The 55,927-nt window shown below is 73.1% G+C and carries 48 protein-coding genes and 1 tRNA gene (1 of these 49 only partly in view); 18 read left to right on the top strand and 31 right to left on the bottom strand.

Annotation, left to right across the window (positions count from 1 at the left end; translation table 11 throughout):
• The 8 genes from ACFV9M_RS21360 to ACFV9M_RS21325 form a co-directional block, all read left to right on the top strand.
• Window positions 1-603 carry the 3' portion of a class F sortase gene (locus ACFV9M_RS21360; protein WP_385071572.1) on the top strand. It extends 66 nt beyond the left edge of the window, so 603 of the gene's 669 nt are visible here — the last part of the coding sequence; its start codon lies off the left edge, out of view; its stop codon occupies window positions 601-603.
• 153 nt (window positions 604-756) lie between these two features.
• The gene (locus tag ACFV9M_RS21355; RefSeq protein ID WP_385071569.1) at window positions 757-1,902 is read left to right on the top strand and encodes a SchA/CurD-like domain-containing protein; all 1,146 of its coding nucleotides are present in this window, start codon (window positions 757-759) and stop codon (window positions 1,900-1,902) included.
• 70 nt (window positions 1,903-1,972) lie between these two features.
• A complete protein-coding gene (locus ACFV9M_RS21350) occupies window positions 1,973-2,383 on the top strand; it encodes a cupin domain-containing protein (RefSeq protein ID WP_385071566.1) in 411 nt (136 codons plus the stop codon).
• Complete coding sequence (locus ACFV9M_RS21345) at window positions 2,380-3,648, top strand: beta-ketoacyl-[acyl-carrier-protein] synthase family protein (RefSeq protein WP_385071564.1); 1,269 nt, start codon at window positions 2,380-2,382, stop codon at window positions 3,646-3,648. Before ACFV9M_RS21350 ends, ACFV9M_RS21345 begins: the two co-directional genes overlap by 4 nt.
• A complete protein-coding gene (locus ACFV9M_RS21340; protein ID WP_385071561.1) occupies window positions 3,645-4,895 on the top strand; it encodes a ketosynthase chain-length factor in 1,251 nt (416 codons plus the stop codon). Before ACFV9M_RS21345 ends, ACFV9M_RS21340 begins: the two co-directional genes overlap by 4 nt.
• A gap of 30 nt (window positions 4,896-4,925) precedes the next feature.
• Window positions 4,926-5,183 (top strand): acyl carrier protein, encoded by a 258-nt coding sequence (locus ACFV9M_RS21335; protein ID WP_385071558.1) that lies wholly within the window; start codon window positions 4,926-4,928, stop codon window positions 5,181-5,183.
• 1 nt (window position 5,184) lies between these two features.
• A complete protein-coding gene (locus tag ACFV9M_RS21330; protein WP_385071556.1) occupies window positions 5,185-5,664 on the top strand; it encodes an SRPBCC family protein in 480 nt (159 codons plus the stop codon).
• A 27-nt stretch (window positions 5,665-5,691) separates the two neighbouring features.
• Window positions 5,692-6,024 (top strand): TcmI family type II polyketide cyclase, encoded by a 333-nt coding sequence (locus ACFV9M_RS21325; protein WP_385071554.1) that lies wholly within the window; start codon window positions 5,692-5,694, stop codon window positions 6,022-6,024.
• A 46-nt stretch (window positions 6,025-6,070) separates the two neighbouring features.
• Here ACFV9M_RS21325 and ACFV9M_RS21320 read toward each other — a convergent pair whose 3' ends face one another.
• The 3 genes from ACFV9M_RS21320 to ACFV9M_RS21310 all read right to left on the bottom strand — a co-directional run bounded on the left by ACFV9M_RS21320 (window position 6,071) and on the right by ACFV9M_RS21310 (window position 10,617).
• Window positions 6,071-7,099, bottom strand: a complete 1,029-nt coding sequence (locus tag ACFV9M_RS21320; protein ID WP_385071551.1) for a methyltransferase — start codon at window positions 7,097-7,099, stop codon at window positions 6,071-6,073.
• A 63-nt stretch (window positions 7,100-7,162) separates the two neighbouring features.
• Window positions 7,163-8,551, bottom strand: a complete 1,389-nt coding sequence (locus ACFV9M_RS21315; RefSeq protein WP_385071548.1) for a nitrous oxide reductase family maturation protein NosD — start codon at window positions 8,549-8,551, stop codon at window positions 7,163-7,165.
• A gap of 98 nt (window positions 8,552-8,649) precedes the next feature.
• Window positions 8,650-10,617, bottom strand: a complete 1,968-nt coding sequence (locus tag ACFV9M_RS21310; RefSeq protein ID WP_385071626.1) for an ABC transporter ATP-binding protein — start codon at window positions 10,615-10,617, stop codon at window positions 8,650-8,652.
• A 213-nt stretch (window positions 10,618-10,830) separates the two neighbouring features.
• Between ACFV9M_RS21310 and ACFV9M_RS21305 the strand changes: the two genes are divergently transcribed.
• From ACFV9M_RS21305 to ACFV9M_RS21290, 4 genes are all read left to right on the top strand, one after another.
• Window positions 10,831-11,730: a YbhN family protein gene (locus ACFV9M_RS21305; protein ID WP_385071625.1), complete on the top strand. Its 900-nt coding sequence runs from the start codon at window positions 10,831-10,833 to the stop codon at window positions 11,728-11,730.
• A gap of 296 nt (window positions 11,731-12,026) precedes the next feature.
• On the top strand, window positions 12,027-13,031 hold the full coding sequence (locus tag ACFV9M_RS21300; protein ID WP_385071545.1) for a hypothetical protein: 1,005 nt from the start codon (window positions 12,027-12,029) through the stop codon (window positions 13,029-13,031).
• A 58-nt stretch (window positions 13,032-13,089) separates the two neighbouring features.
• The gene (locus tag ACFV9M_RS21295) at window positions 13,090-14,622 is read left to right on the top strand and encodes an amino acid permease (protein ID WP_385071542.1); all 1,533 of its coding nucleotides are present in this window, start codon (window positions 13,090-13,092) and stop codon (window positions 14,620-14,622) included.
• A gap of 210 nt (window positions 14,623-14,832) precedes the next feature.
• On the top strand, window positions 14,833-15,942 hold the full coding sequence (locus ACFV9M_RS21290) for a mechanosensitive ion channel family protein (RefSeq protein WP_385071539.1): 1,110 nt from the start codon (window positions 14,833-14,835) through the stop codon (window positions 15,940-15,942).
• Window positions 15,943-16,167: 225 nt separating this feature from the next.
• On the opposite strand, the gene ACFV9M_RS21285 is transcribed toward ACFV9M_RS21290, so the two are convergent.
• Entirely contained in the window at window positions 16,168-17,730 is a 1,563-nt protein-coding gene (locus ACFV9M_RS21285; protein ID WP_385071536.1) for a M1 family metallopeptidase, read from the bottom strand.
• Window positions 17,731-17,940: 210 nt separating this feature from the next.
• On the opposite strand from ACFV9M_RS21285, the gene ACFV9M_RS21280 reads away from it, so the two are divergent.
• The gene (locus ACFV9M_RS21280; protein WP_385071533.1) at window positions 17,941-20,160 is read left to right on the top strand and encodes an NADP-dependent isocitrate dehydrogenase; all 2,220 of its coding nucleotides are present in this window, start codon (window positions 17,941-17,943) and stop codon (window positions 20,158-20,160) included.
• Window positions 20,161-20,286: 126 nt separating this feature from the next.
• Here the strand turns inward: ACFV9M_RS21280 and ACFV9M_RS21275 are convergent, their stop codons facing one another.
• Complete coding sequence (locus ACFV9M_RS21275) at window positions 20,287-21,690, bottom strand: hypothetical protein (RefSeq protein ID WP_385071530.1); 1,404 nt, start codon at window positions 21,688-21,690, stop codon at window positions 20,287-20,289.
• Window positions 21,691-22,199: 509 nt separating this feature from the next.
• Between ACFV9M_RS21275 and ACFV9M_RS21270 the strand changes: the two genes are divergently transcribed.
• Window positions 22,200-23,003 carry an N-formylglutamate amidohydrolase gene (locus tag ACFV9M_RS21270; protein WP_385071527.1) on the top strand — a complete coding sequence of 268 codons (804 nt, stop codon included), beginning with the start codon at window positions 22,200-22,202 and terminating at the stop codon, window positions 23,001-23,003.
• 24 nt (window positions 23,004-23,027) lie between these two features.
• On the opposite strand, the gene ACFV9M_RS21265 is transcribed toward ACFV9M_RS21270, so the two are convergent.
• The 3 genes from ACFV9M_RS21265 to ACFV9M_RS21255 are packed head-to-tail and all read right to left on the bottom strand — an operon-like array spanning window position 23,028 to window position 25,667.
• The gene (locus ACFV9M_RS21265) at window positions 23,028-23,585 is read right to left on the bottom strand and encodes a hypothetical protein (protein WP_385071524.1); all 558 of its coding nucleotides are present in this window, start codon (window positions 23,583-23,585) and stop codon (window positions 23,028-23,030) included.
• A 5-nt stretch (window positions 23,586-23,590) separates the two neighbouring features.
• Complete coding sequence (locus ACFV9M_RS21260) at window positions 23,591-24,229, bottom strand: RNA polymerase sigma factor (protein WP_385071521.1); 639 nt, start codon at window positions 24,227-24,229, stop codon at window positions 23,591-23,593.
• Window positions 24,230-24,236: 7 nt separating this feature from the next.
• A complete protein-coding gene (locus tag ACFV9M_RS21255; protein WP_385071518.1) occupies window positions 24,237-25,667 on the bottom strand; it encodes a S8/S53 family peptidase in 1,431 nt (476 codons plus the stop codon).
• Window positions 25,668-25,926: 259 nt separating this feature from the next.
• Between ACFV9M_RS21255 and ACFV9M_RS21250 the strand changes: the two genes are divergently transcribed.
• Complete coding sequence (locus ACFV9M_RS21250) at window positions 25,927-28,491, top strand: CHAT domain-containing protein (protein ID WP_385071622.1); 2,565 nt, start codon at window positions 25,927-25,929, stop codon at window positions 28,489-28,491.
• Window positions 28,492-28,519: 28 nt separating this feature from the next.
• Here ACFV9M_RS21250 and ACFV9M_RS21245 read toward each other — a convergent pair whose 3' ends face one another.
• Window positions 28,520-30,463: a LuxR C-terminal-related transcriptional regulator gene (locus ACFV9M_RS21245; protein WP_385071620.1), complete on the bottom strand. Its 1,944-nt coding sequence runs from the start codon at window positions 30,461-30,463 to the stop codon at window positions 28,520-28,522.
• 233 nt (window positions 30,464-30,696) lie between these two features.
• Between ACFV9M_RS21245 and ACFV9M_RS21240 the strand changes: the two genes are divergently transcribed.
• Window positions 30,697-31,782 carry a M12 family metallopeptidase gene (locus ACFV9M_RS21240; protein ID WP_385071517.1) on the top strand — a complete coding sequence of 362 codons (1,086 nt, stop codon included), beginning with the start codon at window positions 30,697-30,699 and terminating at the stop codon, window positions 31,780-31,782.
• Window positions 31,783-32,351: 569 nt separating this feature from the next.
• On the opposite strand, the gene ACFV9M_RS21235 is transcribed toward ACFV9M_RS21240, so the two are convergent.
• The 10 genes from ACFV9M_RS21235 to ACFV9M_RS21190 all read right to left on the bottom strand — a co-directional run bounded on the left by ACFV9M_RS21235 (window position 32,352) and on the right by ACFV9M_RS21190 (window position 42,756).
• Complete coding sequence (locus tag ACFV9M_RS21235; RefSeq protein ID WP_385071515.1) at window positions 32,352-33,356, bottom strand: glutathione S-transferase C-terminal domain-containing protein; 1,005 nt, start codon at window positions 33,354-33,356, stop codon at window positions 32,352-32,354.
• Window positions 33,357-33,494: 138 nt separating this feature from the next.
• Window positions 33,495-33,617, bottom strand: a complete 123-nt coding sequence (locus ACFV9M_RS21230) for a putative leader peptide (RefSeq protein WP_385071512.1) — start codon at window positions 33,615-33,617, stop codon at window positions 33,495-33,497.
• Window positions 33,618-33,780: 163 nt separating this feature from the next.
• Entirely contained in the window at window positions 33,781-34,284 is a 504-nt protein-coding gene (locus ACFV9M_RS21225; RefSeq protein WP_385071618.1) for an ATP-binding protein, read from the bottom strand.
• Window positions 34,285-34,409: 125 nt separating this feature from the next.
• Window positions 34,410-35,624, bottom strand: coding sequence for a helix-turn-helix domain-containing protein (locus ACFV9M_RS21220; protein ID WP_385071510.1), 1,215 nt, complete (start codon window positions 35,622-35,624; stop codon window positions 34,410-34,412).
• A 160-nt stretch (window positions 35,625-35,784) separates the two neighbouring features.
• Window positions 35,785-35,861, bottom strand: a tRNA-Pro gene (locus ACFV9M_RS21215).
• Between the two features lie 309 nt (window positions 35,862-36,170).
• Entirely contained in the window at window positions 36,171-37,232 is a 1,062-nt protein-coding gene (locus tag ACFV9M_RS21210; protein ID WP_385071507.1) for an Ldh family oxidoreductase, read from the bottom strand.
• 20 nt (window positions 37,233-37,252) lie between these two features.
• The gene (locus tag ACFV9M_RS21205; RefSeq protein ID WP_385071505.1) at window positions 37,253-38,983 is read right to left on the bottom strand and encodes a thiamine pyrophosphate-dependent enzyme; all 1,731 of its coding nucleotides are present in this window, start codon (window positions 38,981-38,983) and stop codon (window positions 37,253-37,255) included.
• 13 nt (window positions 38,984-38,996) lie between these two features.
• Complete coding sequence (locus ACFV9M_RS21200) at window positions 38,997-39,857, bottom strand: amidohydrolase family protein (RefSeq protein WP_385071502.1); 861 nt, start codon at window positions 39,855-39,857, stop codon at window positions 38,997-38,999.
• A 205-nt stretch (window positions 39,858-40,062) separates the two neighbouring features.
• Window positions 40,063-41,271, bottom strand: coding sequence for an L-2-hydroxyglutarate oxidase (gene lhgO / locus ACFV9M_RS21195; RefSeq protein ID WP_385071499.1), 1,209 nt, complete (start codon window positions 41,269-41,271; stop codon window positions 40,063-40,065).
• A 36-nt stretch (window positions 41,272-41,307) separates the two neighbouring features.
• Entirely contained in the window at window positions 41,308-42,756 is a 1,449-nt protein-coding gene (locus ACFV9M_RS21190) for an aldehyde dehydrogenase family protein (protein WP_385071496.1), read from the bottom strand.
• Between the two features lie 218 nt (window positions 42,757-42,974).
• On the opposite strand from ACFV9M_RS21190, the gene ACFV9M_RS21185 reads away from it, so the two are divergent.
• Window positions 42,975-43,262 carry a putative quinol monooxygenase gene (locus tag ACFV9M_RS21185; RefSeq protein ID WP_385071493.1) on the top strand — a complete coding sequence of 96 codons (288 nt, stop codon included), beginning with the start codon at window positions 42,975-42,977 and terminating at the stop codon, window positions 43,260-43,262.
• Window positions 43,263-43,405: 143 nt separating this feature from the next.
• On the opposite strand, the gene ACFV9M_RS21180 is transcribed toward ACFV9M_RS21185, so the two are convergent.
• The 12 genes from ACFV9M_RS21180 to ACFV9M_RS21125 form a co-directional block, all read right to left on the bottom strand.
• Window positions 43,406-44,434: a methionine synthase II (cobalamin-independent)-like protein gene (locus ACFV9M_RS21180; RefSeq protein WP_385075937.1), complete on the bottom strand. Its 1,029-nt coding sequence runs from the start codon at window positions 44,432-44,434 to the stop codon at window positions 43,406-43,408.
• A gap of 5 nt (window positions 44,435-44,439) precedes the next feature.
• Window positions 44,440-44,907, bottom strand: coding sequence for a heme-binding protein (locus tag ACFV9M_RS21175; protein WP_385075935.1), 468 nt, complete (start codon window positions 44,905-44,907; stop codon window positions 44,440-44,442).
• Complete coding sequence (locus tag ACFV9M_RS21170; protein ID WP_385075932.1) at window positions 44,904-45,689, bottom strand: alpha/beta fold hydrolase; 786 nt, start codon at window positions 45,687-45,689, stop codon at window positions 44,904-44,906. Before ACFV9M_RS21170 ends, ACFV9M_RS21175 begins: the two co-directional genes overlap by 4 nt.
• A gap of 24 nt (window positions 45,690-45,713) precedes the next feature.
• The gene (locus ACFV9M_RS21165; RefSeq protein ID WP_385075930.1) at window positions 45,714-46,085 is read right to left on the bottom strand and encodes a VOC family protein; all 372 of its coding nucleotides are present in this window, start codon (window positions 46,083-46,085) and stop codon (window positions 45,714-45,716) included.
• Window positions 46,082-46,879 (bottom strand): fumarylacetoacetate hydrolase family protein, encoded by a 798-nt coding sequence (locus tag ACFV9M_RS21160; protein ID WP_385075928.1) that lies wholly within the window; start codon window positions 46,877-46,879, stop codon window positions 46,082-46,084. Before ACFV9M_RS21160 ends, ACFV9M_RS21165 begins: the two co-directional genes overlap by 4 nt.
• A complete protein-coding gene (locus ACFV9M_RS21155; protein ID WP_385075926.1) occupies window positions 46,876-48,324 on the bottom strand; it encodes an NAD-dependent succinate-semialdehyde dehydrogenase in 1,449 nt (482 codons plus the stop codon). Before ACFV9M_RS21155 ends, ACFV9M_RS21160 begins: the two co-directional genes overlap by 4 nt.
• A 48-nt stretch (window positions 48,325-48,372) precedes the next feature.
• Window positions 48,373-49,293 (bottom strand): VOC family protein, encoded by a 921-nt coding sequence (locus tag ACFV9M_RS21150; RefSeq protein ID WP_385075924.1) that lies wholly within the window; start codon window positions 49,291-49,293, stop codon window positions 48,373-48,375.
• A 119-nt stretch (window positions 49,294-49,412) separates the two neighbouring features.
• Window positions 49,413-50,321 carry a LysR family transcriptional regulator gene (locus ACFV9M_RS21145; protein ID WP_385075923.1) on the bottom strand — a complete coding sequence of 303 codons (909 nt, stop codon included), beginning with the start codon at window positions 50,319-50,321 and terminating at the stop codon, window positions 49,413-49,415.
• Between the two features lie 167 nt (window positions 50,322-50,488).
• Window positions 50,489-51,454, bottom strand: coding sequence for a sugar ABC transporter substrate-binding protein (locus ACFV9M_RS21140; protein ID WP_385075945.1), 966 nt, complete (start codon window positions 51,452-51,454; stop codon window positions 50,489-50,491).
• Window positions 51,455-51,813: 359 nt separating this feature from the next.
• Window positions 51,814-52,833, bottom strand: a complete 1,020-nt coding sequence (locus tag ACFV9M_RS21135) for an ABC transporter permease (protein ID WP_385075921.1) — start codon at window positions 52,831-52,833, stop codon at window positions 51,814-51,816.
• The gene (locus ACFV9M_RS21130; protein ID WP_385075919.1) at window positions 52,830-54,374 is read right to left on the bottom strand and encodes a sugar ABC transporter ATP-binding protein; all 1,545 of its coding nucleotides are present in this window, start codon (window positions 54,372-54,374) and stop codon (window positions 52,830-52,832) included. Before ACFV9M_RS21130 ends, ACFV9M_RS21135 begins: the two co-directional genes overlap by 4 nt.
• A 38-nt stretch (window positions 54,375-54,412) precedes the next feature.
• Window positions 54,413-54,976: a carboxymuconolactone decarboxylase family protein gene (locus tag ACFV9M_RS21125; RefSeq protein ID WP_385075943.1), complete on the bottom strand. Its 564-nt coding sequence runs from the start codon at window positions 54,974-54,976 to the stop codon at window positions 54,413-54,415.
• 241 nt (window positions 54,977-55,217) lie between these two features.
• On the opposite strand from ACFV9M_RS21125, the gene ACFV9M_RS21120 reads away from it, so the two are divergent.
• Window positions 55,218-55,631: a cupin domain-containing protein gene (locus ACFV9M_RS21120; protein WP_385075916.1), complete on the top strand. Its 414-nt coding sequence runs from the start codon at window positions 55,218-55,220 to the stop codon at window positions 55,629-55,631.
• Window positions 55,632-55,927: the final 296 nt, after the last annotated feature.

The raw sequence follows: 55,927 nt of genomic DNA, 5'->3' as shown, positions 1-55,927 counted from the left end.
TCGATGACCGTGCTGTGCGCCGTGGTGCTCCTGTTCCTGGCACTCAGCTTCTTCGGCGGAAACGAACCGTCGTCCCGTTCCGCGCCCCCGCCGCACTCCCCGCAGGCCGCCTCGCCGGCCTCCCCCGCCCGGCAGCCGGCCGGCAAGCACCTGCCCCGGTCCGAGCCCGTGCGGCTGCTCATCCCGAAGATCTCGGTGGACGCTCCCTTCACCGACCTCTCCATCGCCCCCTCGGGGCAGCTCGAAGCCCCGCCGGCCCATGACACCAACCTCGTCGGCTGGCACGCCGAGGGACCCTCCCCCGGCGAGACGGGCACCGCGATCATCGCCGGGCACGTCGACACCGCCACCGCCCCCGCCGTCTTCGCCGATCTCGGCGAGCTGGAGGAGGGGGACGTCTTCAAGGTCCGGCGGGCCGACGGACGCACCGCGTCGTTCGTGGTCGACGACCTCCAGACCTTCGACAAGGACCACTTCCCCAGCCGCCGTGTCTACGCCGACACGGACAAGGCCGAGGTCCGCCTCATCACCTGTGCGGGCGACTACGACCGCACGGCCAAGGACTACACGGCCAACCTGGTGGTCTTCGCCCGTCTCCGGTGAGCCCGACGGGCCCGTCCGAGCGGCCGGTCACTCGCGTAGTCCATCCGAATCGCGCGCCGGTGGCGACCGGCTCAAGATCGAGGCACACCGCCTCGCAGCGCCAGCAGGTGAAGCCCGCCCCTCCGTCCTCCCCGCAAAGGAGATGTGCCCAGCATGACCACCACCGCACCCGCCCCCCAGCCGCTGACACGACAGGTGTCGCACCGCGTCTCCCAGTCCGTGTTCGACGGCTCCCGGCTCCGGGTCGTCCTCCTGGTGGACGTCCACGACGGCGCTCAGCAGCAGTTCCTGGAGGCGTACGAGCAGCTCTGCAGCCAGGTCGCGTCCGTCCCCGGGCACGTCAGTGACCAGTTGTGCCAGTCGATCGAGAACCCCAGCCAGTGGCTCATCACCAGCGAGTGGGAGAGCGCCCCGCCGTTCCTCACCTGGGTGAACAGCGAGGAGCACGTGCACATGGTGGAGCCGCTGCACAGCTGCGTGCGCGACACCAGGTCGCTGCGCTTCCACGTCGTCCGCGAGACCGGCGGCCCGGCCGCCGACACCGCGCCCGGCCCGCGCACCCTCCAGGCCTCGCCCCGGATCGGCGACGGCGTGACCCGCCACGCGCTCACCTTCACCGTCAAGCCGGGCAGCGAGGAGGCCGTCGCCAAGATCCTCGCCGACTACGAGGCGCCCAACCCGAAGGTCGACGAGACCACCCGGCTGTGCCGCACGTCCCTGTTCATGCACGGCAACCGCGTGGTGCGCGCCATCGAGGTGCGCGGCGACCTGCTCGCGGCGCTGCGCCATGTGGCCCGGCAGCCCGAGGTGCGGGCCGTCGAGGAGGCCATCAACCCGTATCTGGAGCAGGACCGGGACCTCGACGACCCCGAGTCCGCCCGGGTGTTCTTCACACGGGCGGCGCTGCCGGCCGTCCACCATGTGACGGCGGAGCGGGAGGACCCGACGGCGCAGCGGTACGCGCTGTACTACCCGGCCCGGCCCGACCGCGGGATGCGGCTGGCCCAGTTGCTCGCCCAGCAGGACGAGGCGGCCGCGGAGGACCCGCGCAATCCCGTCCTGTGCAGCACGATCTTCCAGCGCGACGACGTCGTCGTACGGCTGATCGACGTGCGCGGCGGTCTCGACGCGGGCGACCCCGCGCTCTCCCTCGGTCTGCTGGACCCGGCGACGGCGGCGGACCTGACGGCCTTCCCCGAGGGCGCCGGCGGTTCGGCGCCGTGGGACGGCGGCCCCACCCGCGTCCTCGACCTCACCCGCATGGAACTCATCACCGACCGCCGCTCGGCCCACGCCTGATCCGTCCGGCACACGGGTCGCGGCGGCCATCCGCACCCCCGTCGACACAGCACACGATCGGAGCAACGTCGTGATCACATCCCGTCCCAGAATCGTGGATCTCAGCGAGGTCGAGCCCAACACCCGGCGCGGCGGCGATCTGCGCGCCATGCTCACGCCCGCCACGGTCAACTCGACCAGCGGCTTCATGGGCGTGGCCATCGTGCAGCCCGGCGACCGCATCGGTGAGCACTACCACCCGTACTCCGAGGAGTTCGTGTACGTCGTCTGCGGGCAGTTGGAGGTCGACCTGGACGGCGAGCCGCACCCGCTGCGGCCCGAGCAGGGGCTGATGATCCCCATCAACATGCGGCACCGCTTCCGCAACGTCGGCAACGTCGAGGCCCGGATCGTCTTCCACCTCGGCCCGCTGGCCCCCACCCCGCCGCTCGGCCACGTCGACACCGAGCAGACCGACGCCGTCCCGGTGGTGGGAGCGTGAACCGGCGCGTGGCGGTCACCGGGATAGGCGTCGTCGCCCCGGGCGGCATCGGGGTCCCCGCGTTCTGGGACCTGCTCTCCCACGGGCGCACCGCGACCCGGGGCATCACCTTCTTCGACCCGTCCGGGCTGCGGTCGCGGATCGCCGCCGAGTGCGACTTCGACCCGGCGGCCCACGGACTGGACGCGGACCAGACCGCCCGCAACGACCGGTACATCCAGTTCGCGCTGGTCGCCGGCGAGGAGGCGGTCCGGGACTCCGGGCTCGACCTGGCCCGGGAGAACCCCTGGCGGGTCGGGGTGTCCCTGGGCACCGCGGTCGGCGGCACCACCCGGCTCGAACACGACTACGTGCTGGTCAGCCACCAGGGGCAGCGCTGGGACGTCGACCACGACCGGGCGGAGCGGCACCTGCACCGCGCGTTCGCGCCCAGCACGCTGGCCTCCACCGTCGCCGAGCGGTTCGAGGCGCGCGGCCCGGTGCAGACCGTGTCGACGGGCTGCACGTCGGGGCTCGACGCGGTCGGCTACGCCTTCCACACGATCGAGGAAGGCCGGGCCGACGTGTGCATAGCGGGCGCCTCCGACTCGCCCATATCGCCGATCACGATGGCCTGCTTCGACGCCATCAAGGCCACGTCCCCGAACAACGACGACCCCGCCCACGCGTCGCGCCCCTTCGACGCCGACCGCAACGGGTTCGTCATGGGCGAGGGCGGCGCGGTCCTGGTCCTGGAGGAGCTGGAGCACGCCCGGGCCCGCGGTGCCCACGTGTACTGCGAGCTCAGCGGCTACGCCACCTTCGGCAACGCCTACCACATGACCGGTCTGACCCGGGAGGGCCTGGAGATGGCCCGCGCCATCGGGGTCGCTCTCGACCACTCCCGGCTGGACGGCACGGCGGTGGACTACGTCAACGCCCACGGCTCGGGCACCCAGCAGAACGACCGGCACGAGACCGCGGCGGTGAAGCGGGCCCTCGGGCAGCACGCCTACGACACGCCCATGAGTTCCATCAAGTCCATGGTGGGCCACTCGCTGGGAGCGATCGGCGCCATCGAGGTCGTCGCCTGTGTGCTGGCCCTGGCCCACCAGGTGGTGCCGCCCACCGCCAACTACGAGACCCCGGACCCCGAGTGCGACCTGGACTACGTCCCGAAGGTCGCCCGCGAGCGCAAGCTGAACACCGTGCTCTCCGTGGGCAGCGGGTTCGGCGGCTTCCAGTCCGCGGTGGTCCTGACGCGGCCGAGAGGGAGGACACGATGAGCGAACCACATCCGCGGCGCGCGGCCGTCACCGGCATCGGTGTGATCGCGCCCAACGGAATCAGCACCGAGTCCTTCTGGAAGTCCACCCAGGAGGGCGTGAGCGTCCTGGACCGGGTCACCCGCGAGGGCTGCGAGCACCTGCCGCTGCGGGTGGCCGGCGAGATCCGCTCCTTCGAGGCGTCGACGGCGGTCGAGGAGCGCTACCTCGTCCAGACCGACCGGTTCACGCACTTCGCGATGGCCGCGGCCGACTTCGCGCTGGAGGACGCCCGCCTCGGCCAGGCCGACACCGCCGGCGAGCCGTTCTCCGTGGGCGTGGTCACCGCGGCCGGCTCCGGCGGCGGCGAGTTCGGCCAGCGGGAGCTGCAGCGGCTGTGGGGCAAGGGCAGCCGCTTCGTCGGGCCGTACCAGTCGATCGCCTGGTTCTACGCCGCGAGTACCGGCCAGATCTCCATCCGCCGCGGCTTCAAGGGCCCCTGCTCGGTGGTCGCGGCCGACGAGGCCGGCGGCCTGGACGGTCTCGCGCACGCGGCGCGGGCCGTGCGGCGCGGCACCGACGTGATCGTGGCCGGGGCGACGGAGGCGCCCCTCGCCCCGTACTCGGTGGTGTGCCAGCTCGGCTACCCGGAGCTGAGCACCGCCGACGACCCGGCGCGCGCCTACCGTCCGTTCACGGAGGCGGCCTGCGGGTTCGTGCCCGCGGAGGGCGGCGCCATGTTCGTCGTGGAGGAGGAGCGCTCGGCGCGGGAGCGGGGTGCGCGGGTGCGGGCCGTCCTGACCGGGCACACGGCGACGTTCACCGGTGCCTCCCGGTGGGAGGCGTCCCGGGAGGGGCTCGCCCAGGCGATCCGCGGTGCCCTGGACGAGGCCGGCTGCGCGCCCGAGGAGATCGACGTGGTCTTCGCCGACGCCCTCGGGGTGCCGGCGGCGGACCGCGCCGAGGCGCTGGCGATCGCCGACGCCCTGGGCGCGCACGGCCGGCGGGTGCCGGTCACCGCGCCGAAGACCGGCATCGGCCGCAGCTTCTGCGCGGCGCCCGTGCTGGACACCGCGGCGGCGGTGCTGGCGATGGAGCACGGCCTGATCCCGCCCACCCCCAACGTTTTCGACATCTGCCATGACCTCGACCTGGTGACCGAACGAGCCCGCGCCGCCGAGGTGCGGTGCGCGCTGGTCCTGGGGCGGGGGCTCATGGGCTCGAACTCGGCGCTGGTGCTGCGGCACGGCGTCGCCGACGCCTCGTGACGGGGCAACGGAGCAAAGGAGAGGAACCTCATGAGTGACCGCATCACCGTCGAAGAGCTGTCCGAGCTGATGAAGAAGGCCGCGGGCATCACCGTGGCGCCGGAGGAGCTGCAGCAGCGGTCCGGGACCGGGTTCGACGCGCTCGGCGTCGACTCGCTCGGGCTGCTGGGCATCGTGGGCGAGCTGGAGAACCGCTACGGCGCGCCGATGCCGCCCGACGCGGAACGCTGCAGGACACCCCGGCAGTTCCTCGACCTCGTCAACAGCGCCCTCCCGGCAGGAGCGTGACATGGCCGGACACACGCAGAACGAGATCGTCATCGCCGCGCCGCTGGACCTGGTCTGGGACATGACCAACGACGTGGCGAACTGGCCTCGGCTGTTCAGCGAGTACGCCTCCGCGGAGATCCTGTCGCAGGAGGGGAACAAGACCACCTTCCGGCTGACCATGCACCCCGACGAGAACGGCACCGTGTGGAGCTGGGTCTCGGAGCGGGAGCCGGACCGCGACGCGCTCAGTGTGAAGGCCCGCCGCGTCGAGACGGGTCCCTTCTCGTACATGAACATCCGGTGGCAGTACGAGGAGGTCCCCCAGGGCACCCGGATGGTGTGGACGCAGGACTTCGAGATGAAGCCCGACGCCCCGGTCGACGACGCCTGGATGACCGACAACATCAACCGGAACTCCAAGGTCCAGCTGGGCCTGATCCGGGACCGCATCGAGAAGGCCGCCGCGGACCGCGGGTCCGTGCCGTCCGTGGCCGACTGAGCCGGCAGCCGGAAGGAGGACAGGAACATGCATCAGGCCCTGATCGTGGCCCGGATGGCTCCCGGGTCGGCGCCGGACATCGCCCAGCTGTTCGAGGAGTCGGACCGTGGAGAGCTGCCCCACCTGGTGGGGGTGTCCCGGCGCAGCCTCTTCCAGTTCGGTGATGTGTACATGCACCTCATCGAGTCGGAGCGGGACCCCGGCCCCGCCATCGCCAAGGTGGCCGGACACCCGCGGTTCCGGGACATCAGCGAGCGGCTGTCGGCGTACGTCAGCGCGTACGACCCCGAGACCTGGCGGTCGCCGAAGGACGCCATGGCGCACTGCTTCTACCGCTGGGAGCGGGACTCCACCGGCTGAGGACGCTCCTCGACCGGTGGTTTGCCCCGAGGGTCTCCCGGGGTGCTCAGCGGGGGACGGTGCAGTCGAACGCGTGCAGGTAGGGGTTGACCGGCCGGATGTCGTCGACGACCAGCCCGGCGTCGGTCAGCCGTCCGACCATGGACTCGGTGGTGTGCTTGGCCCCGCCGACGTTGAGGAGCAGCAGCAGGTCCATGGCGGTGCTGAACCGCATCGAGGGCGTGTCGTCGACGAGGTTCTCGATGACCACGACCCGGGTGCCGGGCCCGCCCGCCCCGATGACGTTGCGCAGGGTGCGGGCCGTGCTGTCGTCGTCCCACTCCAGGATGTTCTTGATGACGTACACGTCCGCCCGGACCGGGATGGCGGCGCGGCAGTCGCCGGGCACGATGGTCATCCGGTCGGCGAGCGCGCCGCCCGGGCGCAGCCGGGGGTCGGCGTTCTCGACCACGCGCGGCAGGTCGAGCAGGGTGCCGCGCAGGGACGGGTACTTCTCCAGCAGGCTCGCCACCACGTGCCCCTGGCCGCCGCCGATGTCGGCGACCGACGCGCAGCCCGACAGGTCGAGGAAGCGCGCGACGTCCTCGGCGGACTGCCGGCTGGAGGTCGTCATGGCCCGGTTGAAGACCTCGGCCGACTCGGGAGCGTCCTCGTTGAGGTAGGTGAAGAACTCCCTGCCGTACAGGTCCTCGACGACGTTGCGGCCGGTGCGGACCGCCTCGTCGAGTCTCGGCCACGCGTCCCACGTCCACGGCTCGGTGCACCACAGGGTGATGTAGCGCAGGCTGTGCGGGTCGTCCTCGCGCAGCAGCCGGGACATCTCGGTGTGGGCGAACCGGCCGTCCGGCTGCTCGGCGAAGACGCCGTAGCAGGACAGGGCCCGCAGCAGGCGCCTGAGCGGGCGGGGTTCGGTCTTCACCGCCGCGGCGAGGTCGTCCACGGCCATGGGGCCGTCCCCGAGCGCGTCGGCGACCCCCAGCCGGGCCGCGGCGCGCAGGGCGGCGGCACACGCCGCCCCGAACACCAACTCCCTCAGGCGCATGGACGGTGGTGGAGCAGTCTCAGCGGTCGTCATGTGCCGCCTTCCTTCCTTCTCGGTTCCACCTTCTCGGTTGCGCGGCCGGCCCGGTCCGGGCGGTCAGCACAGTCCCGCGGGCCGGGAGGCCCGGCAGGAGTTGCGTTCGAAGGTGTTGTCCTTGCCGGTGTCCGTGTTGACGAGGTCCGCCGGGGAGTTGCCGCTCAGCACGTTGTCGCTGATCCGGTTGCGCTCGCTGGGGGTGCCGACGAAGCTCTTGAAGATGACGATGCCGCCGGACAGCGGGGAGGCGCCGGCGTTGTCCCTGACGGTGTTCCGCGTCACCACGGTGTCGTCGACGCCGGTCAGGACGATCCCCGAGCCCTGGAGGGCGTCCAGCCGGGCCGTCTTCGGGCACGACTTGTTGTTCCGCTCGATGCGGTTGCCGCTGACGGTCACGGCGCCGGCCTTCGGCTTGTTCTCGTCGCCGACGACGAAGACGCCCGCGCAGTTGCCGGTGATGCGGTTGTGCTCGACGGTGAGGTTGCGCAGGCGCCGGACCGTGACGCCGATCCGGTTGCCCTCCAGCCGGTTGCGGTCGACGACCGTTCCGCCGGTGTCCGCGGCGCCTTCCTCGGCCGTGACGGTGTTGGCCAGGAACAGGCCCGCGTCGCCGTTCTCCCGGGCGGTGTTGGCGCGGAAGACGCTGCGGCGGGAGTGCTCCTCGGCGATGCCCCAGACGCCGTTCCTCGCCGCGAGCACGTTCCGCACGGTCAGCCTGTCGGTCCACGCGGCCGACACGCCGGTCTTGGCGAAGCCGGTCACCGTCAGGGAGGTGATGGTGACGCCCTCCAGGCGGCGGTCCTTCGTCCCCTCCACGCAGATGCCGTTGCCGGCCTCGGCACAGCCGCCCGCGGCCTTCCCCGCGGCCTTCCCCGCGGCCTTCTTCGGGTCGGTCGGACGGGTGGCGGTCTGGCGGGTGCCGGCCGCCTGAGTGGTACCGGCCGCCTGAGTGGTACCGGCCGCCTGAGTGGTGCCGGATGTCTGGGTCTTACCGGCCGTCTGAGTGGTACCGGCCGCCTGAGTGGTGCCGGCCGGCTGGGCGGTACCAGCTGCCTGAGTGGTACCGGCCGTCTGGGTGGTACCGGATGTCTGACCGGTACCAGCTGCCTGAGTGGTACCGGCCGTCTGGGCGGTACCGGCCGGCTGGGTGGTGCCGCTGCCGCCCGCCGGCTGGGTGGTGGCCGCCGGCCGGGTGGCCGGTTCGAGCACCACGCCGCGGCCCGCGCCGCGCAGCGTCAGTCCCGGTGTGGTCACCCTGACGGACTCGCGGTAGACGCCGGGGGTCACGAGCACGGTGTCGCCCGGTGCGGCGGCGTCCACCGCCTTCTGGATCGACTGCCCCGGGTGGACCACAAGGGTCGCGTGGCCGGACACGGGCGGAGCGGCGCCGAGGCCCGCTCCGACGACCGCCGCGGTGCACGCCAGGTACGCGATATGGCATTTAGTCATATTCCGCACCATATGACCGTATGGTCTGCGGGCAGGCGGGATCGACCATCCGACGGCGTGTCACACCCGGGCGCGCCGGCCCCTCCCGGCGACCGCCCTCACACCGCCGCCCCGGCGACCGCCTCCACCCCCTCCCCGGAGACCGCCCCGGCCGCCACCCCGGCGGCCACCACCCCCGCCGCCTCCTCGGCCGTCTTCTCGGCCGTCTTCTCCGGCCGCTCGAACTGCGTCCGGTACAGCTCCGCGTACCGCCCGTCCGCCGCCAGCAGCTCCCGGTGCGTGCCGCGTTCGACGATCCGGCCGGACTCGACGACCAGGATCAGATCGGCGGACCGCACGGTCGACAGGCGGTGGGCGATGACGACGGCGGTGCGCCCGTCCAGGGCCTCGGCGAGCGCCTCCTGGACGGCCGCCTCGGAGGTGTTGTCGAGGTGGGCGGTCGCCTCGTCGAGGATGACGACGCGCTGGCGGGCCAGCAGCAGCCGGGCGATGGTCATGCGCTGGCGCTCGCCGCCGGAGAGGCGGTAGCCGCGCTCGCCGACGACCGTGTCGAGGCCGTCGGGCAGGGAGCGGACCAGGTCGTCGAGCCGGGCGCGGCGCAACGCGTCCCACAGGTCGTCCTCGCCCGCCTCGGGCCGGGCGAGCAGCAGGTTGGCGCGGACGGTGTCGTGGAAGAGGTGGCCGTCCTGGGTGACCATGCCCAGCGTCTCGCGCAGGGACCGCGCGCTCAGGTCGCGCACGTCGACCCCGCCGACGCGGACGGCACCGGCGTCGACGTCGTACAGGCGCGGCAGGAGCTGGGCGATGGTCGACTTGCCGGCGCCGGAGGAGCCGACGAGGGCGACGGTGTGGCCGGGTTCGGCGCGGAAGGACACGCCGTGCAGGACCTCGGCGCCCCCGCGGGTGTCGAGGGCGGCGACCTCCTCCAGGGAGGCCAGGGAGACCTTGTCGGCGGACGGGTAGCCGAAGCGGACGTCCTCGAAGACGACGGAGACCGGCCCCTCGGGCACCTCGCGGGCGTCCGGTTTCTCCTCGATGAGCGGCTTCAGGTCGAGCACCTCGAAGACGCGCTCGAAGCTGACCAGGGCGCTCATCACCTCCACGCGCGCCCCGGCGAGGGCGGTGAGGGGGGCGTACAGGCGGGTCAGCAGCAGGGCGAGGGCGACGACGGCGCCGGGGTCCAGGGCGCCGTCCAGGGCTAGCCGGCCGCCGAGGCCGTAGACGAGGGCGAGGGCCAGGGCGGAGACGAGGGTGAGGGAGGTGATGAACAGCGACTGGGCCGTCGCCGTGCGGACGCCGATGTCCCGGACGAGCGCGGCGCGCGCCGCGAACTGCGCCGATTCCTGCTCGGGGCGGCCGAAGAGCTTGACCAGGGTGGCGCCGGGCGCGGAGAAGCGCTCGGTCATCCGGGTGCCCATCGCCGCGTTGAGCTCGGCCGCCTCCCGCTGCATGTCCGCCATCCGCCGGCCCATCCGCCGGGCCGGGATCACGAACACCGGCAGCAGGGCCAGGGCGAGCAGGGTGACCTGCCAGGACAGGGTGAGCATGACGGCGAGGGCGAGCAGCAGGGTGACCAGGTTGCCGACCACTCCGGACAGGGTGTTGCTGAAGGCGCGCTGGGCGCCGATCACGTCGTTGTTGAGCCGGGAGACGAGCGCCCCCGTACGCGTGCGGGTGAAGAACGCCACCGGCATCCGCTGCACATGGTCGAAGACGGCCGTGCGCAGGTCGAGGATGAGCCCCTCCCCCAGCGTCGCCGAGAGCTTTCTGCCGAGGACGGCGAGCGCCGCCTCCAGGACCGCGAGGAGCGCGATGAGCAGGGCCAGCCGGACGACGGTGCCGGCGTCGCCGTGCGACACGATCGCGTCGACGACCCGCCCCGCGAGGACGGGGGTGGCGACGGCGAGCAGCGCCGTCACCGCCCCGAGCAGGACGAACAGGGCGATGCGGCGGCGGTGCGGGCGGGCGAAGGCGCCGATGCGGCGCAGCGTCGCCCGATCGAAGGGGCGGCGTTCGTGGCGGGCGTTCATGACGCTGTACAGCTGCGTCCAGGCGGTGGTCTCCATGCTCATACGGACGAACGTAGAACCTCAAGCATCGTTGAGGTCAACATGACGATGTCTCCTCCCCCGCCGCCGTCCACACCGTGGTCACCGCGCGTTGACGTGGGGCGGAGAACCTCTGCAGGTGTGACCGCGACACCGCTCTCCCCAGCGCCCCTCACCCGGGGCCGTACCCCGCGGCGGCCGTCGGCACGCGGACTGCGCCGGGCCCTGTGTCTGCTGCCCCTCGTCCTGGTCGGGGTCGTCGCGGTGCGGCACCGGTCCGTGCTCGCCGAGGGCCTCGCCCAGCTGCGCACGGCCGAGTGGCCCTGGCTGCTGGCCGCGGCCGGGGCGACCTGTCTGACCTGGGTGGCGGCGGCCGTCACCCGGCAGGGCGCGGTCGTCCAGCGGCTGCCCGCGCTGCGGCTGCTGGCCACGCAGTTCGCGGCGGGCGCCGCCAACCACCTGCTGCCGACCGGCCTGGGCGCGAGCGCGGTCAACCTGCGGTTCATGGCCGTGTGCGGGGTGCCACTGGCCCGCTCCTCGGCGGCCCTGGCGCTGTATCTGCTGGCGGAGGGCGTCGCCCGGGTGGGGCTGCTCGCCGCGCTGCTGCTCGCCTTCCCCGGCGCGCTGCGGCTCGGCCCCCTGCTGCCGGCGGGAGCGCTCGGCCCGCTCCTGGCGGTGCTCGGTGCGGCCGCGCTGGTGGCGGCGGGCACGCTCGTCCTCGTACGGCGGCTGCGGTCGGCCGTGTGCGCGTTCCTGCGCACGGCGCTGGGCGAGGCGCGTTCGGTGCACGCGCGTCCGGCGCGGGCACTGGCGCTGTGGGGCGGTTCCCTCGCGTTCCCCGCGCTCCAGGCGGCCGGGCTGGCGGCGGTGGGGCGGTCCCTGGGGCTGCCGGTGCCCGCGACGCACATGGCGGTGGCGTACCTGGCGGCCACGGTGGCGGTGGCGCTCGTCCCCACGCCCGGCGGGATCGGCTCGGTCGAGGCGGCGCTGGTCGTGGCGCTGGTGGCGGTGGGCGGCCCGGCCGCGGTCGCCACGGCCGTGGTCCTCGCCTTCCGCATCGTCACCGTCTGGCTGCCGCTGCTGCCGGGGGCGCTGACCCTCGGGGCGCTGGTGCGGCTGAAGGTGATCTGACCGGCGGACGGCCGGACGGCACCGCGTTCCGGCGGGGCGGCCCGCCCCGGTCGACGGCGGGCACCGGACCCGCCGTCGGGCCCCCTCTCCCCCCACGTGACTGATCACCCGTCAACTATTGCCAGGTAAAGCGTGGTTGGTGAGATCCCAAACGGTGTGTGAGGCGCCACGGCCGCCTCTATAGTGACCGCCGACCGACGCGATCTCCTCTTCCGCTCCGGCCTCCGCCCCGAGGAGGGCTGTTTGTTACTCCACCCTGCCGTCCTGTCCGTTCCCCGGCCCGGGACGAGCGGCTGATGGCCAGAGACGGAGCACGCCCCGCCTACGATCCGGCCGGGCACGACGACGAGCTGCGCGCCGCCCTCCAGGAGGTGCGCACCGGGCGCTGGCTGTCGATGCGCACCCTGCTGGCGCGCACCACGGCGTGGGAGCCGTGGACCCGGCGCACCCAGGTGCTGGGGGCGGCGGCGGCCGGGACCGACGTGGTCCGGGCCTGGCTCGCCGAGGAGCCGGACAGCGTGCCGGCCGCGGTCATGCGGGCCCGGGTCGCCGTCGAGCGGGCGCTGCGGGCGCACCGCGAGCGCCACCGCCGCACCCACGAGCTGTGGATCGAGGCCTGGGACGTGAGCCAGTCGGCCGCCCGGGCCGCCCCGCCGGACCCGGTGCCGTGGGTGTGCCTGCTGGCGCTGGCCCAGCTGGACCGCGAGCAGCTGTGGGAGGAGCACCGGGCGAAGCCGCCGGAGCCGACCCTGCCGGCGGGCCCGTGGGGCCTGCTGGCCGAGGCCGTCGGGCGCGACCCGCACAACCGCGAGGCCCACCACCGCATGCTGCAGTTCCTGTACGCGCAGGCGGCGTCCGCGCGGCTGGCGGAGGCGTCCGGCTTCGCGCAGCTGACCGCCGAGCAGGCCCCGCCGGGCTCCCCCCTGCACCTGTTGCCGCTGTACGTCCGAGTGGAGCGCTACCGGCGCGGCGACGGGCGGGGCGCCGCCCTCGACCTGCACTGGGTGGCCGAGGACGCCACCCGCGAGGCGCTGCGCGCGGACACGTCGTGGTTCGGGCACGCGGACGCCGCGGAGCGTTCCCCGCTCGACCTCAACCACCTGGCCCACGCCCTGTGGGGGGCGCTGCGCTTCACCGACGCCGCCCGGGTGTTCGACGCGATCGGCCCGTACTGCACCCCTGTGCCCTGGACCCACCGCGCCACGGTCCCGGGCGACCCGGGCCAGGCGGTGCAGGTGTTCCTCCAGGCCCGCGCGCGCAGCCGCACGGCGGCGCGCGGCCGGGGCCCCGCCGCCGGCTGACCCGTGGGGCTCCCCGGCCGTCCCGTTCCCCTACACATGTGACCTCGGAGGTCCCCGTATGTCCCGCACACCGGAGCCGCCGGCTCCGACCGCCGTCCCGCGCCCCGACGAGGAGCAGCGGCTGCGCGAGCTCGGCTACCGGCCGGTGCTGGCCCGCCGTATGGGCGGCTTCGGCAACTTCGCGATCAGCTTCTCCGTCATCTCCGTCCTGTCCGGCTGCATGACCCTGTACGGCTTCGGCATGGGCGCGGGCGGCCCCGCCGTGATGCTGTGGGGCTGGGCCGGGGTCGGCCTGTTCGTGCTCTGCGTGGGGCTGGCGCTGGCCGAGGTGACCAGCGCGTACCCGACGTCGGGCGCCCTGTACTACATGGCCGACCGGCTCGGCGGGCGCCGCTGGGGCTGGTACACGGGCTGGCTGAACCTGCTCGGCCTGCTCGGCGCGATCGCCGGCATCGACTACGGCGCCGCCCTGTTCGCGGGGGCCTTCGCCAACCTCCAGTGGGGCTTCGAGCCGACGCCGGGGAAGACGATGCTGATCTTCGTGGCGATCCTGCTGCTGCACGCCGTGCTGAACCTGTTCGGGGTCCGGCTGGTCAGCGTCCTGAACTCGATATCCGTGTGGTGGCACCTGGCGGGCGTGACGCTCATCGTCGGCGCGCTGGCGATCGTGCCCGACCACCACCGGTCGCCGTCCTTCGTCTTCGGGGAGTTCGTCAACGGCACCGGCTGGGACAACCCGGTGTACGTGGCGGCGATCGGCCTGCTGCTCGCCCAGTACACGTTCTCCGGCTACGACGCCTCCGCGCACCTGTCGGAGGAGACCGCCAACGCGTCGGTGTCGGCGGCGCGCGGCATCGTGCGGTCGATCTGGGTGTCCTGGATCGCGGGCTTCGTCCTCCTCGCGGGCCTCACCTTCGCCATCCAGGACTACGCCGCCACCCGGGACACCGCAACCGGCGTACCGCCCGCCCAGATCCTCCTGGACGGCCTCGGCGCCGACGGCGCGAGCGCGCTGCTGCTGGTCGTGATCGTCGCCCAGTTGTTCTGCGGCAACGCCGAGGTCGCCGCGGCCAGCCGCATGGTGTTCGCGTTCAGCCGGGACCGCGCCCTGCCGGGCTCGCACCTGTGGCGCAGGGTCAGCGCCCGCACCCAGACCCCGGTCGCCGCCGTGTGGCTGTCGGTCGCGGTCGCCTGCGTCCTCGCGCTGCCGTCGCTGTACTCGGCGACGGCGTACGGCGCGGTCACCGCCATCAACGTCATCGGCATCACACCGGCGTACGCCATCCCGGTGCTGCTGCGGCTGCGCGCGGGGGACCGTTTCCGGCCGGGTCCGTGGCACCTGGGCCGGTGGAGCAGGCCGATCGGCTGGACGGCGGTGGTGTGGGTGGCGTGTGTGACGGTGCTGTTCTGCCTGCCGCAGTCCTCGCCGGTGACCGCGGACACGATGAACTACGCCTCCGTCGCCCTCGCCGTCGTGCTGGTCCTGGCCACGGTGTGGTGGTTCGTGGCCCGCCGTTCGTACGGAACGCCCGCCACGGCCGCGTACGGCTCGGACCGGGAGCAGGCCGAACTGGCCGAAGGCATCGTCTGAGCGCACCGGCCGCCTGCGAACCGCCGTGCCGGATACGGCAGGATGTGCGGTCGCGCCCGTTCCCGGACGGACGCGACCGCGACATCGCAGAGAAGCCGGCAAGCGAACAGGTGAGAACGTGACGACATTTCACATCCGGCCGTCGGCGGCCCGGACAGGCGCCCGGGCGGGTGGCCCCTCCGCCGCGGAGCGACTTCCCGGAGGCGGCCGGTGAACCGCGCGCTGACGCTCGACGACTGCGTCCTCGCCGGCATCGCCCTGGCGGCGGGCCTGCTGGTGGCGTTCCTCTCCCGCACGCTGCTGCGCTGGCTGGCCAAGCACGCCAAGCGCACCCGCTGGAGCGGCGACGACGTGATCGTGGACGCGCTGCGCACGGTGGTGCCGTGGGCGGCGATCACGGGCGGCGGGGCCGCCGCCGCCGCGGTGCTGCCGCTGACCCGGACGGTGCAGCACACCGTCAACCAGTGCCTCACCGTGCTGCTCATCTTCGTCGTGACGGTGTCGGCGGCCCGGGTGGTCGCCGGACTCGTGCAGTCGGTCACCTCCTCCCGCTCCGGCGTCGCCGGGTCCGCGACGATCTTCGTCAACATCACCCGGGTGCTGGTCCTGGCCATCGGCTTCCTGGTGGTGCTCCAGACCCTCGGCATCTCCATAGCGCCGATGCTCACCGCCCTCGGCGTCGGCGGTCTGGCGGTCGCGCTGGCCCTCCAGGACACCCTGGCCAACCTCTTCGCGGGCATCCACATCCTGGCCTCCAAGACGGTCCAGCCCGGCGACTACATCAAGCTGAGCAGCGGCGAGGAGGGCTACGTCGAGGACATCAACTGGCGCCAGACGACCGTCCGCAACCTCTCCAACAACCTGGTCGTCATCCCCAACGGGCAGCTCGCCAAGACGAACATGACCAACTTCATGCGTCCCGAGCAGCAGCTGACGATCATGGTGCAGGTGGGCGTCGCCTACGACAGCGACCTGGAGCACGTGGAGCGGGTGACGAAGGAGGTCGTCACCGAGGTGATGACGGAGATCACCGGCGCGGTCCCGGACCACGAGCCGGCGGTGCGCTTCCACACCTTCGGCGACTCGCGGATCGGCTTCACCGTCATCCTCGGCGTCGGCGAGTTCAGCGACCAGTACCGGATCAAGCACGAGTTCATCAAGCGCCTGCACCGGCGCTACCGCGCGGAGGGCATCCGCATCCCGGCACCCGCGCGCACCGTGTCGCTCCAGCAGGGTGCGGTGGTCATCCCGCAGCAGCGCACCGGCGGCACCGGCGACGGCATCGCGCCGGACGCCGGCCTGGGCGGCCGGCCGCTCTGAGGAGCGTGGACGCCGGTGGATCGAGCGGGAGCCGGGGGGCGGAGAGTCCTCCGCCCGCCCCGGCCCGCCCCGGCCCGCCCTGATCCCGGCTGCCCCCGCCGACCGGCTGAGCCCGGCTGCCCCCTGCTGACCGGCTGAGCCCGGCTGCCCCGCCGACCGGCTGAGCCCGGCGGACCCGGGCGCGCCGGGCTCGCGGCTCGTCTTGGGTCGCCGTGGGTCGCCGCGTCAGAGGGTCGCCGAGTTGTCGTGGTAGTGCCCGCCGCCGCGGCGGCGCGGGGTGACCTGGGCCGGTGTCACCGGGGTGACCGTCCAGTCCGGGTGGCCGGGCATCCGCGGGGTCCTGGTGCCGTACAGCCAGTCCCGCAGGAAGCCGGTCACGTCCCGGCCCGCGACACGGGAGGCGACGGCGATGTAGTCCTCGGTCGACGCCGAGGAGTCGCGGTACCGCGCCAGGAAGGCCCGCTCGACTGCGTGGAACGCCGCCTCGCCGACCAGTTGCCGCAGGGCGTACAGGACGAGGACGCCACCGAGGTAGCGCTGGCTGTCGAAGAGGTTCGCCGCGTTCGGCGCGGCCACCGGGCCGGAGTCGCGCCGCCACTGGTCGCCGCGCGCGTAGGTGTCCTTCATCCGCGCCTCCAGCCCGGTCAGCCCCAGCGAGTCGGGCCAGCCGCGCCCGTAGCGGTACAGCAGCCCGTAGAAGTCGGCGTGGCCCTCGTTCAGCCACAGGTCGGCCCAGGTGGCGGGGGTGACGCTGTTGCCGAAGTAGGAGTGGACCAGCTCGTGCATCATGTGCGAGCCGATCCGCTGCTCCGGCTGGAGGAGGTAGTCCGGCTTGTAGACGGTCAGGGTCTGGGTCTCCAGGCCGGTGAAGTCGAAGGCGTCGGGGTCGTCGGAGTTGCACGGGAGCAGGCCGTACGTCTCGAAGGGGTACGCCCCGAGCCGTTCCTCGATCCACTCCACCAGCCCCGGGGTGAGGGCCAGCGCGGGTTCGAGCGCCCCGGCCCGCGCCACCGGCACGACGTCCCGCAGCGGCAGCCCGTGCGGACCCCGCCGCTCCTTCAGGACGTACTCCCCGACCGTGATCTGCACCAGCTCGGTGGCCATCGGGGAGCGGGAGCGGTACGTGTACGCCGTGCGGCCGCCCGGCAGGCTCTCCGTGCGCACGAGGACGCCGCTCGCCACGCCCCGCAGGCCGGCGGGGACGGTGAGGCGGAAGGAGAAGTCCGCCTTGTCGCCGGGGTGGTCGTTGCAGGGGAAGACGGTGTGGGCGGAGCGGGGCTGGCAGGCCACCGCGAAACCGTCCGGCGTGGCGATCCAGCCGGTGTGCGGCAGCGCCCGGCGCGGGTCCGCCGTGTACTCCACCCGGACGGTGGGCCGGGCGCCGGCGGGCAGCGTCCGGGCGGGCGTGACACGCAGCTTCTCGTCCGCCCGCTCGTGCGCCGCGGGGCGGCCGGCGACCCGGACGGAGCGTATGTCCAGGCCGAGGGCGTCCAGGGAGAACCGGGTCAGGGCCCGGGCGGTGCGCAGCACCAGGGTCGCCGCGCCTTCGACGAGGCCGGTCGTGGCGTCGTGGCGGAGGTCGAGGTGGTAGGCGAGGACGCGGTAGCCGTCGTTGCCGAGGGCCGGGAAGACGGGGTCGCCGAGGCTCTCCGGGCCCTCGACGCCGTCCGCGGGCCGCTCGCCGGCGCTGCCCGCCGTCGCCGCGTACGCCGGGTCCGACCCGGTCGGGGCCGCGGCGGCGGCGATCAGGGCGGCCGCGGGGGCCGTCACTCTGGTGCGATATCTCATGGTCCGCTTTCGCTCGGGCGGCCGGGGCGTCGGGCCGGCCGCCGTCCCGTCGGATGACGCTGCGCCTCCTTGACCACAGGATCGGCCCAGGAGGTCGCACCGGCAGCCGGAGAACCGCGGGGCGGATGTGAGCGAACCCCTGTCGAGACGGCCCCGGTCACGAGATATCTTGATGTCGAGCAATGTTGCAGACGTGGAGCGGAGCACCCGGTGACTGACTCGACCATCATCTACACACACACTGACGAGGCCCCGGCCCTGGCGACGTATAGCTTCCTGCCGGTGGTCCAGGCGTACGCCTCGCAGGCCGGTGTCGCCGTGGAGACCCGGGACATCTCGCTGGCCGGGCGGATCATCTCCGTGTTCCCGGAGTACCTCACCGAGGACCAGCGCATCCCGGACGCGCTGACGGAGCTGGGCGAGCTCGCCAAGACGCCCGAGGCCAACATCATCAAGCTGCCGAACATCTCGGCGTCGATCCCGCAGCTGAAGGCCGCGGTCGCCGAGCTGCGGGAGCAGGGCTACGCGCTGCCGGACTACCCGGACGAGCCGAAGACCGACGAGGAGCGCGAGATCCGCGCCCGCTACGACAAGGTCAAGGGCTCCGCCGTCAACCCGGTCCTGCGCGAGGGCAACTCCGACCGCCGCGCCCCCGCGTCGGTCAAGAACTACGCCAAGACCCACCCGCACCGCATGGGCGCCTGGTCCTCGGACTCGAAGACCGAGGTGGCGACCATGGGCGAGAACGACTTCCGCTCCACCGAGAAGTCCGCCGTGATCTCCGAGGCGGGCTCGCTGCGGATCGAGCTGGTCGGCGAGGACGGCTCCACCACGGTGCTGCGCGAGTCGGTACCGGTCCTCGCGGGAGAGGTCGTCGACGCCTCCGTGATGCGCGTCGCCGCGCTGCGCGAGTTCCTGGCCGCCCAGGTCGCCCGGGCCAAGGCCGAGGGTGTGCTGTTCTCCGTGCACCTGAAGGCGACGATGATGAAGGTCTCCGACCCGATCGTCTTCGGTCACGTGGTGCGCGCGTTCTTCCCGAAGACCTTCGAGCGGTACGGCGCGACGCTGGCCGCGGCCGGCCTCTCCCCCAACGACGGTCTCGGCGGCATCCTCAAGGGCCTGGAGTCCCTGCCCGAGGGCGACGCGATCAAGGCCTCCTTCGACGCCGAGCTCGCCGAGGGCCCGGCCCTGGCGATGGTCGACTCCGACAAGGGCATCACCAACCTGCACGTGCCGTCCGACGTCATCGTCGACGCCTCCATGCCGGCCATGATCCGCACCTCCGGCCACATGTGGGGCCCGGACGGCCAGGAGGCGGACACCCTCGCGGTGCTGCCGGACTCGTCCTACTCCGGCGTCTACAGGGCCGTCGTCGAGGACTGCAAGGCCAACGGCGCCTACGACCCGTCGACGATGGGCTCCGTCCCGAACGTCGGCCTCATGGCGCAGAAGGCCGAGGAGTACGGCTCCCACGACAAGACCTTCGAGATCCCGGCCGCGGGCACCGTCCGCCTGGTCGACCAGGCCGGAAACGTCGTGATCGAGCAGCCGGTCTCCGAGGGCGACATCTTCCGCGCCTGCCAGACCAAGGACGACCCGATCCGCGACTGGGTCAAGCTGGCCGTCACCCGCGCCCGCGCCACCGGCGACCCGGCGGTCTTCTGGCTGGACGCCACCCGCGCCCACGACGCCAACCTGATCGCCAAGGTCGAGGCCTACCTGCCGGAGCACGACACCGAGGGCCTGGACATCCGCATCCTCGCCCCCGTCGAGGCGACCAAGCTGTCCGTGGAGCGCATCCGCCGCGGCGAGAACACCATCTCCGTCACCGGCAACGTGCTGCGCGACTACCTGACCGACCTCTTCCCGATCCTGGAGCTGGGCACCAGCGCCAAGATGCTGTCGGTCGTCCCGCTGATGGCGGGCGGCGGCCTGTTCGAGACGGGCGCCGGCGGCTCCGCGCCGAAGCACGTCCAGCAGCTGGTCAAGGAGAACTACCTGCGCTGGGACTCCCTCGGCGAGTTCTTCGCGCTCGTGCCCTCCTTCGAGCAGTACGCCGCGGCCACCGGCAACACCCGCGCCAAGGTCCTCGCCGACACCCTCGACCGCGCCACGGCGACCTTCCTCAACGAGGACAAGTCCCCGACCCGTCGCGTCGGTGGCATCGACAACCGCGGCAGCCACTTCTACCTGTCCCTGTACTGGGCGCAGGAGCTGGCGCGGCAGACCGACGACGCGGACCTGGCGAAGGCCTTCGCCCCGCTCGCCGAGACGCTCACCGCGAACGAGCAGAAGATCGTCGAGGAGCTGATCGCCGCCCAGGGCAAGCCGGCCGACATCGGCGGCTACTACCAGCCCGACCCGGCCAAGGCGGCCGCGGTCATGCGCCCGTCGGCCACCTGGAACGAGACGCTCGCGTCCCTGAGCTGACGCCCCGGTGACGGGCCCACGGCCCGTCGACCGCTCCGCCCCGGCCGGGTTCCTCCCGGCCGGGGCGGAGGCGTGCCGGGCACCGGCCGACGGTTGCCGCGGCGGGCCGCGCCGCGCTCGCCCGGGTCAGTTCCCGGAGGCGCAGGGGTCGCAGCAGGAGGAGGCGGGTTCGACGCAGACGGCGACGGTGTCGGTGTTGCCGGTGGGGTCGGGGTCCCTCTCGTTGCCGGTGGCGGTGGCGGTGTTGGCGATCCGGCCGGCCTGGGTGGCCTTGCCCCGCAGCACGAGGGTGGCATGGGCGCCGTCGGCCAGGTCGCCCACGGCCCACCGTCCGGTGGCCGCGTCGTAGCTTCCGGGTGTGCCGTCGGCGGACAGGAAGGCGAGGCCGTCCGGGAGCTGGTCGGTGACGGTGACGCCGGTCGCGCCGTTCGGGCCCGAGTTGCGGACGGTGATGCGGTAGGTGACGGTCTGGCCGACGGTGACGGTGGTCGCGTCGGCCGCCTTCGTCACGGTCAGATCGGCAGCCGGCCTGACCTGCGTGACCTGCTCGCCGGAGGTGGCCGTCAACGGCTGCGGCCTGTCACCGAGGCGGTTCTCGTAGGAGGCGGTGGCGGTGTTGCTGATCTGCTTGCCGCCGCTGGCCCGGTCGATGACGACCCGGTACTCGACGGTGGTGCCGGCGGACAGGGTGTCGGTGTTGGGCAGGCTTCCCCCCTCCCGGCCGGAGGCGCCGTTGCCGAGATGGAAGACGACCGCGTTCGCCCCGGTGTCGTAGTACGCCTGGTCGTCACCTCGGGCGTCGCTCTTCGCTCCGGCGTTCGGGCCGTCGACGATGCGCAGGGAGCCGGGCACGTACGTCGTGCCCGCCGGGACGCCGTCGGTCAGGACGAGGTTCTCGGCCGCGCCGCCGCCCTCGTTCCTGGCGGTGACGCGGTAGGTGACGACGTCGCCCACCTCCAGCGGCCCTGCCGGGATCGCGGCCTTGTCGAGCACCACATGGGGAGCGGTGCCGAAGAAGATGCCGTCCAGGAAGTTGCCGATGCCCCGGTTGCCGCCGGCGGCGGAGACGGAGCGGAAGGCGAAGCGCGTCAGCCTCTGTCCGCTCGGCACGGTGTAGGTGCCCGTGTAGAAGCCCCAGGCGGTGTTGCCGTCGGTGAACCGCCTCTGCTCCACCAGGGAGCCCGGCGCGCCGATGTCCAGGGCCATGGTGTCCTCCCCCTGACGGCCCCGGTGATACAGCCGCCAGTACAGCGTGGCACCGGGGGTGGTCGGCAGGTCCTGGTAGAGCGTGGAGACCTCGTTCGCGTTGAGCTCGGCGAACTGGGCGCCCTCGGCGGCCGGCACCCCGTTGAAGCCCGACCGCCACAGCTCGACCCGGTGGTCGGAGGCGGTGGTGAGCCAGCCCGGGACCCACTTGGGCGCCTGCGTCTGCGACGCGTCCGGCAGGATCTCGTAGTTGGTGACGGCGGGCTCTTCGAAACTGCCGTTGACCAGGGCGACCTTGAGCGGAGCGGCAGGAGGTGTGGTCATGGTTCTTCCCCTCGCGTGGACACTGCTGGAACGCACCGCCGACCGGTCTCACACCCTGCGGGCCGTGGCGCTGCCGGAACGTCCGGTAGCGCATCGCAATCGGGTGAACACGTAAAGCGACGAGCGATACGGTTCGGCCAACCCTGCGCGGCGGGTTTGGCCGACCCGTCCCCCGGACGGCCCTCGCCGCGCCGCCGCCCCTGCCGGGTCGGCGCGCCGCTCCCGCCCCACACGCCCCGGAGCTCTCTCCCGCCTCCCCCGTCCTGGCCGGAAGTCCCCGTCGGCTTCCTCGCGCTCACCCTCCCTCACGGTGATGTGACCGCCCGCCGGTTGACGCTCACGGTGCTTCGTCGGCGGACGGATCGCGGCTTCGGCGGTGCGAGCGCCGGGTGGTCTCGGGTGGTCCAGCCGTCGGCGCCGCCCGGGCCGGCGGGAGCGACAGCCGCCGTGTGGCGCCATGAGACGGTGATCAGGCACGACGCCACCGACACCACCCCGGGAGCAGCCCGATGACACCTGCCGCACCGCCCTCCCCCTTCGCCCTCCTCCCCGGAGCCACCCGCTCGCCGGTGATCCTGCACATGCCGCACTCGGCACGGGAGATACCGGCCGAGGTGCGCACGGGCATCGTGCTGGACGACGCGGCGCTGGAACGGGAGCTGGACCACATCACCGACGCGCACACCGCGGAGATCGCCGAGCGGGCGGCGCGGCTGGCGGGGGTGGCACCGTGGCGGTTCGTCAACGGGCTGTCGCGGCTGGTCGTCGACCCGGAGCGGTTCCCGGACGAGCGGGAGGAGATGCTCGCGGTCGGCATGGGCGCGGTGTACACGCGGACCACGCACCGGGAGGCGCTGCGGGCCGCGGACGTCGACCCCGAGCCGCTGGTAGAGCGCTACTTCCGGCCCTACGCCCAGGCCATGACGGACGCCGTCGCCGGTCGGCTGGCGGCCGTCGGGCGGGCCGTGATCATCGATGTGCACTCCTACCCCACCGAGCCGCTGCCCTACGAACTGCACGGCGCGGGCCCGCGACCGCCCGTCTGCCTGGGCACGGACTCCTTCCACACCCCGCCGGAGCTGCTCGCCGCCGCGCGCAAGGCGTTCGCCGAGGTCGGGGAGACGGGGCTGGACAGCCCGTTCGCCGGGACGTACGTGCCGCTGGAGCACTACGGGAGGGAGCCGCGGGTGTCCGCGCTGATGGTGGAGATCCGGCGGGACACCTACATGACGGAGCCGGGCGGCCCCGCCGGGGCGGGGCTGGAGCGGCTCGCCTCTGCGCTGGCGGGACTCGTCGACGCCGTGTACGGCTGACCGGCCAAACGGCGGCGGAGCGGCTCAGGCGCGCAGCCACTCCGTGACGACCACCTCCCCGCCGGTGCGCAGGCGCAGCGCGAAGGGACCGGCGGGCGGGGCGTCGCTGGTGAAGCGGCCCATGTCGTCGGCGGTGAGGGCCGCGCCGGAGCGGGGCCCGTCGAGGACCTCGATGGAGGCCGGCTGGGGCGGCAGCAGCTGGCCCATCAGCCCGTGCACGGTCACCTCGACGTCGACGGTCAGGCCGCCGGAGTGGAAGGTGAGCATCCGCGGCACGTCCACGGCGCCCCGGACCGGGATGGCGTCGACCAGCGAGTCGAAGGTCAGCTCGGCGATCCTGGCGTCGAGGTCGTGCAGCGCGTAGGCCTCGACGGCGAGCTGCCGCAGCTCGGCCGGGACCGGGTCGAGGATGGCCGCGGCCTCGCGCAGCTCCTCCTCCAGACCGCCGTGGTCGAACTCCTCGTCGTCGAAGGCGGCGGCGTCGGTCCCGCCGTCCGTGCCGTCGGAGTCGCCCGTGCCGTCGGGGCCGGCGTCCGCGGCGTCGATGCCGTCCCTGTCGTTCATGTCGTCCACGTCGTCCATGCCGTTCACAGTGCTCCCCGTGCGTCGAGTCGGGCGCGCAGGCGGCGCAGGCATCGCTGGCGCATCGGTCCGATGCTGCCCACCGCGATGCCCAGTGCGGCCGACACCTCCTGGTAGCTGGGCGGCGGCGAGGAGATCAGTACCCGCAGCAACTGCCGGCAGCGCTCACCGAGCGCCTCGAACTCCTGCCAGAGGCGGCGGACGCGCTCGCTCTGCGCGGCCGCCTCCTCCGAGTCCAGCACCGACTGCTCCGGCGTGCGCTCCTCGCTGACGCGGTCGAGCAGCTGAGGGTCGTCCGTCGGGGTCAGCCGGCGCAGGCTCTTGATCACTTTCAGGCACTCGTTGCGCGCGGTGCTCGCCAGCCAGGAACCCGCCTTGTCCGGCTCACGGATCCGGCCCAGGTGCTGGGCGAAGCGGAACCACGCGGTCTGGTAGACCTCGTGCCCGTCGGCCTCGGAGAGCCGGTGCGCGCGCACGACGGACCACACCAGCGGGCTCAGCCCCTCCACCAGCGCCTTCCAGGCCGCCGTGTCACCGTCGACGGCGGCCTGGACGAGTGCGCCGACTTCGTTACGGTCCACGGTCCCACCCCTCGTGTACGGCCTGTCATCGTACGCCGTGGTGGGTGCGGTGTCGGACCTCATGCCGGCCTCACGCCGTGGGAGCGAGCTGCGCGACCGGCGCGGGACGCCAGGTCGGCGGGCGCAGCACCGGTACGTGGGAGCCGCGCACCTCGGCGAAGTCGGTGGGGGCGGCGAGCAGTCGACGCGCGGCCGCGCGCGGGTCGGTCTCGCCGTGTGCCGTCATGTGCGCCGCCACCAGCCCCGCCACGACAGGCGTCGCGAACGACGTGCCGCTCCAGGAGGCGAGTCCCTCGAACATGACCTGGTCGGGCTTGCCCGAGGTGGCCGCCCGCTCCTCGCTGAGCACGCCGGTGTGGCGCGGCGACCGGCAGGGGCAGGGGTAGGTGAAGCCGTAGCGGCAGTCGTCGTACGTGGAGTGCTGGTAGACGTACGGGACGGGGCTGTCGAAGCCCGTGAGGGCGCTGACCAGGCGCTCGCCGGGGGCGAAGACCCGCACCCAGGGGCCGTGGTTGCTGAAGCAGGCGCCGAACTCGCCGTCGCCGCGCAGCGCGCCGACCGAGAGGACCGCGTCGGCGTACTCGGGCTGGGCGGCGTAGGCGGCGGGCCAGAACGGGGTGGCGCTGGCGTTGTTGCCGGCGGCCGCGACCAGCAGGGTGGGGCGGGTGCGCAGTTCCTCCATGAAGGCGGCGACGCCGAGCAGGCCGTCAGCGCGGCCGTTGGAGGTGCCGGCGGACAGGCTGATGATGTCGGGCCAGCCGCCCTGCTCCACGGCTTCGAAGAGCTTGTCGCCGAATTCGTCCTCGAGGACGGCGCCCGCGTCGTTGAGGGTGCCCCGCACGGTGACGTCGGTGTTCGGGGCGACGGCGGCGACCAGTCCGGCGATGAAGGTGCCGTGGCCGACGTACTGCTGGAGGGTGCCGTGCTCGTCCGTCTCCCTGATCTGCGCGTCGCCGTCGGTGTGGGCGAGCGGGGGGTAGGAGCGGTAGTCGTGCATCAGGCCGGTGTCGATGACGAGGACGCCCACCGCGCCGGCGGGGTCGTGGGCGGTCTGTGCCGCGGCCGGGTTGGGCGGCTCGGCGGTGGGGACCGGCTCGTCGCCGGGGCAGGCGTTGACGGCGATGGACACCACGTGGTTGCGGCTGACGAGCCGGCGGCCCGCCCGGTCCTCGGCGCCGCGCAGGGCGCGCAGGGCGCCGGCGACGGCGCGGTCGGTACCGGGCGCGCCCTCGCCGGGGTCGGCGACGCGGATGCGGGTGATGCCCGAACGGTTGGCCTGCGGGCCGGAACGGCGGACGTGGTCGGGGACCAGGCCGGGCGCCTCGGTGAAGTGGGCGCGGACGGCGTCCTCGACGACCTGGGCCTCCTCGCCGTCGCGGGCCAGGACGACGCCCTTCTCGTAGATGAACTCGGCGGAGTCGTCGGGTCCCATCGCCAGGGGGACGCCCGGCAGGGCGCGCTGGATCTGGCCGAACTGCTCGTGGAATCGCTGTGGTGCCATGGCGTGTCCTCCCCTGAGACCAGTGGTCGTCAGTCAGAGCCGCGGGGCCGTCGTCTGATACAGGTGGTGCGACGACAGGGAGGGGTGGTGCGGTTGCGATCGCACGCCCCCGCGCACGCTCCCCGGCGCACCGAACCCGTTGATGTGCCTTCCGCTTGGTGCGACCTGATACGCCGCCGCCCCTGTGGGACGGACAACCGGGGCCACTACCATCCATGGAGTGACAGCGGGAAACGACACGGTTCTCGAACTGCTGCCGATGGTGTTCGCCGCCCCCAACGACGCGCTGGCGCGGGCGGAGGGCGTGCTCGACACCGATCCGACACCGTTGCGCGCCTCCGTCGCCCATCAGGTGATCGGTATCTGGCAGCGGGACTGGGGCGACATGCGGCTCGCCCTGGACCACCTGCGGCGCGCCCGCGCCCTGGCCGCCCGCGCGGACTCCGCCGAACGCGAGGCGGACGTCCTGGCCACGCTCGGGGTGGCGCTGGTGCACGCCGGCCGCACCCGGCAGGGGCTCGCCGCGTTCGAGCGGGGCGTCGGACGCGGAACGGGCCACACCCGCGCGCGCGTGCTGTACCGGCGGGCCTACTCCTGGTGGGTGCTGGGCCACCACCGCGAGGCGCTGGAGGACGTACGCCGGGCCGTCCCCGTGCTGCGGCAGGCGGACGACGTCATCTGGACCGCGCGCGCCCTCACCCTGCGCGCCACCGTCCACCTCGCGCTCGGGGCGATCAAGCAGGCCGACGCGGACTTCACGGCGGCCGAGGCACTGTGGGACACCACCGGGCAGGAGCACGACAAGGCGGACGCGGTGGAGAGCCGGGGCCTGGCCGCGTTCCGGTCCGGGGACGTCCCGGCGGCGCTGCGGCTGCTGGACGAGGCCGAGGAGCGGTACGCCAAGCTCGGCACCCCCACCTTCATGCTCAACATCCGGCGCTGCGAGGTCCTGATGGCGGCCGGTCTCGCGCCCGAGGCGCTGGCCGAGGCGGACGCCGCGATCGCGGTCCTCGACGGCATCGGCGGGCAGTCCACGCGCAAGGCGGAGCTGCTGCTGGCCGCGGCGCGGGCCGCGCGGCTGGCGGGTGACCCGGGGACGGCGACCGCGCGGGCGGCGCTGGCCGTACGGCTCTTCGCCGGGCAGCGGCGCACGTGGTGGGAGGCGCACGCCCAACTGGTGCTGATCGAGGCGCGGGTCGCCACCGGACGCGGGTCGGGACGGCTGGTGGCGGAGGCGGTCCGGGTGGCGGAGCGGCTGTCGGGGTTCGGGGCGCCCGCGGCGCCGGAGGCGTGGCTGCTGGCCGGCCGGATCGCGCTGGACCTGGACTGGACGGCGGACGCCGAACGGTATCTGGCGGTCGCCGCGCGCAGCCGGCGCAGCGGGCCGCCGCTGGCGCGGATGACGGGCTGGGCGGCGCAGGCGCTGTGGGCGCGGGCTACCGGGTCGCAGCGGGGCGTCCTGGAGGCGTGCCGGCGCGGACTGGACGTGCTGGACGACCACCGTACGACGCTGGGCGCCTCGGAGCTGCGCGCCCGGGCCACGGCGCAGGGAGCCGAACTCGCCGCGCTCGCCCAGCAGGTGAGCCTGGAGCGGGGCGGACCGCGGCAGCTGCTGGTGTGGAGCGAGCGGTGGCGGGCCACGGTGCTGTCGGCGCCGCCCACCCGGCCGCCCGCCGACCCCGCGCTGCTCAGCGGGCTGACGGCGTTCCGGGAGATCGCCGCGCGCGCGGAGAGCGCGCGGATGGACGGCCGTCCGGTGCCGGCCCTGGAGCGGGAGCAGCGGCGCCTGGAGCGGGAGGTCCGCTCCCGCACCCTGCACATCCGCGGGGACGCGCCCGGCGACGGCCACCGCTTCGACGTCGGCCGGCTGCTGGAGCGGCTCGGCGACGGGCGGCTGGTCGAACTCGCCGTCCTGGACGGGCGGGTGCAGATCCTGCTGTGCGGGGACGGACGGGTCCGGCGGTTCACGGGCGGGCCGCTCGCCGAGGCCGAGCGGGAGGCCGAGCACGTCCAGGCCGCGCTGCGGCGGCTCGCCCACCCCCGGGCGGAGGGCCGGCTGCCGGTGGTGGAGGCGATGGGGCGGCGGCTGGAGGAGCTGCTGCTCGGGGAGGCCGCGGGCCGGCTGGGCTCCGGCCCGGTGGTGGTGGTGCCGCCGGCCCGGCTGCACCGCGTCCCGTGGGCGCTGCTGCCGTCGCTGCGGGAGCGGGTGCTCAGCGTGTCGCCGTCGGCGAGCAGCTGGCTGCGCGCCCGGGAGACCGAGCCGCCGCCGGGCGGCCGGCACGTCCTGGTGCGCGGTCCGGGCCTGGCGACCGGCGGGGCGGAGGTGCCGGAGGTCGCCGGGCGGTACGGCAGGCCGACGGTGCTGGAGCAGGCGGACGCGCGCGTGCCCCGCGTCCTGGAGGAACTGGACGGCGCGGCCCTCGCCCACCTCGCGGCGCACGGCACCTTCCGCGCCGACAGCCCCCTGTTCTCGTCGCTGCGGATGGCCGACGGCCCGCTGATCGTCCACGACTTCGAACGCCTCGCCCGCAGCCCGTACCGCATCATCCTCTCCAGCTGCGACACCGCCCGCATGGCCTCGGTCGGCGCCGACGAACTCCTCGGCCTGGTCACGGCGTTGCTGCCGCTGGGCACGGCGGGGGTGGTGGCGAGCAGCGCGCCGGTGAACGACGAGGCGGTGGTGGTGCTGATGCTGGCCCTGCACAAGGGCCTCAGCGGTGGCCTGTCGCTGGCGGAGGCGCTGCGCGACGCCCGTGCGGCGCTGCCGGGGGACGCGTCGCACCGGGCGACGGGATGGGCGTTCACGGCGTTCGGGGCGGCCTGAGGTCCCTCGGCGCGAGCCCGCCCGCCGGTCAGGCCGGCTGCCGGCGCTCCGGTTCCACCAGCCACGGCAGCGCCTGCCGGTCGCTCGCGCCCAGGCGGGTGTAGGCGCCGTAGAGGTGGTTGCCGACGGTGCGGACGGAGAGGGTGAGCCGCTCCGCGATCTGCCGGTTGCTCAGACCGGCCGCCGCCAGGGTGACGATCTGCCTTTGCCGGGCGGTGAGTTCACCGAGGACGAGGCCGGACAGGGCCGGGGTGCGGGCGCCCTGGCAGCGGCGGGCCAGGGCGACGGCACGGGTACGGGCGGTGCGGGCCGCGCGGGGGTCGCGGTGGGCACCCACGGCCTGGGCGTACGCCTCCGCGGCGAACAGCAGGAAGCCTCGTTCCTCCAGTTCCCGGGCGACCTCGTCGAGAGCGGGTCCGTCGGATCGGGCGAGCGCGTCCGCGTGGCGTGCGAGAACACCGCCGGCCGGGAGGTGGGGCAGGGCCCGCTCGGGGGCACCGAGGCGTACGGCGTCGTAGGCGGCGTAGGGATCGCCCGCGGGGCTCGTGAGGCGGCGGCCGTGACCGGTGTCGGGGCGGTGCGGGGCATCGGGGCCGTGCGGGGCGTCCGGGCCGTGCGGCGCGCCGGAGCCGAGGGGATCGACGCCGTGCGGGACTTCGGGACCGTACGGGACATCGGGACCGTACGGGACGGCCGAGCCGGCCGGAACGCCAGGGCCGTACGGGGCACCTGTGCTGTACGGGGCATCGGGGCCGTACAGGGCGCCCGGGGCGGCCTCCTCGCCCGAGTGGAGGGCGGTCAGGGCGAGTTGGCGGCGGCATGCGTCGTGGTCGGGCGTGCCGGCCAGGCCCTCCCTCGCCCAGGCCGCCGCCTCGCGCAGTTCGCCGCGCAGCCGGGCGAACCGCGCGCGGACGGCCGCGTACGGCGGCGGGACCGGCTCCCCCTCCGCCACCAGCCACTCCCCCACCGGCGTGGGCGTCGTGCGGACGTCCAGCCGGGCGATACGGCGTGTCAGGCCGGCGGCCTCCGCGTCGAGGGCCGGGCCGAGCGGCGCCCGCGCGGCGGACAGGCGGCGGGCCCGCAGCCGGCCGGCGGCGGCGCGGAGCAGGGGGCCGTGCAGGGGCTGGGCGAGGCGGACGGCCGTGTCGTCGTCGGCGTGGACCAGGCCGTCGGACTCCAGACGTTCGAGGACGTGCAGATCGAGGTCGTCGACGCGGACCGGCAGCGGCTCGGCGAAGGCGAGGCGGTCGAGCGTCTCCCGTTCGTCGGGGCAGGAGCGGGTCAGGACGGGCGCGGCGCGTTCGCGCAGGACGGGGGTGAGCGGGAGCCGGCCGCGCCACCTCCCCTCGCCGTCCGGGGACCGGGTCAGCAGGTCCTGTTCGCGCAGCGCGTCCAGCAGGTCGCGCAGCAGGCGCAGGTCGCCCCCGGACAGGTGGTGCAGGCGGTTGAGGGTGAGGGGCTCCAGGGGGACGCCGGCGGCCTCGGCCAGCAGAAGGGCGGTCTCCTCGCGGGGCAGCGGCTCCAGGGCGAGGCGGGGCAGGAGTTCGTCCGTCCGCAGCCGGGTCACCGCGCCGGGCGCCGGGGCGCCGTCCGTGACGAGGACGAGCAGGCGGGTGCGGCCCTGGACGGCCAGTTGGTGGACGAGGGCGGCGGAGGAGTCGTCGAGGAGGTGGGCGTCGTCGACCAGCAGCAGCCGTACGCCGGACAGGAGCTGGACGGCCCGGTGCAGGGTGACGTCCTCGGGCAGGAGATGGGCGAAGGCGGCGAACGCGGTGCCCCGCGTCCCGGGGGTGCCGGCCACGCGTACGCAGTCCGTGCCGCGGACCGCCTCGGCGGCCAGCCGGGTGCGGCCGCAGCCGGCCGGTCCGGTCACCACGATGCCGGGCCGGCCGGCCGCCGACGAACGCCGGACCAGCTCCAGTTCCTCCTCGCGGCCGGTGAACGTCCACGGCGCCGGCGGCGACACCGGCACGAACGGCGGCAGAGCGGGCGAGGCGGCCGGCGGGCGGGCCGGCGGGAAGCGCGGCGGGAGGACCGTCGAGGGGACCGGCGCGAGGTCCGGCGAGGAGGACGGCCGGGGGGTGCGGGCGGCGCGTACGGAAGTCGTCACATCCACAGGAGTCCGCCTACTCATTCCTGATACAGGGCGACTTGAGTAGGCCCCGACTCAGGCCCCCGGGCGGTCTCCGGGGCACTCTGGAACCCATGACCGCCCGTTACTGCTCGCTCGTGCAGCAGCCGGCCCCCGCGTTCGCCCCGGGGCTGGCCGCCGAGCGGGTCGGTGCGCTCATGAGCGGACGCCGGATGTGGGTCAACGGCACCGTGCTGCATTACTACTTCTTCGACGGCGACACCGACGGATCCGTGATCCCGGTCCCCGGATCCGGTGGCACCCGGCGGGTCTCGTGGGTCGGCGGCCACGACCAGCGGGACGTGGTGCGCGACTGCTTCCGCGAGTGGCGGGACCTCGGCATCGGCATCGGGTTCGCCGAGGTCCTCGACCGCTCGGAGGCCGAACTGCGCATAGGCTTCCAGCAGGGCGACGGCTCCTGGTCGACCGTGGGCCGGGACGCGCTGCTGCCGGGCCTCCACGAGCGCACCATGAACTTCGGGTGGGACCTGTCCGCGCCCGGGGAGCGCGCGACGGCCCTGCACGAGATCGGGCACGCGCTCGGCATGCAGCACGAGCACCAGAGCCCGTTCGCCGGCATCCACTGGGACGACGAGGCCGTGTACGCCGATCTGGCGGGCCCGCCCAACTTCTGGAGCCGGGACCGCACCTTCTTCAACATCCTGCGCAAGCTGGACCCCGCCGAGGTCAACGGCTCGGTGTGGGACCCGCAGTCCGTCATGGAGTACCCGTTCGCGGCGGGGCTGATCCTGGAGCCCGAGCAGTTCCGCGGGGGCGTGCACACCCCCGGCGGGCTGTCCGCCCTGGACAAGGAGTTCGCGCTCCGCTGGTACCCGCCGCTCGACACGCCCCGGCCGCCCGCGCTGACGCCGTTCCGTTCGGTCGTGTTGTCGCTGGGCCCCGGCGAGCAGGCCGACTTCACCGTCGAGCCGCCGGAGACCCGCGAGTACAACGTGGGTACCTTCGGCGCCGGCGACTGTGTCGTCGTGGTCTTCGAGGAACGCGACGGCGAGCCCCGCTTCCTCGCGGGACGGGACGACGGCGGCACCGAGCACAACGCCACCATCAGGGCCCGACTCGTCCGGGGCCGCCGCTACTTCGTCCGCGTCCGCCTGTACTCCGGCTGGGGGTCGGGCGAGACGGCCGTCATGTGCTGGTGACAGCACGGCCCGCGGCCACGCGGGCACACCGACCAGTCCGGCGCCGGGGGATGGGCCGGGCGACGTCGCCTTCGGGGGAGGGAGACGTCGCCCGGCCCGCATATGCGCGGCGGGTCCGGCGCGGTCCCCGGTAGTTTGTCAGAGACATGATAGGTGCGATCGGGAGCGCGACCCCCATACCGCGTGCGGGGCGCACAGGGGGTGCGGGGCGCGAGCGGGGCGTCGGCATCGCCGCTGTCCACCGTCGGAGCCACCGCCGTTCGACAGCCGCGCCACCGCCGTTCGACAGCCGCGCCACCGCCGTACGACGGCCGCGCCGCCACTGTTCGACGGCCGTGACGACCCAACCCTCGCCCCAGTATTCTTACTTACTGGTAAGTCACATCGGGAGAGTAGAGGGCCGTGTCGCTCAGTGACAAGGTGTCTACCTGATCCGTGTCATCCGCACCGAGCCCGTGCTGCGCGCCGTCCGGCTCCAGGCGCACGACGACGCGCTGCCCGTCCTCGGTGAACTCCTCGCCCGCCGATCCGCCGCAGACCCCGACGACCTACGGGTCAAAGGAGTGCGGTCAGGGCCGGTCGGCCTGCGGCCGCGTGCCCGGGGTGGGGGTGACGGGGGCCGGGGTGGGGGTGACGGGGGTGGTGCGGGTGGAGTGGGTGGCGTGAGCGGAGTGGGTGGCATGGGTGGCCCAGTCCAGGATCTGGACGGCGGCTCCGGCGGCCTCCAGGCCCTGGCAGCGGGCGTGATGGCGGCGGTTGACGGCGTCGAGGTCGAGGTGGCCGCCGAAGGCGGGGTGGGCGGCCAGGCGACGGGCGTAGGCCCACAGGGCGGGGTGGTCGGCGACGCGGTGCACGGCGCCCGCGTCCAGGTGGTGGCGGTGCACGGTGTCCAACTGGACCAGCGTCACCCACAACTCGACGTCGGCGGCGGTGATCCGGTCGCTGATGAGGTACGGCTGCGCGGCGAGCCCTCGCTCCAGCACGCCCAGTGTGTCGAGCAGCGTGTCGAGCGCGGCGGCGCGTTCCGCCTCGCCGGCCCCGGCCGCTCCGGCGCGCTGGGCCGCCTCCTCCACACCCTGCGCGCACATCCGCTCCACGGCGTCGATCTCCGACTCGCGGCCGCACGGGTACAGCGCGATGCGTCCGCCGCCGAAGTGCCGGGCCAGGTCACGGGCGATGTCGGGGCCGTAGGTGGAGACGATGCGTCCGGACCAGTCGTCGCTGAGGACCGGCGCGAGGGCGGGTCCGGTGTAGCGGTGGGCGCTGGCGTCGTAGAGCGGTCGCAGCGCGGAGTGGCCGCCGTCGGGACAGTCGGGGACGGCGGGCAGGAAGGTCACCGGACAGGCCCGGTCCAGGCCGAGCAGGCTGTGGGTGACGGCGATGCGCAGGCCGTCGGGGTCGGCCGTTGACAGGTGGAGGCGGTAGCGGCGCGGCACCGCGTAGTGGCCGCTGCGCGCGTCGCGGCCGATGCGCCCGCGGAAGGCGGGGACGGGGCGGGCGGAGGTGTGGGCGGGCGAGTGGGCGGGGTGAGTGGACGCGTGGGTGGGGTCGGTGGTCAGCGGTGTGGAGGACATGGCTCTCCCTGGGGCGGGCGCGCGGACGGACGCGCGGCGGATGCGACGGCTTGCGGGAGGGCGCGGCCCTGTCCGTGCGCGCCTCGGCGGGCGGTGCCCTGGGCACGGCCGGTCGGCTCGGCGCGGCTACGGGCCGGTTCAGCCCTGGATGTCGATCGCGCTGCAGACGCGCAGCAGATCGATGTGACGGCGGGAGGTGAGAAGGGGCGACGACCATGCCGTGCGGCTCGCTCGGCTGGCGAACGGCTCAAGGCGCCCCATGTATCCCTACCTGTTCACTAGGATTCCCGCCACCGAGTGTCGATCGGCCTCCGGTCTGCGTCAAGAGGGCGTCCACGGAGTGAAGGGGTCACTTCGGCGCTCCGCCGCTCGGACGCGCCGGGCGTGAGCCCGCCCACCGCCTCACCTCACCGGGCCGCGCTTCTCATCCGTCTACAGCCGTTGCCGCCTCTCTTCGCTCGGCGTCACGACGGTCAGCCGCTCCGACTGCCGCACAGTCAACTGCCTCGGAGCAGACTCCGGCTCGCAGCTCCGCCCATACCCGTTTGCCCCACGGGAGCGGATCGGTGCCCCAGTCCTCGGCCAGTTCCTCGACGAGCGCGAGACCTCGCCCGCTCTCGTCCTCGGCGCCAGGCCGCCGGGGCTCCGGGTGAGCCCTGGACCTGTCCACGACACCGATGCGCACCCGCGCCGTATCCGGCCGAGTGACCGTGACACGAAGGGAACGGCTCCGTGCGTGCCGGACCGCGTTGGACACCAGCTCGGAGACGATGAGGGAGCTGTCATCGGCAAGTTCGTCCAGCCCCCAGGCCGCCAGCGCGACGCGCACGAGGCGCCGGGCCGCGCCCGCGCTCTCGGGCTCGCGCGGCAGAGTCTCGCTGTACCCGGGGTAGCCGGTGGGACGCGACCGCGTCGTAGGTTGCGGCATGTCGGTCTGCTCTTTCAGATCGGCCAAGCCCCGGGGCCGTTCGCGCGGTCGCCGGGGCGCTGTCCGTTCATGGAAGCGACTTGCCAGGGACGCCAACAGGGACACAACGTCCCACTTTGAGCACGCTATTCACTGACGCCCAGGAACTCCGCCAATGGCCGCAGTCCCGGCGGCCGGTTGGGAAGCGCCCACAGGTCGCGCACGATGGCCACGGCCAACGTGTGGTGCTGCATCCACGTCGGTGCTACCCGGCGCAGAGACTCCAAGGTCTTCACCGCTCCGGCCGCATCCCCGATATCGGTGTGGGCTCGGGCCACGTCCAGCAGCAGCCATGTCCGCCAGGACGGCGGGGTGTCCTTGCCCAGCCGCAATCCCTTGGCCAGCGTCAGGGCGTCTTGCGGATGCCCGTACTGAACAGCGAGACGGACGCGCTCGATGCGCACCGATGACGGGCTGAAAACGCTCACCATGCGATGATCGCCTCCGTCGGGCAGCTTGGAGACGTGGGCCGCCTTCCTTTCCGCCGCTTCCATCATCGCCGCCGCACGCTCGTAGTCACCACTCCGCGCGGCGGACGTTGCGGCGCTCATGGTCAGCGCGCCCCACACCTTCAGGCCGTCGGCCGTCTCGGTCAGGCCTGCGTCCGCCATGTCGGAAGCGACACGGAGCGCGATCCCCAGGGCGTCCTCAAGGCGCCCTTGCCGCTGGTAAGTCCACGCCGTGGAGTTGACGATCATCGGAAGAAGCAGCGGATCGGAGGACTGTTCCGCAGCCTCTATGGCACGCTCGAGGCTCGTCAAGGCGAGATCGGTCTTCGCCATGCGCACAGCGACGTGGCCGGCGAGTTGAAGCGCCTTGCCCAGGGCCGCGAAACCGGCCCTGCGCTCGTCGTCGTCCCCGGAGGCCGTGGCGGTGCGCGCATCCGCGATCAGGTCGGGCAGCGCCTTCATCACCGTGTCGAACTCGGCGGCGTGGTATTGAGTCCAGCCGTCCGCGATCTGCTCGCGCAGACGGTCCGCCGAGAAGTCGGGCCCGGGTGGCTCCGGTTCCGGCCCCCAGAGCGCGGGCATGATGGCGCGACGCACGGCCACGAAGCGTGGCCCGTCGTTCTCGCCCGAGGAGGAGACCGCGGGCGGGTCGCCCAGAAGTGTGGTCAGCTCCACGCCCAGACCGTTCGCCAGCGCGTGCAGCGTGGGAAGGCGTGCCGAGTGCTTCCGCCGCTGTTCGAGCTGGCGGATCACGTCGACGGACACGTTGGAGCGTTCGGCCAGCTCTTCTTGCGTCAGGGAGGCCAGGCGGCGCAAGCGGCGCAGGGTCCGTCCCAAGTCTTCGTTTGCCACGCCGCCACGGTACGCCGCCACGGCCATGGATACAGCGTCACCGGGGGATGTCCGCGGAGGCGGTCACGTCGAGGCGTCCGCGTATCGAAGACCCGGTGTCACCGGCACAGCAAAAGGCCGCCTCCTCATCCGAGAAGACGGCCTCCGACCCGCGTGAAGCTGGTCGGGACGACAGGATTTGAACCTGCGACCCCTTGACCCCCAGTCAAGTGCGCTACCAAGCTGCGCCACGTCCCGTCGCGTCCGGCACCGGGTGAACCGTGCGAACGCGCAGGCAAACACTACCGTAAGCGCGCGGGACCGCGTACCTCACGGGACCGCGTACCGCGCGGTGCCTCGGGCCCGCGGCACGGCAGCCGCCGCGCACACGGTGCGGGCGGGGCCGGGAGGGACGGCCCGGGGGAAGGCCGGCGTCCGCCGCACCGGACGCCCGTCACCCGCCGGCCTCCCCCGTTCCCCAGGGCCCCGTTCTCCCATCCCCCGCCCCCGTCCCCCGCTCCCCCGGGCCCCCGTTTCCCGGGGTCGCCGCCCCGGGGACCGCTCCCCCTATGCGGCGGTCTCCGGCAGGGTGACGCCCAGCTTCCCGGCGCGCTCCGTCAGGTCGCGCCACACCTTCGGTGCCACCGGGATGCCCTTCTCCCCGCGCCCGGCGGCCACCGCGGCGCTGCGCTCGCCGGGGTAGAACACGCCCTCCGCGTCGTCCGCCGCCGGCAGGCCCTTCAGGGTGCCCAGGGTGGAGTCGACGGCCTCGGTGAAGGCGTCCGCTCCGCCGAAGGCGGCCGGGTCGACGGCGATGAGCAGGGCGTTCTGGCGGTGCTTGCGGCCGGCCGGGTCGTCCGAGTGGAACGACGCGAAGATCGGCGCGCCGACCAGCACACTGGTCAGCAGCTCGAACGCCAGCGACATGCCGGACCCCTTCGCCCCGCCCAGCGGCAGCGGCATGACCGCCTTCTCCGGGTCGGTGGTCGGGGTGCCGTCCTCGGTGGCGGCCGCGCCCTCGGGCAGCGGGGTGCCGCTCGCCTTCGCCTGCCGGATCTTGCCCAGGGCGATGGTGGCGGTGGCCATGTCGAGCAGGAGCGGCGCGTGCCGCTCGGCCGGTACGGCGACGGCGAGCGGGCTGGTGGCGACCGCCGCGCCCTTGACGCCGGTGTAGCCCATGTTCGGCATGCCGGCGACGAAGCCGATCCCGACGAGCCCCTGCTCGGCGATCTTGGACACGTAGTAGCCGATGGCGCCGGTGTGCACGGTGCGGCGGACGCCCACCGCGGCGACGCCGTTCGTCCTGGCCCGGGTGACCGCCTCCTCGGCGGCGGCGGACAGGGCGACCGGCCCGGGGGCGCGGTCGGCGTCCAGGACGGCCGCGGCCGGGGTGGAGGACTCGACCGTGATGTCGGCGTCGGCGTTGGCGACGCCCTTCTCCAGCAGGTCCAGGTAGGCGGGGACCCGGGCGATGCCGTGCGAGTCGACTCCGCGCAGCGCCGCCCAGACGAACACGTCGGCGGTGGTGCGGGCGTGCTCGGCGCTCAGGCCGCCCTTCTCGAGGAGGGCCGCGGAGAAGGTGCGCAGCTCCTCGGCGGGGACCAGGACCTTCTTGGGTGTGTCGGACATGGTGGCGGGTGCCTCCTGGTTCAGCGGGTGACGAGGACGTCGACGACGGCGGTGGTGCCCTCCGCCACGGCCTTGAGGGCGCGCTCCAGCGCGGGCGCCAGGGCCTCGGTCGTGTCGACGGTCTCGGTGTGCATCCCGAACGGCTCGGCGAACTGGGCCAGTCGGGGCAGTCGGTGCAGGTCGGTGCCGAGCCACTCGCCGGTCTCGGCGGCCGCGCCCTCGGGGTAGAACCTGCGGTGGTTGAGGTTCATCGACTTGTAGACGCGGTTGTTGAACACCACGATCAGCACCGGCAGGTCGTACGCCTTGCTGGCGTCGTACGACTGGATGACCGGGTTGTAGGCGAAGGCCCCGTCGCCGACGGTGAAGACCACCGGGCGGTCGGGTGCGGCCAGCTTGACGCCGAGCGCGACCGCGATGCCCTGGCCGAGGCCGCCCTGCACGTAGAAGTACGAGTCGGGGGCGTCGGTGCGCAGGTGCCGCTTGACGATCCGGCTGTGGGTGATCGTCTCGTCGACGACGATGCCGTCCTTGCCGTCGAGCAGCCTGCGCAGTGTGGCGGCGACCAGCACCGGGTCGACGCCCTCGGCGTCCCCGGCCCGCTCCCCGGCCTTCGTCTCGGCCTGCGCGACGGCGGCCTGCTCGGCCGCGAACCGGGCCTCCTGCGCGGCGAGGCGCTCGGCGACGGCCGCCTCGTCCAGCTCCTTGGCGCGCTTGGTGAGCTGGCGCAGGGTGTTGGTGACGTTGCCCTCCAGGTACGTGTCCGCGAACAGGACCTGGTAGACGACGTGCGGGCGCTGCGGGACCTCGTCGATGACGACGATCTTCGCCCGGGAGGGCTTGCGGCTCGGCGGGTAGAACGGGACGCGGCAGTTGACCAGCAGGATCAGGTCAGCCGTGTCCATCCACGGGCCGATGTCGGTGCCGGCGTGCAGCCGGTGGGTGCGCGGGAAGTTGCCGCACACCGCGGAGTCGGGCTCGACGACCGGGATGTTCCAGGCCTCGGCGAAGGCCGTCAGGGCCTCGAAGCCGCCCGCCTCCCGGCCGGCCGTCTCCGTCACGATCACCGGGTTGCGGGCCTCCCGGATCAGCTGCGCGACCGGGTCGACCTCCTCCGGCGAGCTGTGCGTGGAGCCCGGGGCGACGATCGGCTTGGCCTCGCGGCCGTCCCACTCCTGAAGGAGGATCTCCAGCGGGATGTTCAGGTACGCGGGGCCGGCCGGGGCGCGCCAGGACAGTTCCGCCGCCCGCGTGATCATGGTGGGCAGCGTGTGCACGCTGGCCGCCTCGTTCGACCACTTGGTGAACGGCTGGGCGATGCCGTGCGGGCCGCCCACGATCGACAGGTTGCGGTACCACTGGCCGCCCGGGTCGTGGCCGGGGGCGTCGCCGTACGTGGTGGACTCCGAGGAGGTGACCACCATGGGCACGCCCGCGAGGAGCGCGCCGTGCACCGCCATCGACCCCTGGAGCAGGCCGGGGGCCGCGTGCAGCAGCACCCCCTGGGGGCGGCGCTTGACGAGTCCGTAGCCGGTGGCCATACCGACGGCGACGGTCTCGTGGGTCAGGTCCAGGTACTGCGGGGCCGGCTCGCCGTCGCGGTGGCGGCGGGCCAGCGACTCCCACACCGGGGCCCATTCGGACCCCGATGAGCAGAAGAGGTAGTCGGCGCCGACGGCGTTGAAGGCGGATACGAAGGCGGCACCGCCGTCACCGCCGTCGGCGCCTGGCGTGTTGTTGCTGTCCGTCATCTCTGGTGCTTCCTCAGCCCTCGATCGGCCAGTTCAGGACCTCGGAGATACCGCGGCCCATGATCCACTCCAGCTCCTCGGGCGTGAAGTCCCAGTGCTTGGTGAACTGCTCGATCGTGTCGGTGTACGTGATCCCGTGGCCCAGGAGCCGCGTGATGTCGGTGCCGTAGAAGCAGCGCTGCGGGCCCAGCTTGTCGACCATCTCGCGCACGTACTTCTGGATGTTGTTGTTCGGGAACGGCTGCGTCGAGTAGCCCGGCAGCGCCGAGACCTTGACGTAGATGTTCGGGTGGGCGGCCAGGTCGGCGGTCTCCGCCACCCAGTATCCGATCGCGTCGTCGACGCAGCGGGCCATGATGCCCATGTGGTCGATGATGATCTTCAGCTCGGGGTGCTTGGCGGCGATCTCGCCGAGCTCCTTCTTCCAGATCGGGGCGTGCACCATCGTCGGGATGCGCAGCTCCTCGGCGATCGGCCAGTACCAGTCGTTGGTGCCGTCGATCATCCAGTTGCGGTCGATCGGCCGGTGGAAGGTCAGGCGCGTGCCCTTGACGTGCGGGTTCTGCGCGAAGTCCTTCAGCATGGCCTTGCCCTCTTCGGGCTTGTTCTGCGGGATGCGGGCCATGATGCCGAACCGGTCGGGGTGCGCCTCGCAGGCCTCGAGGGCGTAGTCGATGCGGTCGCCCTCCCAGGACGGCGGGAGGATCAGCGCGCGGTTGACGCCGGCCTCGTCCATCAGCTCCAGGGCCTCCTCGTAGGAGAAGGGGTCCTCGCGGTGGCCGTTGAGCCGGATGCGCTCCCTGGCGCCCGGGACCCAGGGGCGGTCCGGGGTCTCTTCCTTCCAGATGTGGATCTGGGTGTCGACGACGAACATGTCCCGTACTTCTTTCTGTTGGTGGAGCTGGATACGTGGAGCTGGGTATGTGGAGCCGGGTTCGTGGGGCGATCGGGGGGAGCCGATCGGCGGTGCCCGGCGGTGGGGCGTTGCGGAGGGAACGCTAGGCGGGTGGTGAGGCCTTGCGGAGCCCCTGGGAGCGCAAGCTGTTGTTGCGTGAAAGTGCGCTGCACGCAGGGCACTTTCAGGTTGCGGAAGCGTCCTTGAACACGGCGTCGACGATGTGCTCGGCGATCGCCATGGAGGCCGTCGCGGCCGGCGAGGGCGCGTTGCGCACCGCGGTGATACGGCCCACCTGGTGGATGCGGAAGTCGTCCACGAGGGTTCCGTCCCGGTCCAGGGCCTGGGCGCGCACGCCCGCACCGCCGCGTACGACGTCCTGCACGCCGACGCCGGGGACGTACAGCCTGGCGTCCTTCATGAAGGCCGCCATGGAGAAGGAGCCGCGGTACTCCTTGATGCCGGTGCGCCAGTGCTGGGCGGCCATCTTCCAGGCGCCGGGGTAGCGGGCGAGTCCGAGCAGGTCCCGCGGGGAGACCCTGGTCCGGGTGTAGCCCTCCCTGGCCAGGGCCAGGACGGCGTTGGGGCCGACCTCCACCGAGCCGTCCACGCGGGGCGTGAAGTGGACGCCCAGGAACGGGTAGCGCGGGTCGGGCACCGGGTAGATCAGGCCCCGCACCAGGGCCGTCCGGTCCGGCTTGAGCAGCATGTACTCGCCCCGGAACGGGATGATCCTCGGCTCCTGCTTGTCCTGCGCGAGGTGCGCGACGGTGTCGGAGTGCAGACCGGCGCAGAGGATCAGCCGGTCCACGCGCACGCGCTGCTGCCCGGAGGCCACCTCGATGCCGCCCGGCACGTTGGTGATGCCGGTGACCGGGAAGCCGAGCCGCACCTCGCCGCCGGCGTCGGTGACGTCCTGGGCGAAGGCGCGGGCGATCGCCGGGTAGTCGGTGATCGCGGTGCGCGGCGAGTGCAGGGCGGCGATGCCGCCGGCGTTGGGTTCGAGATCCCGGATCTCCTCCTTGGAGATCCTCCTCAGGTCGGGCACGTGGTTGTTCCGGGCCCGCTCGTAGAGCGCGTCCATCCGGCCCAGCTCGTCCTCGCGGACCGCGACGACCAGCTTGCCGATCTCCTGGTACGGCAGCTGCCGGTCCTGGCAGTACTCGCGCAGCAGGGACACTCCGCGCACGCACAGGTCGGCCTTGAGGCTGCCGGGCGTGTAGTAGATGCCGGCGTGCACCACGCCCGAGTTGTGGCCGGTCTGGTGGAGCGAGACCTCCCGCTCCTTCTCGAAGACCACGACCCGGGTGCCGGGCCGGCTCAGGGCGATCTCGCGGGCCGTGGCCAGACCCACGATGCCGGCGCCGACGACGCCGATCGTCTCGTCAGCCATCGGCATCCTCCTCTCTCTTCTCGCTGCTCCCGATCGTCAGGCGCCGAAGTGGACGGCGACCGTCTTGACGCGCGTGGAGAAGCGCAGGACTTCCTCGCCCTGCTCCTTGTAGGCCGTGCCGGAGTCGCGGAACCCGCCGAAGGGCAGGTGGACGTCCCAGCCGGTGGTGGTGGTGTTGACGGCGACCTGGCCGCACTCCGCCTCGTCGGCGAAGCGGTACGCGGAGGTGAGGTCGCGGGTGAAGACGGCGGCGGCGAGCCCGAAGTCGGAGTCGTTGACGGCCTCGACGGCCGCGTCGAAGCCGGCCACCTCGCGCAGGGCGAGGACCGGCCCGAAGACCTCCTCGCGCCAGATCGCCGTCTCGGGGGTGACGCCGGCCAGTACGGTCGGCTGCACGTAGCAGCCGTGCGCCCGGTCGCCCTCGGTGTCCGCCCGGCCGCCGGTGAGCACGGTCGCGCCCTGCTCGACGGCCCGGGCCAGGTCGGCGAGGACGCTGTCGCGCTGCTTGGGGCTGGACAGCGGGCACAGGGTGGTCTGCGGGTCGCTGCCCGGGCCGACCTTCAGCGCCTCGACCTCGGCGACGAGGAGCCGGGTGAACTCCTCGTACACCGGCTGGTCGACGATGACGCGGCTGGTGGCGGTGCAGCGCTGGCCGGCCTGGCCGAAGGAGGCCGCGACGACGGCCTTGGCGGCGGCCGGCAGATCGGCGTCCCGCAGCACGACCGTGGCGTTCTTGCCGCCGAGCTCGCCCTGGAAGCGGACGTTGCGGTCGGCGAGGCGGCGGCGGATGCGGTTGCCGATCGCGTTGGAGCCGGTGAAGGTGATGCCGACGATCCGCGGGTCGTCCAGGAGCGCCTCCTCGATCTCGGCGGTCCGGCCGGTGACCACGTTGAGGACTCCGGCGGGCAGGCCGGCGTCGTGCAGGGCACGCGCGAAGTGCAGTCCGGACAGCGGGGTCTCGGTGGCCGGCTTGAACACGGCCGCGTTGCCGGCCGCGAGCAGCGGGGCGAGCTTGCGCGCCGGGGTGATCAGCGGGTCGTTCCACGGGCTGATCACCAGGATCACGCCGATCGGCTCGCGCTGGGTGTGCGTGCGGTGGTCGGGCCGTACGTCGTGCAGGAGGGTGCCGTAGCCCTGGCGGGCGAGGCCCGCGTAGTAGTCGAGGAAGTCGGCGGCCTTGAGGGTCTCGCCGGTGGCCTCGGCCAGGGTCTTGCCGTTCTCCGCGGTGACGTCGGCGGCGATCTCCCCGACCCGGTCGCGGATCAGCCGGGCCGCGTCGGTGAAGACGCGGGCCCGCTCGAAGGGGCTGGTGCGCTTCCAGACGGCGAAGCCGCGCTCGGCGTGGTCGAAGGCCCGCGTCACGTCCTTGGCGGTGAGGGCGGGGATGCGGGCGATCGGGGTGCGGACATCGGCGGGGTCGAGGACGTCGATCCATTCGCCGGTCGCCACCCACTCCCCGCCGGAGAGGGTTTCCACGGTACGCATGTCGGGTCACTTCCTTCGTCGGCCGCGGTGCGGGGCGCTGCGGTCTGAGCTGGGGCCGGAAGCGACAACACACCATGGCGGGGCGGTGCCGCCAGCCCCGCGGCGGCAGTCATTGATTGCGCCGCGCGCGGGTGGGCGGACGCGCGTTCCGTGCTGGAATCGGCAGGCCGGAGGCCTGCGAAGGGTCTCCGGGGAAGCACTGGTGAGGAGATACGGACATGGCCTACGCAGTCGTCGCCCACTACCGCTGCGCACCCGAGGACGAGGCGAGCGTGCGCGCCGCGCTGCTGAAGGTGCGCGAGCACACCCGGGCGGAGCCGGCGAACGAGACGTACGAGGTGCACGCCGTCGAGGGGGAGCCGGGTGGCTTCCTGCTGTACGAGCGGTACGCCGACCGGGCCGGCTTCGAGGCGCACAAGGCGGCCGGCCACTTCGAGGAGCTGATCGTGGAGACGGTGTGGCCGCTGCTGACGGACCGGGCGGTGACGTTCGCCGAGGTGCTGTGAGGCACACCGCGGCCACGGCGGAAGGGCCGGGCGGCCGCCCCCCGCGCCGCCCCGCGCCGCCCCCCGGGGGGGGGGGGGGGGGGCCCCCGGGGGGGGGGGGGGGGGGGCCCCCCCCCCGGAGTCGCCCGGCCCTTCCCCGCTGCTCAGAACTCGTTGCCCCAGCAGTAGCGGGCGATGGTCTCCACCAGCACGATCTTCCTGCGCTGGCCCTCCGCGTCCAGCAGCGGCCGGCTCGCCACGTCGGCGAAGCCGCGGGAGGGGGAGACGGCGGCGTCCTCCAGGTCCTTGACCTCGCCGACCGCGTCGATACGGCTCATCACCGTGTCGATGTCCTCCAGCTCCGGGACGGTGGCGTCGACCACGCCCAGGCAGACGTCCCGGTCCTCCGGCAGCGCCCGGACCAGGTCGAGCTCGGCCGGGGTGCCCTGGTCGAACGGCAGGATCCAGCGGTCGGCGGCGACCTCGCCGTACAGCTTCTCGGCGCGGGCCCGGTCCACCTCAGCGGGGGCCGTCCAGCCGGGGGCGACGCCGATGCGGACGCCCTCGGGCCGCTCGTCCAGCCGGACCGCCAGCGCCTCGACGGCGAGGGCGTCCTCGAAGGACAGCGCGCCCGGGTCGGCCGGGTCGGTGGCCACCTGGCCGAGCAGCAGCGGGTTGTTGAGCTGGATGAGCCGTACGCCCCGGGAGACCAGCAGGGCGATCTCGGCCTGGACGATCTCCGCGAGGGCCTCGCCGAGTTCGCGGGCGGAGGCCACGCCGAGGCCGGGCCGGAAGGTGGTGGCCGCGAGGTAGGCGGGGGACGGCAGGGACGCCTTGGGGGCGATCACCGTCTGGTCGGCGAGCCGGGCGGCCCAGTCGGCGAGCAGCGGGCCGTTGGCCTTGGGCAGGGACTCGGCGACCCAGCGGACCAGGCCGTCGGAGTCCACCTCGTCCGTGCGGCGGAAGCCGGAGACGGAGTCGAGGACGGCGCTGCGGAAGTCCTCGCGGGGATAGTCGCCGTCGGTCACGACGGTGGAGCGCAGCTTGCGCTGGAGGACGACCGCCTCCTCGACCGCCTTCAGTTCGGCCGCCCTGAGCGCCTCGGGGTCGCCTGCCGCGCGGGCGGCGGTGAGCTCGGCCGGGCGGACCAGGCTGCCGTGGTGGTCGATGCGGTAGTTGAACGTGTCCGCCATGGTGGTCAGTCCTTTCCGGCCGGCTTGCCCGCGACGCCCCAGGCGGCGAACTCCAGCTCGTAGCCCAGGGAGGCGAGGACCTCCTCGGCGATCTGCTGGTCCTCGTCCGCGGTGCCGCCGGCGATGCCGAGGCCGCCGATGATCTCGCCGTCCTTCTTGATGGTGACGCTGCCCTCGGCGGCCATGATCGGCAGGGCCGCGCCGGGCAGCTGGGAGAGCTGGGAGAAGAAGACGGGCTGGCTCTCCTGCCACTTCTTCAGCATCGTGCCCGGACGCTGCATGATCGCGGCGGTGTACGCCTTGGCGCGGGCAATGTCCGGGGTGAGGGGGCGGGCCCCGTCCGGGCGGCGGATGGCGACGGGGAAGCCGCCGGCGTCCACCACGGCGACGCTCACCGCCTTGCCGACGGCCTGGGCCCGCTGGTGGGCGGCTTCGATGATCTCCTCGGCGGCGGCCAGGGTCAGGCTGGTCATGCGGCTTCCTTAGGTGCGGTGAGGGTGCGGCGCAGACGGGCGACGGCCTCGTTGTAGGCGCCGGGCGTCTCCCAGTACATGGAGTGCGGGGCGCCGGGGACGATCTCCAGGTGCGAGCCGGCCAGGAGTTCGTGGGCACGGGTGACCGTCTTGACGCCGAGGACCGCGTCCTTCTCGCCCGCGAGGAAGGCGACCTTGACGCCGGAAACCTCGATCTCCTCCAGGGAGGGGCCGTTGGTGTCCAGGTTGCGCAGGTCCTGCATCCGGGCGACGTTGAAGGTGCCCATCTGCTGGAACAGGAAGGTCAGGTCGGCGCGGTCCCGCTGGAACGGCTTGGTCAGCAGGCGGTCGATGACGGGGAGCTTGACGGCCTCGGCGCGGTCGGCGGCGGCCAGCTCCTTCAGCTCGGCGTGGCTGATGCCGCCGAGGGAGTGGCCGAGGACGACGGAGGAGACGCGCTCGGGGCGCAGCAGACCGGCCCGGAGCGCGGCGACGGAGCCGATGGACTGGCCGACCAGCATGACGTCGGTGAGGTCCTCGTGGTCGAGGACGGCGACGACGTCACCGGGGAAGTCCTGGCCGTCGAACTCGGGCATGGACGAGTCGGACTTGCCGAAGCCGCGCAGGTCGATCGTGACGACGGTGAACTCGTCGCGCAGTGCGGCCACTTGCTGCCACCAGGCGGCGTGGTGACCGCCGCTGCCGTGCACGAACATGATCGCCGGACCGCTGCCGTGGCGCTCGTAGTAGAGGGAGGTGCCGTCGGAGTCGACGTAGGGCATGGAAGGGGGCTCCTCAGCGGCCGGTCAGTTGGGGCGCTTGGCGTGGTGGACCAGCTCGATCATGGTGTGGTCGGGGTCGTGGATGTAGCAGAACTTCGACTGGTTCTCGGGGCGCTGGATGGGGCGGGTGTGCCGGATGCCCAGCTCCTTGAGGTGGGCGAGGAAGTCGTCCCAGTCGTCGACCTCGACGGCGAAGTGGTAGGGCGCCATGCGCTCCATCTCCTCGACCGGCGTGAAGTGCAGGTCGAAGTTGCCCCGGGTCATCAGCACCACGCGGGTGTTGGACTTGGGCTGGATCCGCTTCATGCCGAAGACCTTGGAGTACCACTCGGCGGTGCGGTCGGGGTCGGTGGTGGGGAAGTTGACGTGGTGGATGTAGCGGGGTTCTGCACTCATGGCCGTTTCCCTTGTTCCTCTTCCAATTGAACGGGGTTGGACAGCACGCCGATGCCGCTGATCTCGACCGACACCGTGTCCCCCGGCTCGATCTGGCAGGTCGACTCGGCGCCCATCCACAGCACGTCACCGGGGTGCATGGTGATGTGCCGGGTGATCTCGACGATGAAGTCGAAGGGGTCGAAGACCATGTCGCCGGTGGGGAAGGAGGCCTTCTCCTCGCCGTTGACGCGCAGCGTGGTCGTCTGGGCCAGGGCGTCGACGTCGGTCTCGATCCACGGGCCCATGGGCTTGAAGGTGTCGCTGTTCTTGCTGCGCCAGAAGGTGCGGTCCTGGTGCTGCCAGGTGCGGGCGCTGATGTCGTTGCCGATCGTCCAGCCGAAGACGGACTTGCGGGCCTCCTCGTGGGTGGCGTGCCGCAGGGTGCGGCCGATGACGGCGACGAGTTCGGGCTCGGCCTCGAACCGCCCCTGCACCTCCGCCGGCCTGACGATCGGCGCGAGGTGGCCGGTGAGCGCGTTGTTGGCCCGGTAGCCGACCTCGGGGCGCTCCGGCATGACGGCGGCGGCGTTGCCGAGCTTCGCCGCGTGCTCGATGTGCCGGGGGTAGTTCATGCCGACGGCGTAGAAGACGGGCGGGACGACGGGCGGCAGCCAGACGGCCGTCTCCCGCCGCACCGTGCCGATGACCTGGGTCTCGCCCTCCAGCGGGGAGCCGGACAGCAGCTCGACGTCGTCCTCCCCCACCCGGCCCCACACGGCGCGGCCGCCGACCGAGACGCGCGCGTACCTCATGGCGCCAGCAGGTGGGAGACGCGCTTGGTGACCAGGTAGGCGTCGAGCGCCTCGGGGCCGCCCTCGCGGCCGTAGCCGCTGTCCTTGACGCCGCCGGAGGGCGCCTCGTGGACGGAGCCGCCGCAGTGGTTGATCGACAGGATGCCGGCCTCCAGCTCGCCGGACAGCTTCTCGACGGTCGCGGCGGAGTCGGTGAAGCCGTAGGCGGCCAGCCCGTACGGCAGCGAATTCGCGATCGCAAGCGCGTCGTCGAGGTCGGTGAACGGCAGGATCGGTGCGATCGGCCCGAACGGCTCCTCGCGCAGCAGTTCGGCGTCCTCGGGTACGTCGGTCAGGACGGTCGGCGCGAAGAAGTAGCCGGCGCGGTCCGGGCGGTCGCCTCCGGTGAGGACCTTGGCGCCGCGGGCGACGGCGTCGGCGGTGAGCCGCTCCAGCGCCTTCAGCCGGCGCTCGTTGGCGAGCGGGCCCATGGTGGTGCCCTCGGCCAGCCCGTCACCGACGACGACGGCCTCCGCCGCCTTCACGAACTCGGCGGTGAACTCCTCGACGACGCTCTCGTGGACGAGGAAGCGGCTGGGCGAGGTGCAGACCTGGCCGGCGTTGGCGAACTTCGCCTGGGCGGCCCTGCGGGCGGCCTTCACCGGGTCGGCGTCCGCGCAGACGATCACGGGGGCGTGGCCGCCCAGCTCCATCAGCGACGGCTTCATCACCTCGCCGGCCCGGGCGGCGAGGAGCTTGCCGACGGGGACGGAGCCGGTGAAGGCGACCAGGCGGATCACCGGGGAGGCGATCAGGTGGGCGGAGACCTCGGCGGGCTCGCCGAAGACCAGGTTCAGCACGCCGGCCGGCAGTCCGGCGTCGGCGAAGCAGCGCACCAGCTCCATGGCGGTGGCCGGGGTCTCCTCCGAGGCCTTGATGACGAGGGAGCAGCCGGCCGCCAGCGCGGAGGAGATCTTGCGCATGGGGCCGCCGGCCGGGAAGTTCCACGGCACGAAGGCGGCGACGGGGCCGATCGGCTCGCGGCGCACGGACAGCACGGTGCCGGGGGCGGAGGGGATGATGCGGCCGTAGGCGCGGCGGGCGTCGTCGGCGTGCCAGCGCAGGGTGCCGGCGACCCGGCGGGCCTCGCCGGTGGCCTCCGCGAGGGGCTTGCCCTGCTCCAGGGTCATGATCCGCCCGACCTCGGCGGCGCGCTCGGTGAGCAGGTCGGCGGCGGCGTGCAGGATCGCGGTGCGCTCGGCTATGGGCGTGGCGCGCCAGATCTCGAAGCCCTCCGCGGCGGCGTCGAGCGCGCGGTCCAGGTCGGCGGGGGTGGCCAGGGGTACTTCTCCGATCACCTCCTCGGTGGCCGGGTTCACGATCGGGGCGGTACCTCCGGTACCGCCCTGGCACCACTCGCCGGCGATGTACAGGCGGACGGCGGGGTAGCCGTGGTCGGTGGTCATGGGTGGGTGCCCTCTCAGGCTGGGGGTGAGTCGGGGTGCCGTGGGGACTCAGGCGCCGGTGGCGGCGTCCTGGTCTCGGTTGGTGCGCAGGGCCCAGATGTGGTGGGGCGGGGTCGTCTCGTGGACGCGGGTCTCGTAGGTGTCGTCGACGCGGTCCATGTCGGCGGCGTACTCCACGCGGCCTCCGCACGGCGCGTGCAGGAAGCGGAAGACGTTGGAGCCGATGGTGTGCCGGCCGAGCTTGCGCGCCTCCCGCCAGCCCCGTTCGATCATGTGGTTGCCGCCCTCGATCACGTCGTCGAAGCCGGGCACCTCGTAGGCGATGTGGTTGACGCCCACGCGGTCGGGGCGGTGGCACAGCAGCATGGTGTGCTGGTCGTCGTCGCCGGGGGCCTGCATGAAGACGCCCATGGGCTCGACGACGTCGGTGGGGCGGAAGCCCAGGAGGTCGGTGTAGAAGGCGACCGCTTCCTCCCTGCCCTCCTTCGCGATGTTCAGCGCCACATGGCACATCCGCAGCGGGTAGGCGCGGGTGAGCGGCTCCAGGGCGGTGTTCCAGCGGTTGACCGCGCCCAGGGCGTTGGCGGGCCGGGGCTCGACGGCCGTCCCCTTCGGCCGGGCGAGGGTGAGGCCCACGCCGAAGCCGCTGCGGTCGACGGTGCGGAAGACCCCGTCGGCGCTCTCGCGCACCGCGTGGTCGCGGCCGACGGCGTCCACCAGCCGGCGCAGTTCCTCGCGGGTGTCGACGCCCCACACGACCTCGCGCAGGGTGGGTCCGTCCTCCACCGGCGGGGGCAGCAGCGGGCCGGGGTCGGTGTCGAGGTGGAGCGTCTGCCCGGTGAGTGTCTCGAACACCGCGTGTTCGTCGGTCCGCTCCACCAGGAACAGACCGAAGTCGTCGAAGAACCGGACGCACTCGTCGAGGTCGGCGATGCCGTACGTGACCGATTCGATTCTCTGGATTCCCATGATTCCTCGTTTCCGGGTCGCCAGGTGAGCGTAGGTTTGGGGTCGCCGGGGCCTCAATGGCCCGAGCTCTACGGAACGCGCAATCCTTAGTTGCGCCCGCGTCCCGTCACCGACGCCGGCTACCGGATCGCCGGAATGGGGTTCTGCGAGAACCACTCGGAGAGGAAGTCCAGGAACACGCTGATCTTGCGCGGGGTGTCCTGGCCGGGGCCGTAGATGGCGTAGAGCGGGCGGTCGGGGACCGCGAGGTCCGGCAGCAGCACCCGCAGGGCGCCGGAGACGAGGTCGTCGTAGGCCGGCCGCTGGGGCAGCAGGGCGATGCCGCGGCCGTGCACGGCGGCCTTCTGCAGGGCGAGGTAGGAGTTGGACGAGAAGGCGATGTTGCGGATCTTGTGCAGGGTGCTGGCGTGTCCGTGGCCGATGCGCCAGACCGGGTCGTTGACGTGCACCAGACAGTCGTGGTGGGCGACGTCGTTGGGGTGCGCGAGGGTGCCGCGCCGCTCGATGTAGTCCGCCGAGGCGCACAGCACGAACGGCAGCGAGGCGATCTTCTTCAGGCGGACGCTGGAGTCGCGCAGGTCCCGTGTGTGGAAGGCGATGTCGAATCCGCTGTCCAGGAAGTCGTAGGTGCGGTCGGACATTCCGCCGAGTTCGAACCGGACCTGGATTTTCGGGTGGGCCGAGGAAAAGGCGGCTATCGCGTCACCGAGGTCCAGGCTGCCTATCCACTTCGGGCAGATGATGCTGAGCGTGCCCTCCGCACGGTCGTGGGAGTCGGCGATCGCCGCGTCCTGCGCCTCGATCTCGTCCAGGATGCGGGCGGCGAATTCGGCGTACCGCTGTCCCGGTTCGGTCAGGCTCACCGATCGGGCGGTGCGGTTGACCAGGCGGACCCCCACCTGTCGTTCCAGTTCGGCGACGTGCCGGGAGACCAGGGAACCCGAGGAGCCGAGTTTCTTGGCGGCCCCGTTGAAACTCCCGGCCTGGGCGACGGTGACGAAACTGTGCATGAGGAGCAAGCGATCCATGTTTTCCTCCGACGGCACTCCCCGCCCGACCGGCGACGGATGGCGGGAAGCGAAGGGTCCGCCGCAAGGCCACGCTGTCTCGGCATCGGCTGCGGGACAGGGCGGCCCTGGGGCGGAAATGATGCGGCTCGGACGCGGTGCGGGGGCGCCGGTTCCCGGTGGGGGCCCTACTTGGGGCAGTACTGGGGAGCCTCACTCACGTTGTCCTTCGTGACCAACACAAGAGGAATGTCGGATATTTTGTCAACACCCTCTTTCTTGTCGAGCAGGCCGACGGTGCTCTTCACGGCGGTCTGCCCGATGGTCAGCGCGGAGTTCGCGACGGTCGCGGACAGGCGGCCGTCCTCGACCGCCGCGACGCCGTCCTCGGTTCCGTTCACGGACACGATCTTGACATCCTTGGCGCCGGCCGCGTCAAAGGCCTTTCGGACCGCAAACGCCATCTCCTCGTTGGCCACGAAGGCGTAGTCGAGGTCGGGGTTGGCCTGGATCATGTTCTCGGCCACGTCCTGCGCCTTGGCCGGGTTGAACATACCGGGCTGGTTGGCGACCACCTTGGCGGTGGCCGGCAGCGCGTCCTTGAACCCGCCCACCAGCAGGTCGGAGGCGGCACCCGGGGCGCCGGCGACGATGCCGACCTTCACGTCCTTGCCCGCGGCGTCCTTCTCGATCCAGTCCGCGTCCATGCCGCCGACCTTCTTCAGGTCGACCACGGCCGCGCCGAGGACGTCGTCCATGTCCGAGGTGGCCACCGAGGTGAGGTAGATCGGCACGCCGGCCGCCTTGGCCTTGGCGATGTCGCCCTCCAGGGCGTCCACGTTCACGGTCTGGACGATCAGGGCGTCCACGTTCCGGGCGATCATGTCCTCGATGTTGGACAGTTCGGTACCGGCGTCCTGCTTGGAGTTGGCCGAGTAGACCTTGGCGTCCTGGGCCTCGGCCTCCTGTTCGACCGCCTTCAGCAGACAGGTGTGGAAGTGCGTGTTGGAGCCGTTGACGAACCCGAGGGACACGGATCCGCCCGAGGCGCCGCTGCCGCCCTCGTCCTGGGAGCCGCATCCCGAGAGCACCAGGGCGGCGACGCCGACGAGCGAGGCCGCGGTGACACGGCGGGATCTGGCGATGGGCTTCATGGGCTTCATGGGGTAGGCCTTTCCTGCGTCGTTGAAGAGAAGGTGCGGTGCTGGTGGGGGGTGCGCGCGCACGGGTGGGGCGGGCGCGGAGCGGGGGGCGGGTGCTGAACGGGGGGTGCGGGACGGGCGTCGGCCGGCTCGGCGGCGAGCCGGCGGCAGCGCGTCCGGGGCCGCGGGTCGGCGGCCGCGGGTCGGCGGCCGCGGGACACTGGCCGGGGGTCAGTGGCGGCGGGTCGGTGACCGTGGGCCGGCGGCGGGCTCAGTGACCGTGGGCCGGCGGCGGGTCGGTGGCCGTGGGCCGGCGGCGGGTCGGTGGCCGTGGGCCGGCGGCGGGTCGGTGGCCGTGGGCCGGCGGCGGGTCAGTGGCCGCCGGGTGCGGACTTCCGCTGGAACTCGTTGATGACCGCCGCGACCAGCAGGACGCCGCCGGTGACGACGTACTGGTAGTTGCTGTTGACCTGGAGCAGGTTGAGGGCGTTGGCGACGACGCCCAGGAGGACCACGCCGAGGACCGTACCGAGGACCGTGCCGTGGCCGCCCGCGAGCGAGGTCCCACCGATCACCACGGCGGCGACGGCGGTCAGCTGCGTCATCAGGCCCGCCGTGTTGGGCGCCGCGGCGCCCAGCCGCGACAGCAGCATCAGGCCCGCCAGGCCCGCCAGCACACCGGCGAGCGCGTACAGCGCCAGCTTGCGGGCCGGGACGTTGATGCCGCTGAGCCGGGCGACGTGCTCGTTGCCGCCCATGGCGAAGGCGTCCCGGCCGAAGGTCGTGAACTTCATCGTCACGCCGACCAGCGCCAGCACGAGCACGGCGACGACGGTGAGGTACGGGATGCCGGCGAGCTTGTCGTTGCCCAGGCCGGTCATCTTGTCGCCGATGGTGACGCTCATGCCGTCCAGGACCAGCAGGGCGACACCGTCCAGCAGCATCGCGGAGGCGAGCGTGGCGACGAACGGGGCGACCCGCGTGAAGGTCACCACCAGGCCGTTCACCAGGCCGATCGCGGTGGCGAGCGCCAGACTGACGACGACCACCGCCGGGGTGGACCAGCCGCTGTGCAGCAGCTGCGCGGCGACCGAGAGCGTCACGGCCGCGTTGCTGCCCATGGAGAAGTCCATGCCGCCCGAGGTCATCAGCAGGGTCAGCCCGGCCGCGATGACGGCGTTGACGCTGACCTGCCGCAGCACGTTGAGCAGGTTCTGCGAGGTGGTGAAGGAGTCCGCCTGCACGGCGGTGAAGACCGCCACGAGCACGAGGACGAGGATCAGACCGCCGTGGGGTATGTGCAGCAGCTTGCCGGAGGTGAGGCCCGAGGGCTTGCCCGGCGGTGCGTCGGCCGCGACGTCCGGGGAGGCGGAGGGGGTTTTGAGGCTCACTGCGGTTGACCTCCGAGAGCGGTCGCGACGAGTTCGTCGCGGGTGATGGCGGTGATGTCGTGTTCGGCGACCGTGCGGCCGGCGCTCACGACGACGACCCGGTCGGCCAGGCGCATGACCTCCTCGGCGGAGGAGGAGGCGAGCAGTACGGCCACGCCGCGGGCGGCGAGGTCGTCGACGAGGGTGTGGATGTCGGCCATGGCGGCCACGTCCACGCCGTTGGTCGGGTCCTCCAGGAAGCAGGCGACCGGCTCGGTCTCCAGCCACTTGCCGAGCAGCACCTTCTGCTGGTTGCCGCCGGAGAGGGAACCGACCGGCGGGTTGCCGGTGAGGGCGACCACGCCGTAGTTGTCGCGCAGCGGGGCGGCCCGGCGGGCGAGTTCGCCACGGCGGTGCAGCCGCCGCCGCGCGAACCGGTCGCCCGCCATCATCAGGTTCTCGTCCAGGGACAGCCCCGCCACCAGGCCCAGCGCCCGGCGGTCGCCCGTGACACAGCGCAGACCGCCGGCGAGGGAGGCGCGGACCCGGCCCAGGGGGATCCGGCGGCCGTCGACGTGGATCTCGCCGGTGTCCGGGCGCTGCCGGCCGGACAGCAGGTCGAACAGGCGGGACTGGGCGTCGCCGGCCGGCCCGAGGACGGCGACGATCTCGCCCTTGCGCACCTGGACCGCGAAGTCCTGGATGGCCCGCCCGTGGGACAGACCGCGGACGGTGAGGCCGCTGTCCTCCTTCGGCGCGGGGCGCTCGGGGCGGGTGGAGACCACGTCCCGTCCGACCATGCTGCGCACCAGGCCCGCGGCGTCCATCTCCGTCGCGGGCGCGCTGCGCACCAGCCGGCCGTCCCGCAGGACCGTGACCCGGTCCGCGACCGCCATCACCTCGTCGATGTAGTGCGAGATGTAGACGATGGCCACGCCCTCGTCCCGCAGCCTGCGCACCAGGCCGCGGATCCGGTCGGCGTCCTTGGCGCTCAGACACGCGGTCGGCTCGTCCAGGATCAGCACCCGGCCGCCCCGGCGGACCTCGCGCGCCACCTCCACCATGGTCTGTTCGGCCACGGTCAGGGTGCCCGCGACGCGGTCGACGGCGATGTCGATGCCGAGCCCGGCCAGGGCGGCCGCCGCCTGCGCGCGGACCGTCCGCCAGCTCACCGCGCGGCCCCGGGTCGGCAGGTCGCCCAGCAGGACGTTCTCCGCGACGGTCAGCCCCATGGCGAGTTCCCGGCGCTGCGGCACGAAGGAGATGCCGAGCTTGCGGGCCTTGCGCACGCTCAGGCCGGACTGCGGCGCGCCGTCGACCTCCACGGTGCCGCCGTCGGCCTGGTGGACGCCCGCGAGGACCTGCACCAGGGTCGACTTGCCGGCCCCGTTCATGCCCATCAGCGCGTGCACCTCGCCCGGGTACAGGTCGAGGTCGACGCCCTTGAGGGCCAGGGCACCGCCGAAGCGCTTGGTCACGCCGCGCACCCGCAGCACGGCGCGCGGCTCCGCGCCGGTGCCGTCGGCCGCCCCGGCCCGGGCCGGGGTCGTCGTCGGGGTCACGGCGGTTCCTTCCGGTGCGCCCGGGTCGGTCAGCGGGCTCACGGCTGGGAGGGGTCCGTGTCGGGGGCGACCCGGCCGTAGCCGCGGACGTCCGGGAACGGGGGCTCCTTGTCGGCCTGGAGGTCCACCTGGAAGGTGTTCAGGCACATGCCGAGCATGGTGAAGTTGCCGAGCGCGCCGATGGTGTCCACCAGGCCCTTGGAGCCGAAGTGCTCGTGGGCGCGGGCGAAGGTCTCGTCGGTGACGAAGTGCTCCTCCAGGATCTCCCGGCAGAACTGGTAGAAGGCCTGATCGGCTTCGTTGTCGAAGACCGCCTCCCGCTTCTCGGCGATCGCCTTGACGGCGGCCTCCGGGATGCCGGCCTCGATCGCCTGGTGGACGTGGGCGTTCCAGGAGTACTGCGCGTCCCAGTTGCGGGCGGCCATCAGCAGGGTCAGCTCGCGCAGGTGCTTGGGAAGGCTGCAGTCGAAACGGGCGAAGGCGCCGAGGGACTCGGCCCGCTCGCACATCTCCGGGCTGTGCAGCCAGACCCGGAAGGGACCGCGGACGGCACCACGGCGGCCGGCGATGCGGGCGGCCAGCTCCTGCTGCCGCGCGTCCATTTGCTTCTCGTCGAGTACGGGGAGCCTCATCTGGCCGATACCTGCCTTTTCTTTCCAGCGCATTACGGGCACGGGTCCGAAAGCCGTGCGGTGCCAGGTGAAGGTACAGCCGTGTTCGAGCGGCTCACCCATCTCGGAGCGCAAGGTAAAGCTGCACGGCGGAGGCCCCCCATTCACGGGACGGCGACCTAACGTCGTTCGACGCAATGCCTTGCGAAGTGGAGAGGAACGAGGACTCCGGATGACCACCATCATCAAGGTCGCGTCGGTGCCGCTGCTCGACCGCGGCGGCGCCGTCGTGACGACGCCGCTGATCACCACCCCGTCGGCGAACGGGGAGAACCGGATCACCAGCGGGATGAGCGTCTACCCGGTCGGCTCCGGGGCGCCCCTGCACTCCCACAACTGCGACGAGCACGTCACGATCCTCGACGGCGAGGCGGAGGTGTGGGTCGACGGCGAGGTGACCAAGCTGGAGCAGTACGACACGACGTACATCCCCTCCCCCATCCCCCACCTCTTCCGCAACATCGGCGACCGCCCGCTGCGCATCCTGTGGGTGTACTCGTCGGGGCACGTCACGCGCACGTTCACCGAGACGGGGCAGACGGTGGAGCACCTGTCGGCGGAGGACCAGATGGGGTCGGACGAGTAGACGCCGCACGGCCCGCCCGCCCCCGCCCCCACCCGTCCACGCGCTCCGCGCCCTCCCGGGCGGCACGCGCACCGGACGGCCGGGTGCGGCCGGGGGCGGTCGCAGATCCGCCGCCTACACCGAGGGCGGTCACCGGTCCGCTGCCTACCACCGAGGGGGTCGCAAGTCCGCCGCCTACCACCGAGGGCGGTCACCGGTCCGCCGGCTGCCGCCGAGGGCGGTCGGCAGGCGCCCTGTACCGTGCCGCCGGACGGTCCCGTCGAGGCGCGCGGCGGACCGCCGTGCGCCATGGCCCC

It is taken from the genome of Streptomyces sp. NPDC059895 (assembly GCF_042731035.1).
Classification (GTDB): domain Bacteria; phylum Actinomycetota; class Actinomycetes; order Streptomycetales; family Streptomycetaceae; genus Streptomyces.
The sequence above is the reverse complement of the archived record's forward strand: the minus strand, read 5'-3'. Positions and strand labels throughout refer to the sequence as shown.

What these genes read in the sequence shown, in the direction of transcription:
- ACFV9M_RS21355 (WP_385071569.1), top strand. Translation starts at nt 757, where the DNA reads ATGACCACCACCGCACCCGCCCCCCAGCCGCTGACACGACAGGTGTCG.
- ACFV9M_RS21340 (WP_385071561.1), top strand. Translation starts at nt 3,645, where the DNA reads ATGAGCGAACCACATCCGCGGCGCGCGGCCGTCACCGGCATCGGTGTG.
- ACFV9M_RS21335 (WP_385071558.1), top strand. Translation starts at nt 4,926, where the DNA reads ATGAGTGACCGCATCACCGTCGAAGAGCTGTCCGAGCTGATGAAGAAG.
- ACFV9M_RS21330 (WP_385071556.1), top strand. Translation starts at nt 5,185, where the DNA reads ATGGCCGGACACACGCAGAACGAGATCGTCATCGCCGCGCCGCTGGAC.
- ACFV9M_RS21325 (WP_385071554.1), top strand. Translation starts at nt 5,692, where the DNA reads ATGCATCAGGCCCTGATCGTGGCCCGGATGGCTCCCGGGTCGGCGCCG.
- ACFV9M_RS21320 (WP_385071551.1), bottom strand. Translation starts at nt 7,099, where the DNA reads ATGACGACCGCTGAGACTGCTCCACCACCGTCCATGCGCCTGAGGGAG.
- ACFV9M_RS21315 (WP_385071548.1), bottom strand. Translation starts at nt 8,551, where the DNA reads ATGACTAAATGCCATATCGCGTACCTGGCGTGCACCGCGGCGGTCGTC.
- ACFV9M_RS21310 (WP_385071626.1), bottom strand. Translation starts at nt 10,617, where the DNA reads ATGGAGACCACCGCCTGGACGCAGCTGTACAGCGTCATGAACGCCCGC.
- ACFV9M_RS21300 (WP_385071545.1), top strand. Translation starts at nt 12,027, where the DNA reads ATGGCCAGAGACGGAGCACGCCCCGCCTACGATCCGGCCGGGCACGAC.
- ACFV9M_RS21295 (WP_385071542.1), top strand. Translation starts at nt 13,090, where the DNA reads ATGTCCCGCACACCGGAGCCGCCGGCTCCGACCGCCGTCCCGCGCCCC.
- ACFV9M_RS21285 (WP_385071536.1), bottom strand. Translation starts at nt 17,730, where the DNA reads ATGAGATATCGCACCAGAGTGACGGCCCCCGCGGCCGCCCTGATCGCC.
- ACFV9M_RS21275 (WP_385071530.1), bottom strand. Translation starts at nt 21,690, where the DNA reads ATGACCACACCTCCTGCCGCTCCGCTCAAGGTCGCCCTGGTCAACGGC.
- ACFV9M_RS21270 (WP_385071527.1), top strand. Translation starts at nt 22,200, where the DNA reads ATGACACCTGCCGCACCGCCCTCCCCCTTCGCCCTCCTCCCCGGAGCC.
- ACFV9M_RS21265 (WP_385071524.1), bottom strand. Translation starts at nt 23,585, where the DNA reads ATGGACGACGTGGACGACATGAACGACAGGGACGGCATCGACGCCGCG.
- ACFV9M_RS21260 (WP_385071521.1), bottom strand. Translation starts at nt 24,229, where the DNA reads ATGAGGTCCGACACCGCACCCACCACGGCGTACGATGACAGGCCGTAC.
- ACFV9M_RS21255 (WP_385071518.1), bottom strand. Translation starts at nt 25,667, where the DNA reads ATGGCACCACAGCGATTCCACGAGCAGTTCGGCCAGATCCAGCGCGCC.
- ACFV9M_RS21250 (WP_385071622.1), top strand. Translation starts at nt 25,927, where the DNA reads ATGGTGTTCGCCGCCCCCAACGACGCGCTGGCGCGGGCGGAGGGCGTG.
- ACFV9M_RS21240 (WP_385071517.1), top strand. Translation starts at nt 30,697, where the DNA reads ATGACCGCCCGTTACTGCTCGCTCGTGCAGCAGCCGGCCCCCGCGTTC.
- ACFV9M_RS21235 (WP_385071515.1), bottom strand. Translation starts at nt 33,356, where the DNA reads ATGTCCTCCACACCGCTGACCACCGACCCCACCCACGCGTCCACTCAC.
- ACFV9M_RS21230 (WP_385071512.1), bottom strand. Translation starts at nt 33,617, where the DNA reads ATGGGGCGCCTTGAGCCGTTCGCCAGCCGAGCGAGCCGCACGGCATGG.
- ACFV9M_RS21225 (WP_385071618.1), bottom strand. Translation starts at nt 34,284, where the DNA reads ATGCCGCAACCTACGACGCGGTCGCGTCCCACCGGCTACCCCGGGTAC.
- ACFV9M_RS21210 (WP_385071507.1), bottom strand. Translation starts at nt 37,232, where the DNA reads ATGTCCGACACACCCAAGAAGGTCCTGGTCCCCGCCGAGGAGCTGCGC.
- ACFV9M_RS21205 (WP_385071505.1), bottom strand. Translation starts at nt 38,983, where the DNA reads ATGACGGACAGCAACAACACGCCAGGCGCCGACGGCGGTGACGGCGGT.
- ACFV9M_RS21200 (WP_385071502.1), bottom strand. Translation starts at nt 39,857, where the DNA reads ATGTTCGTCGTCGACACCCAGATCCACATCTGGAAGGAAGAGACCCCG.
- lhgO (WP_385071499.1), bottom strand. Translation starts at nt 41,271, where the DNA reads ATGGCTGACGAGACGATCGGCGTCGTCGGCGCCGGCATCGTGGGTCTG.
- ACFV9M_RS21190 (WP_385071496.1), bottom strand. Translation starts at nt 42,756, where the DNA reads ATGCGTACCGTGGAAACCCTCTCCGGCGGGGAGTGGGTGGCGACCGGC.
- ACFV9M_RS21185 (WP_385071493.1), top strand. Translation starts at nt 42,975, where the DNA reads ATGGCCTACGCAGTCGTCGCCCACTACCGCTGCGCACCCGAGGACGAG.
- ACFV9M_RS21180 (WP_385075937.1), bottom strand. Translation starts at nt 44,434, where the DNA reads ATGGCGGACACGTTCAACTACCGCATCGACCACCACGGCAGCCTGGTC.
- ACFV9M_RS21175 (WP_385075935.1), bottom strand. Translation starts at nt 44,907, where the DNA reads ATGACCAGCCTGACCCTGGCCGCCGCCGAGGAGATCATCGAAGCCGCC.
- ACFV9M_RS21170 (WP_385075932.1), bottom strand. Translation starts at nt 45,689, where the DNA reads ATGCCCTACGTCGACTCCGACGGCACCTCCCTCTACTACGAGCGCCAC.
- ACFV9M_RS21165 (WP_385075930.1), bottom strand. Translation starts at nt 46,085, where the DNA reads ATGAGTGCAGAACCCCGCTACATCCACCACGTCAACTTCCCCACCACC.
- ACFV9M_RS21160 (WP_385075928.1), bottom strand. Translation starts at nt 46,879, where the DNA reads ATGAGGTACGCGCGCGTCTCGGTCGGCGGCCGCGCCGTGTGGGGCCGG.
- ACFV9M_RS21155 (WP_385075926.1), bottom strand. Translation starts at nt 48,324, where the DNA reads ATGACCACCGACCACGGCTACCCCGCCGTCCGCCTGTACATCGCCGGC.
- ACFV9M_RS21150 (WP_385075924.1), bottom strand. Translation starts at nt 49,293, where the DNA reads ATGGGAATCCAGAGAATCGAATCGGTCACGTACGGCATCGCCGACCTC.
- ACFV9M_RS21145 (WP_385075923.1), bottom strand. Translation starts at nt 50,321, where the DNA reads ATGGATCGCTTGCTCCTCATGCACAGTTTCGTCACCGTCGCCCAGGCC.
- ACFV9M_RS21140 (WP_385075945.1), bottom strand. Translation starts at nt 51,454, where the DNA reads ATGAAGCCCATCGCCAGATCCCGCCGTGTCACCGCGGCCTCGCTCGTC.
- ACFV9M_RS21125 (WP_385075943.1), bottom strand. Translation starts at nt 54,976, where the DNA reads ATGGACGCGCGGCAGCAGGAGCTGGCCGCCCGCATCGCCGGCCGCCGT.
- ACFV9M_RS21120 (WP_385075916.1), top strand. Translation starts at nt 55,218, where the DNA reads ATGACCACCATCATCAAGGTCGCGTCGGTGCCGCTGCTCGACCGCGGC.